Consider the following 50,245-nt stretch of genomic DNA (forward strand, 5'->3'; position numbering starts at 1 on the left):
AGGATTCGATATCGGGAATCATCATACTTTGAAGATTCGTATAAGGTTGGAACACAAGTGGTTTACGAGGTTTCTGAGAGATGTTCTCCTCTAAAATTCCTTCTAGAGTCATCTCCATTTGCATGTTATAATTTGTTTGAGTAATCATTTGGTTATTCATTAAAAATCGTCCTTTCTGTTAATGTGGTGTGGTAACTTCATTTTACAAAAAGGACGATTTTTTGGTATATAAAAATAAGGCTGTACCGAAAAATCGATTAACATCGACTTTTCGGACAGCCTCGATTTTTTTCTATATGTTTCCAGAATAATCTCTCAAGAAATATAAAAAATGTTAGCCTAAAACCTTCGTATCCTGCGAAATTGGCTAACTGGCCTGCATCGTGTCGCTGCCGCTTCGTTTTCGCGCAAAAAACATCTGCAGGTCTAGGCACAATTCAAAATCCGGACGTAATTACGCCAAGACGAAATTGATAGAAAATAACTCCATCCCTTTTTCAAGCAATAATTGTTTACTCCATTCACCATTCGAATTAATCTTTCTACCTCCTGCCATGCTTTTCACCTTATCTTTGTTTGAAATAGATATATTCCTTAGGCATTACCAAAATATATACCCTACTTTAAATACAAACTAATGCGAAATTCCTTGCATGTTCACAAAACATCCATGACTCTGAGTAATATTAGATTCCATCAGTACATCAACTTACAATGTATAAAGGTAGGACTATTATAAAAAATGGATATCCTTGAACGAATTCTCGGATACCCACTATCTTTATTGCTTTAAAAATTTTCTTTTTAACTTATCACTAAATTCTTTGACTTCCTTTACTCCAAATAACAAATAAGTGCCTATAAACACTGCACTAAAAATTACAAGGCCAACTATGAACGTTAACCATCTATAATCAAATACTAAATATTTACTTGATAAAAACATGGCAATAGTAATAATTATCATAGGAGGTACTGCTCTAAAAAATTGAAGTTCTTTACTGAATATACCCATTTTTAAATCGTATTTAATACTTGCATATACAATAAGCATTATGAAATTCACAATCGAACTTATTAATGTACCCCATGCGATGGACACCACTCCAGTAGAATCTACAAGTAAAAAAATTACTGCAATATTTACTGCAAATACATTTAGTAAACTAAACACTACTGGTGCCATTGAGTCACCTTTTGCATAATAAAAACGTGTTATATATGTGTTTGCCGCTAGAAAATACATGGAAAGTACAAAGACGGCAAGTACTGGTGCTGTTATCTCTGTTGCCTTTGCATCGAAATTGTTGTATTGGAAGACAACTTGAATGAGATTAGTCGAGTAAAAATAAGAGTAAATTGTGACTGGAACAAGCAATAAAAATAAGTATTGTAGTCCCTTTGAATATAAGCTTTTAATAGAAGCATGGTCATTTTCAGCTTCCTTTTGACTTAAAATTGGATAAATAACTGTCGTTACAGCTGTAATTAAAATAGCTTGTGGAAATTGCATCAACTTAGAAGCATAGTTTACAGATGATACTGCTCCCTCTAATGATAATAGCCCTGCTACATAGCGTTGTAATAATGCATAAAGTTGAATCGTTGCACCGCCAAGCATAATAGGTACAACCATTATCCACAACTCTTTTGTAGAAACATTACGTTTGAAGGAAAAATTCACCTTATGAGAATCTAATTTACGGTAACCGATAACTAAGAAATATACCATCAGTACTGCGCTTGCCAATGCACTAATACCATATCCAACTGGACCGATAGTAGTTTCCGATAATACAACTGCTATCACTAAGAAAATTGCATTGTAAAATAAAATGGCAAAGCTCGATAAATGAAATCTTTGATTTACATTTAGCAAACCACTATACCAAGAAGCTAAAACGAGAAATATTGAGGATGGCATCATCCACAAATAAAGATTTCTAGTTAAAGCCAAATCCTTTTCACTAACAAGCTTTTCCGTATTAAAGCTTTCTAAAATTGGGTTAGCGAAGGCCATCCCTATCAATGTCATTATTGTCGCTGTCACTACAACAATTGTAAACGACTGCTTTACGAATAGTCCTTTGTCGGTTGTTTCTCGGTTATAAATTGAAATAAAAACTGTCGTAAATGCTCCTCCAACTACTAAATATAAAAAGTTCGGAATCATATACGCGGTAAAAATACTGTCAGAAGTATGACCAGTACCATATTGGAATCCGATAATCATTTCACGTAGAAATCCGAAAAAACGGGCCACGATATTAATAATCGCAACTGCCCCGATTACTTTTAAGAAATTATTCATAAGCCATCCCCACCTTCAATGGCCGACTTATAAATCGCGATACAACGAGCTGTTATATTTTTTTCATCGTGAATGGCTAATACTTTATCGACTGCTTCACGATTCATATATTGTTCTTTTGGCGTGTTCACGGCACGCAGCATCTCCTCAGATAAAACCATAGCGTTTTCGGGCTCCACTAAATGCCCTGCGCCTTCCCCAAGCAAAGAGACAAGGCCACCTACATTTGAAGCAATTACAGGTGTATCTGTTGCTAATGCCTCCAATGCCACTAATCCAAACCCTTCTAAATGGGATGGTAATACAAAGACATCACTTGCTTGGAACCACTTCACTAGTTCTTGTTGTTTTAGTGGATCTACAAATTTGACGTCTTCACTAATTAATGGTTGCAAGGATTGGAAAAATGCCTGATCTCTTCTAGAGCCTACAATAGTTAACTCTACAGGACGCGATACCTTTGTTTTAAGCATTTGGAAAGCCTGTAATAGCTCCTCCACTCCTTTTTGCTTAATAACATTTCCAACAAATAAAAATCGGAATGGTTCAATAGCTAATTGCAATTCTGTACGTATAGCAGCTTGGCTTTCTTTGGTGAATACCTCACGATTGACACCCATGCTAACAACAGAAATTTTATCCTGTTCAATGCCAAAATCTTGTTCTATTTGTTGTGCCAGGACAGGACCCACTGCGATAACGTGCTCACTTTCACGCAAAATACTTGCTGTCCAATTGCGAATTCTTGCATTCTTTTTAGCCATGCGTTCTATATCGCCACCATGTGCTGTGACAATAAACGGTATACCAAACATTTTCTTTAATAGTAAAGACAGCATACCAGAGGGAAACACATAATGAGCATGTGTGACATCAATGGATTTTCTGTATTTGAAGCCCTTCATTAACGTTGAAAAACCCCATTTTGCATATTTCATAATAGTGTTTTTCTTGCCTGTTGCTGGGTTAGTATTCACAGATATCTCTACATCTAGCCCTGCTTTTTCAAGTGCTGTGACTTGGTTTTTCACAAAAATACCAAATGATAAATGATCAGATGTTGGATACATATTACTAATGACGAGTATTTTTTTCATAGACGTGTCACTGCCTTTTTCATTAATTCCTGACCATGCATGGCCTCTTTATGAATTTGTGTAGCAATTTGTTTCGTCTCTGCAATTGACTGCTTCCAATCGCTACTTAGTTTACTAACTAATATGGATAGGGCCTTCTCATCATCCTCTAAATCCTGCATTTGTAAGCAACGATCTGATGCGCCCACAAAGGACATAAAGTCCTGTACTTTTGTATGGTAGGATATTGCAATAATCGGCGTTTCTGAATTCGTTGCCAAAATAAGAGAATGCAAACGTGTACCGATAATAATATCCTGCTCCTCTGTTACTTCAAGTAATCGCTCTGGCACCAAATTTTCCTCAATAATTTTTGTATGTGCACGTTGCTGCATTTTTTTCTGAATATCCTTCGTCACAGTGACATCCTGCGGAAACTTTGTAGCAAAAAAAGTAATTTGGATATTATGCTCAGAAATTACATGATCTAAATTTTTTGCCATGCTTGTTACGTATGCATCATATTTTTCAATATTTCCTTCTGGCCAATAATTTGCATTATAGTAAGGAACCGCTGATACCCCTATTTTAACTGGTTTCTCCGCGTAATTATGGCGATCCCCCTTTAATGTAAAGGCAGGATCTCCAATAACTTCTATTGGCTTTTTTACCCCAATACTTTGCAATAGCTTTTTAGACTGAGGATCCCGTACAGAAATACTTGCTGCATAACGACACATAACACGGATACTTATTTTTCCAGAAAATGTATCGAGTGGTCCAGCACCACATCCGTAAATAATGTAGGGAATATTACTTTGTTTGGCCATCATTGCATACGCTCCATACAGGTGAGCCTCACGTTTATAGAAATCCATTAAAATACCACCTCCACCAATGATGAGGAGGTCAAATTTTGCTACATACGGTTTATTATTTTTATAAGTATGGATAAACGTTTTAAATAAGTTACTCTTTCTGTAATACAATGGATAGCTATGTACCCCATAACGCTCGGATGTTTGTTGTGTGTTATTACTAAAAACGGTAATGTCATCACTAGTTACCGAAAATGTTTGTTTTACTTGTTGAAGAATGCCGTATAATATTGATTCATCACCATTATTATCATTGCCGTAATTCCCCACAATGCCTATTTTCATTAAAAAACATCCTTTTACTTTTTAATACTGAGATTATACCACAATTGTTCATCATCGTTCTTTTTAAAAATAGTAAAAAAAAGAGAAGCTTTATACCAGTTGATTCATCCCTTTAATGTGAGGTTAATATAGCAGGTGAAGAATCTACTAGTCTTTATAAACAAAAATAGCAAACTAGATATAATGACTAGTTTGCTATTTTTCACATACAATGCCCTTCTTTAAAGACTATTTTCCTGGCTGAATAGCTCTATATAAGAATAATCCGAAGTGAGCGCGACTAATTGATTCATTTGGCTTATACGTATTATCGTTATAGCCTGTTGTAATTTTATTTGCCGCCAATTGTTGAACATATGAGTAAGCCCAATGATTCTTTGGTACATCTTTAAAGTTAATGCTGCTTGTCCCGTTTAATTTATAAGCTAATGCTACTACTTTTGCCATTTGTGCACGAGTCAAGGTGCCATTAGGATCGAAGGTATTATCACCTTTCCCACTCATAATACCTGCCTCTACAACTGCTGCAATCTGTTTATAGTATACATGATTCGCAGGAATATCTTTCAAACCTGGATTTTTTACATTTGACGTATTTAAACCTAATGCTCGACTAATAATGACTGCCGCATGTGCTCTTGTCAGTTTATCATTCGGTCTAAATGTGCCATCTGCTTGCCCTGTAATAATATTATTTTTCGTTAAATATTCAATTTCTTTATAGTACGTATAGTTATTTGGAATGTCTTTAAACAAAGCAGGTTTTGCTACCGTTACAGCAGCAGCTATAGTTTTTGTTCCTAAAGTTGCTATGACCTTTCCTGTTGTACCTGGGTTTTGTGCTGTAAACTTGCCATCACTAGTAATAGTACCAATATTGCCTTCCACTGACCATTTCACCTGTGATGCATCATAGACAATTGGTTTACCACTATCATCTTTTGCATCCACTGTAAACTTAGTCGTTTCACCAGCGCCTACAGTTTTTGAAGTTGGCGAGATATTCAGTGTAGCTGGTGCATCGACTACCTTCACTTGGAATGATTGGACAGCTGAACCATCATAGTTGATGTAAAGACGATCATCACCAGCTGTCGTTGATGTATAATTTAAACCGTTAATGTTTAAAGTATTATTCTCTGAAGTTAGTGATAAACGACCATCTAGTGGAAGTGTCGTATAATTATCATCTAAAACATATTGTACTGCTATACTAGACGATGCACCTGCTAAAAGAGTTGCATAGTTTGTACTATTTGTATATTTAAGATGAGTTGCTTTACCGGTTGGTGCTGTACTAACTGCTAATAGTGTTGCAGATACAAGACGCTGTGTGTTACCTGAATTAGAAGGTAGGTTTGCTAATACAACATTATTGCTACCATAGTTACGAATCCCCATTGTTGTTGATCCGCCACCATCTAAGTTAATTGCTTGATCTACACCAAGAGTTACTAAATAGTTCGCAAGTTGAACCAAATTCATACCCTTACTATGCTTCTGACCTCCATCAACTGTAATAAAGTGTACTGTTTTTCCATTATTACTTGTCGCTACTACAGTGCGAGGTACAACCGCTTTTGCACGACTACTAGATGTGCTCATCATAATATAAGGCTTATTATCCTTAACTAAATACGGACCACTTGCTAAGATAAATTGAGCATCCTGCCAAAGCTTATCAATAGAAAAGTTAACACTTAGCTCGTCTCCAATTGCTACTTGTCCTAATTTACTGTGCCAATCGCCACCTTGTAAAGACACGACAAACCCAGTTGAAGGAATGGATATTTTTTCCTTAGATCCATAAGGTGTAATTTGAGTTACTTTTCCAGTTAACGTTTGACCAAATTTATTTTCAGTTACTGGCTCACCTGTATCTACGACAATTTCAAAACCATATTCATTTGTATTTGTTGTTTTACTATAAAATTGTGGCGTATAAATAATTGATTCATAGATATTGCGATCACGATTCATACCTGTCATTTCATAATTTGTACCGTTATGAGACAGTGTGACATCAAAGTCAAAATAATCAATAACACCGCGCCCATCTGCTGCCATCCCAAATGCAGTAGGTACATTCATATATTGATCAGAGCCATTTGACACAGCCCCGCCGTTTAAAATCACATTATTTTTTGCCAATAAAAATAATGGGTAACCTTCAGACATATTAAAAAAGCTTGCATTAATAGCACCCACTACCCGATTGTCTTCACGTGAAAGTCGATTAGCATTTGCTACAGTCGATTCTTTTCCATTGACTGCTGCAGGCATACCTAATTGTACTTCTGTTGTCTCACCTACATCAATCGCTATATGATTAATGGAATTTGTATAGGTATTGCTGTATGTATATTGTTTATACTGCACACCTTTCGAGAGCGGAAAATCCTTTTTGACCGTTTGAGATGCATAAGCATTCAACGGACCCATCACCATTGACAATATCACAACTAAAATTAGTAAATTTTTTGCTATTCTTTTCATTTTTTGCGCTCCCATATAATTTAGAGCCCTCACTCTCCCCTCACATATTTTACCTCTATAACATTATCAAAAATATGCCAAAATAGCTATGGAACATTTATGCTATTTTCCAGTTTCATATAATTGTAAAAAAAACTGTTTATATAGTCTCATTTTATGATTTTTCTAACATTTGACCCTTATCGCGACACTATAACTTTGTTAAAATGGTGTAGAAGTTTAGGAGGGTAAAAATATGAAAAAACTATCAATCATAGCATTGCTCATGACTGTAGTTGGCTTACTTTTTATGCAGCCACAGCTAGCATCAGCCGATGAACTTTCGGGGCATTCCCATGAACTGGGTCTTCGTTATTTAATTTCCAAAAATGCATTAGTCACAGATGCCAAAGGAAGCTACCGTCCAAATGCGAATGTAACACGTGGCGAATTCGCTTCTTATTTAGCAAAATCTATGGATCTTGAAGAAGCGAACAACATAGTATTTACCGATGTCCGAAGTACATATTTGTATGCGACAGATATTCAGCTCGCTGCCACGGCTGGGATTATTACAGGCTACAAAGATGGCTCATTTAAACCGAATGCAGCTATTTCAAGACAGCATATGGCGATTATGCTGGAAAGAGCTATAAACTATTTAGAAATTCCAAAAGGTACTTCTTCTATTACCTTTAAGGATAATGCAGCGATTATTAAAGAATATCGCCAGGCAGTTGCTATAGGTGCTCAATTAGAAATCATTAAGGGCTCGGATGGTTACTTTATGCCAGAAAAAAATGCAACAATCGGTCAAGCAGCCTCATTTATCCATCGACTAATGACACTTGCTGGTGCAAATACTGGTAACGAAGATGGTGGAGAATCAAACCCTGGTAATCCTAATGGCGGTGAACCTAACGGTGGTAATCCAAACCCTGGTGAATCAAATACCACTAAGTTTGCTGTGAAGGAAATCTCCAATGGCACACTGGTTGGTAATCAAGAATTCACTACCTTTGATGCTGCCGAAAAGGCTGTAACAAACAATACACAGGTAATTGTTCAAAATGATAAAATTATGAAAATGTCCTCAGGCTATGTTGTGACAAAAAATTATGTTGCATTAAACTCAGAAACTATTAAGGATCAAATTGCTGTTGCTGGGGATACTGAAATGGAATACCTTAGCAGTGATGCCACGCAGGTGAAGGTTCGACTAGCAGGACAAGTAGGTTATTTAAAGCACGCAGATGTGACATTAATCCCATTTTCAATGAGCAAAGGTCGTTCTTACTATACAAATGACAATGGTGAAATTAAACACACGCTTTATGATTACAAAACTGATAAGTATTCCTCTAGCTATGTCTTCGGTAAAGCGCCTTCTTTTATGAAGCCAGGCGAAAAATACTATAGCTGGGATGGTATCTATTTTACAAATGGAAATGGTTCTTCTAAGGGTGAGGCCTATAACTACTATCAATTTTTACCAGCTCGCGCTAAAACACAATATACAGCAGAGGAACTTGATGCGTATATTATGAACAAGCTGGCGGAAGTGGAAAGCACAGGAATCACTCTCTATAAAGATGCTACAACGAAAAGTAAGCTTATTGGCTTAGGGCAAACATTAAAAGAGGTAGAAGCAAATTCACAAATTAATGCGTTGCTTATTTTATCACTTGCTCAGCATGAAAGTGCTTATGGTATGAGCGAGCATGCCCAAAACTTAAATAATTTATTTGGTTTATATGTATATGATACAAACCCACTAAACAAAAAATTTGAAAGTGTTATTGCAAATATCAGTGAACTTGTTGAAAAATTCCTTCAGCCAAATTACATTACTCCAGGCGGGTCTCCTGGTAGAAACTATGCAAATGGTGCAGTAGTTGGTTCAAAGGCTGTTGGCTTTAATGTAAAATATGCTTCTGACCCATTCTGGGGAGCGAAAATTGCTGGTCATTACTACCGTGCTGAAAAGGCATTAGGCTTTAAGGATGCCAATAATCCATATACAGTTGGTATTACAACGACTACTGGTTTAAATGTTCGTACAGATGCATCGACAAGCAATGGCCCACTATTCACTTATGCAAGAAGTGGTATGCCTGTTATCATTACAAGCTCTGCTACAAATGGCTGGTATGAAGTTCTTTCTGATAAGCTTCATTCAGAAACAGCTTTTATTAGTAAAGACTATGTGCAAGTGATTAACACTGTAAAATAAAAGAAAAGTCGTCCTTCATGCAAGGGCGACTTTTGTTTTGTCGAAAACTATTATGTCGATGAAAATAAGTTATTCTATACTTGTATTGCTCTGTGGCAAAAATGAAGCACAGGCAAGACATATATAATAACTATTGGACTGAAGATGGTGATTCTATTTAGCACAAGTAGCCTTCTATCTAGCATAAATACTAGTCAATCGAGCACATTCCCTGATCAATTCAGCAAGCCTCCCCCGAAAACAGAGATTTCCTTACGTATTCGACATAAAACCAATACTTTTCATGGAACTCAAAAATATTGCTTGGGTAATAATTTTTATTCATCCGTATAAATAATCTCTCAATAAAAAAAGATGCCTCAAAAAATTTGAGACACCTCTAAATTGCTAATACCGAAGTTTCTTGTTATCCACTTTTATAATCGCTGAGGCAATTATCACAAAGCCAAGCATTAAAATAAAGATTAAATCTAGTAAGCCTGTGTGCATCGATACTGTAAATAAAGTAATAACAAAAGCATAGGCTACCGAGTGGAAGCTACGAATACCACCTTGCTTCACTTTATTATAAATAAGTGAAATTAGTACGCCATAGAGGAAAAAGCCAATTGCTACAAGAAGATATCCACCATCTAAGAATAATTGACCGATAAATGTCGGTGTAGTTGTTCTTGTTGGACGTGTAATATATTTACCTTCCTCTACGCTTAAAGAGTTTACAACCTCTGTTACTCTCATACGCGGTGACACTTGCTCACCCGGTAAAATCGTACTGAAGATACCCCCATGAATTTCTCCATTCAGGTAACCTTCCTCCTGTGTATACTCGATAATTTTACTCAAAACAATATGACCAGTCACACTCTCACCATTTAATGAACGAATCCATTTAGGTGTTAAATTAACTTTTTGCTCCACGGTTAACAGTTTTTCTTTTTCCGATTCAGTTAATTCTACATCTGGCTGTTCACGGCTGTTAAATTCCTTCGTTGTATCCTCAGTTAATACACGCAGGAAGCCGAACATTGAAAATGCTACACCAATCACTAGCAGTGCTGTCAGGAACCATGTCAGTTTCACACGCTTTACAACATAGTGGAAAATAATAATACCTGTAAATAACATGATAATTAATGGTGTACGATATCCCATTAATAAGAATAAGAACATAACACCAGCGTAAATGGAACCATATATTAAGACTTTCTTCCATGACATGTGCTTTTCTAATATCATTTTATAGGATAATAACAATAACACACCAAACCATAATAATTGGGCAAAGAAGTTTAATTTTGGATTGAGGTTACGACGGTTGGATTCATCAGCAATCCCTAATCCCCCACCAAAAATCATTAAAAAGTATGATGCTAGACCAAGTAAAGTTAAAAATACAATGAAATGAACAACATATTTGCCAAAGAATGATAAACCAAATGATGGGATTGTCCACTGCAATTTATCAACAATAAAGACTCCGATGTAATAGCATGCAATCGCTAAAAGTACCGCTGGCCAAATTGATACACGTACATTAAATAGTTCAAATCGATGGAAATCAAAAAGACTTGTAAAGAAATAGAGTACTAATATAAAAGGTAAAAAGAAGTACGGTGAAAACGTATCAATCTTGTTGACCTTTGCAAAAGTTTGTTTCAGTTTATTCATAAATGTCATACATCTCAGTAGATGTGATTGCCCTCCTCTATCGTGAATCATCGTTGTGTAATTCTTTCATTTTCTATACAAAACAAAGGTTATTATATCATAAATACAGATAGACTTATAGAAAGGAATGAATGTATTTTATATGAAATCGAGCACGATTTCCCTATTTGTCCAAAAAGAGGACTACAAACCCATTTCGTAATTTTCTTATCCCCACTTTCTTTAATTTTAAAAAATATCAGATGAAAATTTTAGAAAAGAGCCAAATATTAATGATTCATCCATTATTTAAATGTATGATGAGTAATAGTAAGGCATGTTTGATGTAATATACAAATAAAGGATGTGGATTTAATGAAGAAATTATGCATTTCATTCTTCTTACTTTGTGCGTTTATAGTGATTGCTACTTTATCACCTACGGAAGCACAAGCAGCACAAAAAATCGGTGTTGTTTTTTCAGAAAGCAGTGAAAAATATGCGAATACAACACACCCAGGCGGAACATATAAAGGACAAGCTGTTTCACCCAAAGTAGATTATAGCTCTACTTATAATAAAGAATTAAAGGCTTTTCTTCTCTATCAGCAACAGGGCTTTCAGGTAGAAAAAATTTATGAGAAGGACCTAAATAATTTAGAAAATTTAAGTCAATATGACGCAATCGTCTTCGCTTACACAGTTATGATGAATCATCAGCAACGTGAAAATGTAAAAATGTACATAAGAAATGGTGGCGGTGCCATCTTTGCATTCCAAACAGCACGTAACGAATCTGCTAAATTTCCTAAGTCAGGTCAAATCGATCTCTCACCTTTAATCTATGATGTAAATTCATGGGTTATGGAGTGGGATAATTTAACGGAGGTTTTCCATTCACGTTTTATTGACGATATTATGCTTGGAAATTCAACAATAAGTAATCTTAATACCGTTCATCCCATTATTCAAAATACAACAAAAGAGCTTGGCAAAAGTAAGCTTAGTCTTACAAAAACAGATCAAGATTGGGTGGAAATCATAAAACCTTGGCAAGATGGGTCTGCAACACCTATATTATATTTCTCAGATTATAATAGTACAGATAAACCAAAGACTATGAAAAAAAATGAATATGGTGCAGCACATACTATCGAATATGGTAAAGGTCGAATCGTACAAATCGGCTTTAAAATCTATGATTATATTGATATGGATACAAAAGCAGATTGGCAGGATAATGAAAATGGAGCTGCCTTTTCAACAACACGTGGTGACAAAGATGCCCAAGTATTTATGAAGCATGCTTTAAATTGGGTAACCGAAAATCACAATGTTTTTGTTCCACGTCGTTATAATCTGTCACTTTACTCCGATAGTGTTCAAGGTTATGTAGCTCCATCTGGGAGATTTGTTTTCTACTCTACTGTCACGATTAAAAATAATGGCAATGTGCCTGCACGCGGTACCTTGCAAGTAGAAATTTTAGATGCAAATGATAAGGTTGTAGGTAAAGGGCATGAACGTTACATACCTGGTCTTGCTGCAGATGCTACAACAAATAATGCCGATCAAAAAGACATCAGTACTCACACCGAAAAATATCAAATTTTTATGCCTGATAATTTAGCTGCTGGAACATATACAATACGTACATCCTTTATAGAAGGGCGTGATGATCGTAAAAATGCTGATGAAAAATTTGCTACGATTGCAGAAATTAAAACGCTCACACGCTCAAAAGGTTCCAGCAAAGCAACAATTTCGTCTGCACCATTCTTTCAGGATGTAGCGAAATCTAATGGAGCTTACTATGATATTAAAAATTTACAAGCATTAGGGATTGTCAAGGGAAGTAATGGAAAATTCAATCCACAAGGTACCTTGACACGCTTACAGGCAACAGAAATGATACTACGAGCACTAAATATTCCAGCTTCAAGTTCGGCTACATTAAATGCTCAAGACATTAAAGCAGGTGATTATGGCCATGCCGTATTAGCAACAGGCGCACGATACGGAATTATTGCTTTAGAGGATGGCAAAATGAATGCTCATCAGCCAATGACTCGAGCTGCTATGGCAAGAGCACTTGTTAACGGCTTCAAGCTACAGGGGATTGCAGAAATTACCTTCTCAGATGTGCCTAAATCACATTCCTATTATAAAGAGATACAAGCACTTTATGCACTCGGCATCACAACTGGCTATGCGGATCATACATTTAAACCAAATGGTACAGTGACACGCCAAAACTTTGCTCAATTCGTCAATAGAACACTTCATGCAAATTCAAAATAAAATAGGATGAGTGAGATTCTTTAATTAATACTAATAAAGCTGCAACGTGAAATGAACGTTGCAGCTTTCTCTGATTATTGTTTTGAGTAATATTCCACAATACCCTTGTAGATAGATTCAGCAAATAGCTCAACATATTGATCATCTGTCATTTTAGCACGGTCATCGCTATTTGATAGGAAGCCTAGCTCGACTAAAATAGCTGGGATATTCGTATTAGCAATTACAATGTATTTTGCCTCTTTGACCTTACGATCTTTCATATTTACGTTTTTAACAATTTGATTGTTTACAAATGTAGCAAGATCAATGTCTTCCTCATATACATCACCTGGTGTTTTAGCATAGTAAGTTTCAGTACCTTGTGCAGCAGTATTATCTGCGTAATTAACATGGATACTTACGAAGATTTCACCGTAATTAGCATGCGTAAAGTCAACTCGACCTTCTCGTGTAGGATACGTATCCCCTGTGCGAGTCATTAAAACGTTCGCGCCTGCCGCCTCAAGCTTTTGAGTAACAAGAGTGCTGACATTTAATGCAATGTTTTTTTCAGCAATAGTACCAACTACAGTTCCAGGGTCTTTGCCACCATGTCCTGGATCAATAATGATAACCCGATCTTTTAACGGATTATTCTTTTGATTTAATAGCTTTAAATAGGATTTATGGACATACCCATTTTGACCTTTATAGGTTACCTGCGCCCAATAACCATTTACACTATTTACTTGAACATATTCACCCTTTTTCACCTTATCTACGACTGTAGAAGTAGAGTTTGCCTCTTTCCGGATATTTAAATTATCCACTGTCACTCGACCTAATAAATCACCTGAAACTGATGGCTCGGTCGGTTCCGGTGTTGGTGAATCAGGAGTTGGTGTTGTATCTGGGGTCGGTGTTGTATCTGGAGTAGAAGGCTTTTCTACTACAACTTCCTCTGTACTACCCGCCACGATATAGCCTGGTAATCCGTTTACTACCGTTAAATAGTAGCCGCTTACAGTGTTATAAACAGGTAATTTAACTTTACTATTAATAGTTGAAATAACGTTTGATGTGGACGTTGGTTCTAAATAAAGATTTATATTTTGTGTTGTAGTAACCTGCTTTTTAGCATTACCTAATGCATTACCATCTACATCTAAAAACTGAGCATATGTTTTATAAATAAAAGCATAGCCATCATTAGATGAAACTTTTAGCCAGTCTCCTTCTATTGCATAGACTGCTAATTTACTACCTTTATTCACCTTCCCGACAATGTTGTCTATAGATGAAGAATCCTTTGACTTACGAATATTTAATCCGTCAGTTGTAACTTGGATAGTCCCTATAATATCTAAAATATCAGGTACAACCACTGCTTTTATTGGCAATTCTAAACGATATTTATCATTTTGTGCACGGGCTACAAATAAGGCAAATTGTACGCGTGACACTTGGTCATTAGGATTATATTTCTGATTACTTCCCTTTGTAATACCGTTATAATAAATAGTATTAATATACTGATTGTAAGGGTGTGTCGTTTTTACATCAATAAAAGGAGAATCATTTTTTTCATATTGACTTGAATCCAACTTAAATGCTTTTGATAATACATAACTCATTTCATCACGAGTTAGAGGTTTATTTGGTGAGAATTGATCCTTCGTATTTGTTGCAAAGTAACCAAGTTGGATAGCACGTTCTACATAACCCGAAAGTTCCGTACCAACAGTTACATCAGAAAAGCTAGATTTTTTTACAGTTAGTGGTTTATTACCTGAAGCAATCACAACCATTTTGGCAACTTGTCCACGAGTTACCTTATTATTAGGCTTATAATAGGTTTTACCTTTCTCCGTATACCCTTTGATAACACCTAATTTAATTAAATAATTGATTTCTTCATAAGCTTCGTGCTTGGAAGAAATATCTTCAAATTTGCCGCTAGCACTTACACTATGTATGGTAAAAAAAGTTGATATAAATAAAATACATACCATAAGACTAATTTTTTTAAAATACACTCCGTATTCCCTCCTTTTTATTTGCCTCTCCTTTTTTAAAACTAAGAGTTTAAAACCTCCTTTTATTAGAACGATATATCTCTACCTTTTGTTACATAATTTCGTAATTTTAGCAAAATTTATTTCTTATTATATAAGAAAAACCATATAAAAAAAAGCTACATTGTTCCACTTATGAACAATGTAGCTTTATTGTTATTGTTTTGCGTAATATTGTGAGATTCCTTTGTAGATTGAGTCAGCAAATAACTCTATATACTGATCATCTGTCATTTTCCCACGATCTTCACTATTTGTTAGGAAACCTAGTTCGACTAGAATGGCTGGTATAATCGTATTACGAATGACGTAGTATTGTTCTTCTTTAACACCACGATTTTTCATTTTCAAATTATTAACAATTTGATTATTAACAAATGATGCTAGATCAATATCTTCCTGATGCATATCACCTGTTGTAATAGCATAATATGTTTCAGTGCCTTGTGCAGAAGTATTCGCCGCTGAGTTTACATGGATACTTACAAAGATTTCACCATAGTTTGCATTTGTAAAGTCTACTCGGTCCTGTAAAGATGGATACGTGTCACTAGTACGAGTCATCAATACTTTTGCACCTGCAGCTTCAAGCTTTTGCTTCACAAGTGTGCTAACCTTTAATGTAATAGCTTTCTCAGAATTAGAACCTACTACAGTTCCTGGGTCCTTACCACCGTGACCTGGATCAATAATGATAATACGATTTTTTAAAGCATTGTCCTTCTGATTTAATAGCTTTAAGTATGATTTATGGACATATCCTTTTTGACCTTCATACGTAACCAATGCCCAATAACCATTAATACTATTCACTTGGACATACTCACCTTTAGTAAGTTTACCTAGAACCGTAGAAGTAGAATTCGCTTCTTTGCGCATATTTAAATTATCTACTGTCACGCGACCAAGTAAGTCACCTGTCACTGTAGGAGGAGTTGGGTCTGGATCCGGCGTAGTAGGCTGCTCAACCTCCACATCCACTGTACTATTAGCAACAATGTAACCTGGTAATCCGTTTACTACAGTTAAATAATAGCCGCCTGCAGTCTTATAAACTGGTAATTTCACATCACTCTTCACTGAGGAAATGATTTTCGAGGAAGATGTTGGCTTAACATAAAGATTGATACCTTGCGTTGTTGTGACCTGCTTTTGGACATTCCCTAGTGCATTTCCATCAGCATCTAAAAATTGTGCGTACGTTTTATAAACATAGGCAAAAGCGCCTTTATAGGTAATCTTTAACCAGTCGCCCTCTACTGCATAGACTGATAGTTTACCACCTTTATTTACTGTACCTACAATATTAGTAGAAGATGCGGAATCCTTTGATTTACGAATATTTAAACCGTCCGATGTACTAGCAATCAATCCAATAACTTGTGATGTATCAGGAACCGCTATGCCTTTAACAGGAGGCTCTAAGCGATATTTTTCACTTTTTGCCCGCGCGATAAATAACGCAAACTGTGCACGTGTCACTTGACTATTTGGATTATAATTTTGACCGCTACCCTTTGTAATACCATTATAGTAAATTGTATTCACATATTGAACGTAGTCATGTGTAATACCTACATCCACAAATGGAGAATCAATATTTTCATATTCACTTGTATCTAACTTAAACGCTTTAGTTAGGACATAACTCATTTCATCACGAGTTAAAGGCTTGTTCGGTAAGAATTGTCCCTTTGTATTGGTTCTAAAGAAACCAAGTTGTACAGCACGTTCTACATAGCCAGAAAGCTCTGTTCCAGTTGTTACATCTGAAAAGTTTGATTTATTGACAACTAGTGGTTTATTGCCTGAAGCAACAACAGCCATTTTGGCAACTTGTCCACGTGTTACTGTGTTATAGGGTTTGTAATACGTTTTACCGTTTTCAGTATATCCTTTAATAACTCCTAAACTAATTAAATAATTGATCTCTTCATACGCTTCATGATCTTTCGGAACATCTACAAAACCGCCACTCGCTTGTGCGCTATGTATAGTAAACATAGAAGCTGAAATGAATAAGACGCATAATATAAGACTGATTTTTCTGAGGTACAATGTCTTATTTCCTCCCTTCCTGTTCTCGTGTTCATTTTAGCAAAATTTCACAGACAAAACTATCATACGAATGTAACTTTTCTACTGTTTTCGGCATCACCTCCAGTATTGCGACTTACTTCATAAAAAGAAGAGAGCCTGCAAGTGCAAACTCTCCTCAATTTATACAATATTTTAAAGAACTTCCTTGCAATGTGTCACTTTAAACGTAGCCCTTGTTTAAAGCGAAACGGAATTCAATTAATTCTGTACTTGTTTTGCGCGTTCAATAAATGTTTGAAGGTGAGAAATTTTTAACATTTCTTCATAGCCGAAATTACCGTTACCTTTACCTTCAGCAATACCATTAGAAGCTAAAATTGAAATAAATTCATTTGCCCAATGACTAGCAGGTACATCAGTAAATGCAATTAATTCACCCTTTTGCTCTAAACCGAAAGCATGTACTAATACTTTCGCAACTTGTGCACGTGTAATTGGTGAAGAAGGGTTAAATTTACCATTACTATCACCATCAAAAATACCTAACTTCGATACAGCAGCAATTGCACCAGCATGTGCATATGTTGGCTTAACATCTGTAAATTTCGTATTTTTATCGGATGTATCCAAGTTAAGTGCTTTCGCGATTTGCTCTGCCACTTCCGCACGAGAAGCGTATACAGTGAAATCGATAGCAGCTTCCTTTACTTCTTCTTTAACAGCTTCTGCTTGTTCACTATCAAATGTTGCTACACGTTTCGCACCAACGTAACGGGAATTCCAATAATATGGATCGTTAACATTTGAATAACTAACGCCTTTATCAGTTTGAGAATGAATCATTTTTCCGTCACCTATGTATATTGCTACATGGGAGATACCACTACCGCTAGTGTTGAAGAATAGTAGATCTCCTACTTGAAGATCATTTTTTGCTACTGCAGTACCTTGTTGATATTGAGAGCCTGATGTACGATTTAATTTAACTCCTAAATCTGAAAAGACCTTGGATGTGAAACCAGAACAATCTAGCCCACTAGTAGTTGTGCCGCCATAAGCATAAGGAATGCCTAAATATTTTGTCGCTGTATCAGTAACATCAGTTGCAGATGCTGCTTCAGCGTTATCTATTTGAGTTGTTGTAAATAACATGAAAGATGCAAAAATCGGTAATAACCATTTCTTTTTCATAGTTTCGGTATACCCCTCTCAGAACTTTTTTGCCTATACATAGACTATCATAAAAGATGCTCTTTTAATTTTTCAATTGTGTAACGGTTTTTGAATACAAAAAAACGCTGATATACCAACGTTTGCTGGTTTACCAACGCTAAAATATGGGTATTAAATAATGGGTATTTCGGAGTTTTGTAACATTCCTGTAATATTAGCGACATTTTGTCATAATAGATTGCCATATTGAATCATTAAGACTAGTAGAAACACATTTTAATCATGAAATTTTTACCATACCGTTCTATACAGTTATTCACCTTACGCAACTGACATCTTCTCCCCGCTGCTAACCCCTGCACATGAATTATTGACTAGAAAACAATTGCACCCAATAGTAATTTCCTTTGCTGTCTATAGCAATAGCAACTCCTGTATTTGTGTAATTTTCCCGTAAAATATTGTCACGATGTGCTGGTGAAGCCATCCATGCTTTCACAGCTGCTTCGGGTGTTGGAATATTTCTTCCTATATTTTCTCCTAAGCTTGTATAAGGATAGTCGAATAGGGTTGCTAAATCCCATGGCATTCCATAGTAGGGTGATTCATGCTCAAAATAATGGCGATTTACCATATCTTGCGCCTTTATAACTGCTACCTGTGTTAATGCTGCATCAAAGCTAAGAGGTTGTAGTTTTTTCTTTTGTCGTTCATTGTTGATTAATTGGATTACATCATTAGACATGGACGATGAATAATTTTTTGTCGACATATATGACTTTGATAAATAATCATAGGCTACCTCATAATTTGTTACTTTAGTTGAAAAGTCAAGGCTACGCTCTACTAATGAGGCAAATTGGGCACGCGTTACTAATTGATTCGGACCAAATTGCTGTGCATTAATACCTTTAATTACGCCCACATCTGCAAGTGATTCAATATAATCCTTCGCCCAGTGACCCTCAGTAACATCCTTAAATTTACTAGCATTTTGGGAATCAACTTCGATGTTATAGGCTAGCGTTAACATCTTAGTAATATGCATTCGCTTTAAAGGAGTCTCGGGATAGAAACAATCACCATTTTGTAAAATACCACGTTCAACTAAGGCACAAATTTCTTTGTAATACGGATGGTTAGTTGATAAATCAGTAAAATTAGGTGAAAATGTAGAGTCGAATTTCAATTGCATGGAACGTGCTATTGCTGCAGCCGCCTCTGCCCTCGTAATTGGCTGCTCCGGTCTGAAATAGCCATTCTGATCATTTGTCATATAATGCTTGTCAAGCATATGTGCTATGGAGCTACTAGCCCAATGTGATTGTGAAACATCCTTTGCAATAGCACCTGCTAAAACTTCTTCAGAAGTGATATTTAGAGGCACAGCGTATGATGTTGCTAACAAGGTAAGAGAAATGCCAACAACACTTGATATTTTTTTGAAAATAGCTACCGCCTCCTTCATTCATATATGTAAAACAGTGTTACCATTATGTACTTAATCATTTTTACCCCTTTCAACCATATACAAACATACCAGTATTACCTATTTTTTCCTAATCAATTTTTAAAAAAACACTCTATGGGCGGATTGCCTAAGAGTGAGTTTTTATGTTTATTCAACACCAATCACATAAAAGGAGCTGTCATTTTTTTCTAGTACTCGATATAGGAATAGTACCATCTGTCCTCTACGAACATCTGTATAAGGTGAAAATGTAGTCGAGCTAGTTCCTTGTGTAATCCCATAATCTAATAACGTTTGAATATACTGATTGGTTTCATTATCTTTTGTAAAATCTGAAAAAGATGCCGATAATCTTGTGGATTTTTGTAATTCAAAGCCAAGTGTCAAAACTTTCGCCATTTGACTTCGTTTAATAAATTGATCAGGGTGATAATTTGTTCCTTTTTGAATAATGCCCTTTGCGGCTAGTGCTGCTATTGGACCATAGTATGGATGAGAGGTTGGAACATCAGTAAAGCCAGGATTCCCCACTTCCTTTGTCTCCAAATTTAAAGCTTTTGCTAAAAAAGAAGCTGCTTCCCCACGCGTTAAATTTTGATAGGGGCTAAACATAGTATCTGTTGTTCCAAATACAATACCCTTACTATATAATTCTTGGACTGCCTTATATAATTCTCCCTCATTACCATCATTTTTAATATCAGTAAATGGCATAGATGCTGCTTCTGTTGGGATCGCCATAGCAAATGGAGCTACTATTATTGCTGCAGACAAACAGCTTGTTTGAAATAATTTTTTTGACAAAATAAATTCTTCCTTTCCTGCTCGAATAGATGACTTGAGAGGATTTACATATTTTCATGAACTGCCAGCTTAAATCAATTACGCCCCAGCGTAATTGCGTCCAGATTTTTTTCGAGCTCGCTCGAAAAGCTCCTCTTCAAAATCCGTGACATCCACCAGAGGCTTTAGGCCAACACGATGTTGGTCACTCAGGCGTTTTCACAGGATGTGTAGATCTTAGCCTGAGTTCCTCTATTTCAGCGGGCGTTTGTACGCCCACTGAATATGAATAAAATCGCATTCATCTCGCCACCTATAGAGGTGGGAGTATTCTGCTGAATCAAGATAAAGAAAGAGGGACACTTGCCCTCCCTCCTTACTCTAATCCTAATGCTTTTAAATGATCCTGCAAAATACGGAAATTATACACCAAATCCTGTTGTTCAAGGCTGAGTGAGCTGTATAGCTTTTGTGCGGCAAGTACTTTCTTTTCAAATTGTTTATTGTCTGGATCTATTTCGCCAATCGCATTCACTACTTTTAATACCGCTGCTACATCTTTTTCAGCTTTCTTTAAAGTATCGTAGTTGATAACTTGCCCTCTTACTTTTGAATCTAATACTTTGTATGCCGCAACTGCATTTGCCACATCCTCTATATAGGTGCTAGAAGTTGGGTGCAGACCACCTATTAATTCAACTACCTTCTTTACATCAGTCAGATTTTTTTCAGCCTCAAGCAGGATATTATAATTGGAAACTCTTTGTTTATCAATCGTGTTCAAGCTATCATAATCTTTTCTTACAGATTCAACCTTACCAAAATACAGTGGATCACTTGGCTTTAAGTCTGCAATACTTTGATACACTTTAATAACACTGTCTAATGAAAGAAGAAGCTGTTGATTGTATACATATCTTCGCTGCGTTGCATTAAGATTGTCATATGCTTTTAAAATCTTTTGATATTGGCTATCCATATTTTTAGATGTCATCAACTTTTCAATCTCATTGACAACATTTATAACAGGCTTAATCAACTTTTCTTGCTCTTGCAATGTTTTATAGTTTTCAACAGCCATTTGCTGATCTTTCGGCAGCGCATTATAAGTAGCTCGTATTTCTTCAATACGTTTAACATATTGGCTGGCTTCTATTGAAGGTAATTCCTCAATCATGCGCTGTACATTGCCTGCACCTAAAATACTTGATTCAGCAGCTTGTAAAAGATGGTAGTTCGTAACATATTGCTGCATCTCCTTGCTTAGTCCATCATACAATGCACGTGCCTGTGCTGTATCTGTATGGAATGTTTTACTAGATGCCTTTAACTTACCGATTAGTTCGATTACTTTAGCTGTTGGCTCATAGCCTTGTAAAATGGCAATATTCTTGACGAATGCTTTTTGTTCTTTCGTTAGCTTATCATAAGCCTTTCTTGCAGCGTTTACTTGACTAACAAATTTACTTGATTCAGGTTCTAAAACATCGATTTGTACCATGGTATTTAAAATAGGCTTTACTTGTTTCTCACGGTCCGTTAATACCTTCACGTTGGATACAAGCTTTTTCTGTCCTGATTGTAGCTTGTCATAAGCAACACGAGCATTCATTAGCTTTGTTAGAAACTCATCATCATCAGGTACAGCCGCATCTATCAAAGCAATCACTGTATGCGCAGATTTTAGCTCAGTTTCAGCTGTGACAAGTTTTTCGTAATTCAATACAGCACTTTGTTTTTCTGGCGGTAATGCATCATAATTTTTACGTGCTGTATCTAAATCATTTAAAAACGTTTTACTAGTTGGTTTTAATGTTTCAATTAAGCCTATTAATGTTGCCACATCTTCCACTGCTGCTAGCCGGTCATAATTTGTGACACGTTTTTGCGAGGCAGGGTCTAACGCATTGTAAGCTTTTCGTGCTGCTAATACCTTTTTAGAGTAATCTTTACTTGATGGATTTAACGCTGTAATGAGATTAATAACTTTTACGACACTAGCATTATTTTTCTCATAAGCAGTTAGTGTTTTATATTGTGTAACTAATTTTTTTGCATTTTTATCCATAGTCTTATATTCAGCTGTCAATGCTGCCACTTTTGCTACAAATGTAGCATCAGACTCATTGGCTAATGCAATCACACGATCATCAAAGCTTTTAGCAGTTGTCATATATCCCTTTGCTATTTGTAAATCTTGATAATTCGCGACTAGTAGTTTTGCTGCATCTGAAAGTGCTGCATAATCATTTAGTAACAGCTCAACTGTTTCATTGTATGTTTTTTGTGAGGTATTTAAGGCCAGGATTCGCGTAATAATGCCCATTGCCTCTACTTGATCTTTCAACGATTTATAGTTTTTTACATAGACCTTGTTTGTAGCATCTAGCTTTAAATAAGCTGTATTGGCAGCTTTCGCTTTTTTTGTATAATCCTTTGCAGCAGGGTCTAGCTTTTCAACAAGTGTAATAACATTTAAAACAGCTTTTTGTGATTTTTCTAAATCGGTTAATATTTTAATATTTGTGACACGTTTTTTTGCATCTGCAGAAAGAGCATCATATTGTTTTCGTGCTTCCTGCATATCTTGAATCAGATTTTGTGAGTTATTTAAAGCTGCAATTTTGCTTACAACATCTGCCAATGCAGCTTCTTCATTAGAAAGTAAAGTTAATTTTTCGCTTAGCTTTGTCTTAATAGTAGTTAATGCAGCTTCTTGTGCATGACCAGTCGGATCTAAAGCATTTACCTTCGTTTGGTATGTCATAATTTGCTGGCTATAATCTGGCGATGTAGTCTTTAATGCATTGACCTTATTCATTAAATCAGCATATGGAAAATAAGTAGCTAGTTGAGCCTTATTTTGCACAATCGCCTGCTCTGTAGTACTAAGTTTATCAAAAGCCGACTGTGCTAATAGTGTTTTACTCTCAAACGTAGAGAGGCTTGGATCAATGGCAGCAATTAATTTATCTACATCTGTCGAAGCACTATATTTCTTTTCCCATTCTATTAATGTTGCCAAGTTATTGACAATTTTTTTGACATTTGCTGCATTCACAGTAGAAGGTGGAGTATTGTAAGCCTCTCGTGCCTCCTTAATTTTTGTAAACTGTTCTGCTGCACTTGCACTTTCGATAGCTTGAATAAGAGCTTCAATTGTTTCAGCTTCTTGGATTTCCTTCTCAGCAGCAGTTAGATTTGTAGCATTTTTGACAAATGCTTTTTTATCTAAACCGTTGTAGGAAGTTGTTAGATTATTAACTATTGTACGATAATCTGCACTATTAGAAACTACTAGCGTATTGATTTGCTTTGAAACATCTGCCGCAGCTTTATAAGGTAAAAAAGCATTATAGTTAGTAACATAATTTTGAGCTTCTTTCGTTAATTTACCGTGGGCTGTTTCAATGGCAGAAACTGCGCTAATAAAAGTAGTTGCCTTATCAAAGCTTGCTGCATCCTTACCTATTAATTGAGTAATACTATCCTCCACTTTTAAAGCAGCATCAATATTTTGCTTTGCATCAGTGTAGGTTTTATAAGGAGCAATTGTTTCATCTTTAGGAATATAAGCTATAACTATTTTTTTATGATCTGCTGATAAAGCGTTATAGGCTACTGTAATATCAGACACAGTATCCTTAACGATTGAATAGTCGGGAGCAGATTTTGAAAGCTCTAATTTTAAATCATCCAATAGTTCAATAGCGGGCTGTACAGCAGCAACAGCATTTACCATTGTAGTTAGCTTATCTAGATCAGCACCATTTGTTTTAAAGTAATTTTTTTGTGTTGCTTCATCATAGCCATACTGAACTGCAAGCCCTAGCATTGATGAAATTGCCGTTTGCGGTGCTGCATTCACAGCTTCTTTAAAGGTCTTTTGCACATTAGCATAGGAGCCAGCTTTGGCTTCATTCATAAATTCTTTATATTTGTCATTTGTCTCCTCAGCATCTCTAATAAGAGAACTACTTGTATAAGTTAATTTATTAATACTTCCGCCAAGATTCTTAATATCCGTTAGCAGGTTTTTCTGCGCTCGTACGTAAGCTACCTTTGCTTTAATAAATTGAACTTCATCAGCAGTAAATCCTGCTGCATTTAAACCACTAAAGCGGCTTTCTGCAATCGTTATATCATCGAGTGAAGATTTATCTGTTAAATTTTTATACATTGTTTGCAGTTGTTCCTTTGTCTCCACTGCTACTGCATTCACATAGGCAACTTGCTCCGTTTTTTGATGTGGCTGTACTTCTTGAGCATTGGCAAGCGCTGCTGGTGATAGTAATAAACTTGTCAACACACCAACTTTTATTGGTTTCTTCAAAATGCCCACCCTTTCTTTTTACATTATATAGGAAAATGGATATGTATTTATGGCTTCAAATTGTCTATCTTTAGTATCGGTACTTCTCGTTCAATTTCAAGCTATTCTCTCAAAGTCTCTTATGCCCTTTACGAACGTATTGATAATTGCTATTTTTAGATTGTATAGGCTTTTTATAGGAAGTTATTGCTAGGATACTATATAATCGAATTATGTGCATTGATCCTGCACAAATTTTGGCAAACCAGTGAATTTACTAGAAAAAAATGCATTTGACGATTCATTTTAAAAACACTCAGAAAAATTCGATTGAAATTTCTCTTTATCGAGAAAATTCCTTTTAAAAATCAGCATTTATCCTATGTTATTTACCAGTAATTAGGTGTATACTACATCTCTACTATTCAATTTACTAGAAAGGGAGCTCTATATGTTTTATCACTATAAGTTTTGGCATAGCTTAACGCATCCCAATAACTTTACCCAAGCCGTCGAAGGAGGAGAAATAAGAGGCTATAAAAAACGATCCTTCACTGTTTTTATACTTTTCATGCTACTATTCATCATTCGTGAATTTTGGGGCATGGGTACTGAAAGCTTAACAACATTATTTGCAATGAATCATCAGGATGAATACTATACAGCTCGTTTACTTTCAATGATAGGCGCTATTGCCTGGGGAATCATTTATTATGCCTTTCATTATTACGGTGTTACATATTTGTTGCATCTGTTAACTGACATACCATATAAATGGATTCAAAAAGTACAACTTTATGTCATGGTATTGTTATTAATTGAAAAAACAATATTATTTGCTGTGTTCTATTTAGTAGGCTATACAACTACCTTCTCCTTCCTATCACTTGCACCACTTGCTCAGCAAGTTATGGAAACAGATGTAGTATTATTTGTTATTAATCAATTAACTATAGCAACCCTATTCACAATCATTGTGCAATATACCTTTCTTTCTAAATGGGAGGAAGTATCAGATCGTAAAGTTTTGCTAGCAAAAATAATTATTCTACATGTGCTAATGGCTGTGTTTGTTGGAATGATTAGTGTACTGCCTTTACAAGAATGGATCACAAGGGGGTTAGGATGATGCGCTTTATTAAATCCAGACCTTGGAAAAATTTGAGTATGATTGTACTAGCGATACTAATTGGCGTGAATGCTTATTTTGTATTTAAGGATGACAGTAAGGTTGCTCGCTCCTATTTTATAGATGAATTCCAAAGAGCTACTACCGGTGATCGTGTAGAAACAATTAAAAAAGATGCAATAGTTGCTCCAGCACAAACATATTCCATCTCCGCAGATGCAAAAAGCCTTTCTGCGATCGATGTTAAACGTGGTCAGGAAGTTCGTGTCAGCGATATATTAGCTAGCTATAAAACAGAAGAAGTTGACGATGAATTAACAAAGCTTGAAGCTGAGCGTGATGCTTATGAAACGGAATTAAGTGATTTAGAATCCGCTTTAGCACAAATAGAATCGGAATATGGTGGGCAAAGTGACCCTAAAAGCTCTATCAATACGGATCAAATTAGTGATAAGCTAAATGTCACGGTTAAATTAGAATTAGGTCAGCAAAATTCTCCTTCTTCTGCAATGGCAATTTTAAACCGCCATATTGCAGAGGCAACTAGACAAGTAGCATTAATGGAAGCACAAATAGCCCAAATTCAGGCACGCCAAGGTGTTATTAGTCCTGTTGACGGTGTTATTTCAAACATAATAGAAGAGGCTGGCGCAGTAACATTTGAAATTTATTCATTAGAGAAATCTATGCTCGCCTACTTATCTGAGGATGAATGGCAAAAGGTGAAGGATGGTCAAACCGTTAATTTTGACTTGCAGCATTATAAGGATGATTTATCTGGTATTGTACTTCAAAAGCAACTGATAGCTACTAATAATGAATCGCATTGGGCAAATGAATTAGCTAAATCAATAAAGCTACCACAGCCTTCAAGCTATGAGGTCATATTGCAGCAGGACAATGTTCTAGACAATATTCCATTCTCTACAGTTGGTCAGGCTTCCATTATCGTGAATGAAGCCTTCGATGCCTATAAAATTGATTCTACATGGGTAAAGTCTACAAAGAAGGGCCAACAGAGTGTTTATATTATTGGTGAAGACGGTAAAATTCGTTTGGAGGATATAGACGTTGCCTTCAAAACGGCAGATACTACAATTTTTACAGGCTATATGGAAGCTGGGATACCGATGATCGATAAAGAAAATCGCAATATTTTAGCTCGTACCTTCCGTTCCATGCCAATAAAAAGGATTGAATGGCAACAATTTAAAGAAATAGGTTGGAAAGACTATGTAAAATACATTGTCTTTTAATATATTAAAAACCTCCCTGTATTTTGCGAGGGCACTGAAAAAGTCGATTTGCCACAAAAATTGTGATGCAAATCGACTTTTTTAAGTTTTCAAATCTAACAAAAGACAAATTTCTAATATAAAAAAGTGATTTTTTTAGTTTTTCAGTGCCCTTGTATTTTGCTAGGGAGGTTTCTTGTTAGCTATTAATACCTTTTAATAAAAGGGTGTATTCTCCATTTGTTCCTCTGTTGCAAACTCATAGTACATCGTTGTGACCCCGCTTACTTCATAGATCATGCCATGAACATAAAGCTTCTCACCATTTGTACCAGTTAGACGAATAGAGAAGAGCGAATCCTCTTTTGCTACTCCCTTTATCGTAACACCTTCTGTTGAAAGCTCCGCATCGATAATTTGATGATCATATCTTGCACCTGTATACTGCTCTACTTTAATATCCTTCACTGTAAAGCCAATATCACTCATTGAAATAAATGCACTGTTTATTTCAACTGCGGACGTTGTATATATATCATAGCCGCTCGATTCGGCATGAATTCCTACTCGAACTGATTGACCTTTACTGTCTGATAATGTTGCAATATAATCACCCGCTTGCAATAGCTTTAGCTCATAGCTTCCACCTTTCGGAATCATTTCCTCTTCCCAGCCATCAAAATTCACTGGCTGATAGCTGTATACTTTTTCACTTACAGCATGTCCTCCAGCCGTTGTTAGCTGAATGTTTTTTGGATCAAAGCCTAAATCCTCTTCCAACAACATCGCTATGCCTGGAGTTACCTCGTCCGATTGCTGGCAAATCAGCTGTAGCTTACCATCTACTTTGCTGACAGTAACTTTATATTTCACCATTTCAATCATTTCATAATTTTCTTCATTATCGATATTGTAGCCCATCAGCATAAAATAGCCTGATCCTTCTCGTAATGCTTCAATTTTCACTTCATTATTAGCTTGATACATTCGGAAAGATTCATGATCTCCTTCTATCGCCTGATTATCTGTAGCATATGCCTCAATAAAATTAGATCCAAGCTCTTTTGCTGTAAACGTTTTGGTAACTCGTTTAGCCTGCATAGCCTCCATGCGCTGAATAAATACTGCAAGCTGTGAACGATTGACAGTTTCCTTTAATCCAAACTTAGTTGGCGTAATTCCCTTCGTTATCTGATTTTCAAACAATGGAATAACTGCATAATAAGCTTCGGAATATTTCACTATATCTGTAAAGGGTAAAGCATCTACTTCATTGCTTTCTATCTGGTAAGCAGCAGTTAGAATTTGTGCTAATTGTTCACGTGTAATAGCTTGATTGACACCAAAACTGCCATCAGCCAAACCTAGTAGTGCTCCTTTATTTTCCAAAGCTGCAATAGCTCCATAATAATCGTCGCTTGGCTTAACATCCGTAAATTTAGGGTCTTCTACATTCTTTGTATCTAAATGTAATACATTGGCTAAAATTTTCGCAGCCTGTCCACGTGTAACATTAGCAAATGGTTTAAATGTACCATCCGCATACCCCTTTATAATGCCTCGCTCCGCTAAGTCCTTTACAGCAGCCCCATATTCCTGTGTATAATCAACATCCGTAAATCTTTCTGCTGCCTGTGCAGTCGGTACTACAATAGCACTTGTTGTTAGAGCAGCAATTAATGCGCCCTGAAATAAAGTATGCTTCTTCACCAGTTCAACCCCTCACCACGTTTTATCTATTTTACTATGATAATACGAGTAAGAGAAACCAAAAGTTTCATAATATACCAATGCAACATTCATAGCCCAGCTTTTCCAGTATTCTATCCAGAAAAAAACAGTGGAGCGTTCGATTTACTCGAATCTCCACTGTTTAGAAAAACTATCTTATTTATTGAAGTCTTGTTTAGCTGTTACTTTAACAGGTGTTGCACTTTGACCACCAATGTTCACACGAGCATTGAATACATCGTTTGCTTTACCTGTAGCAGCTGCAGTATCAGTACCGTTATTGCTGAATACTACTTCACCAGAAACTTTTGATAAAGTTAAAGTTGTAGCAGCAGTTGCAACACCGTTGAATGTTGCTTTACCTTTGTTTGCACCATTCTCATCAACTTGTGCCATTACGCCATATTGGTCAGTAACAACTACGTCAGCTAATCCGAAGAATGCATCTAAGCCGAATGTTGTATCTACATTGTAAGAGTAAGTAGTTACAAGGTTTACAGATTCGCCTGCAATAAAGTTAGCAGCTTTGCTGTTTTCTACAACAGCTACTTTTTCAACTTTTGGTGCAACGTTAGAGAAAGTTACATCTTTAACGATTTCTTCACCAGTAGCATTGATTGTAATTGTTACTTTTGCAGTTGCTGTTTTTGCATCTTTATCAAATACTACATTCGCAGCATCAGTAGTCGTAATATTACCATCAGCTACGCTTGTAAGAACTGCTGATTTTACAGTGTAATCAGAGCCAGCTGAAAGTGTAACTTCTCCACCATTAGCTGTTACAGCTTTTACTACAATATCTTTTCCGTAACCAGCTGGAATAGCACCATCAGTTACATAGATAGGTTTGATATCTTCTACTTTATAAGAAGTAAATGAGCTATCTTTGACTACAGAGAATTGTTTTGAGTAAGAGCTTGCTTCGTTAGCAGTGTTGTCTGCAACTTTTACAAGTTTAAATGTAACGTTAGCAGTCGTTTTAGTAGCGCCTGCTTTGTACTCTACTGTAATTTTATTGTTAGCAGCATTTTTAATTTCACCAGTTACAGTAAATGGTGCATCAGCATCTGTAAATGCTTTAATTGTGTAGTCTGCAGTTGCAAGTTTTGCAAGAAGCTCGTCAGTAGAAATTACTTGACCAAATTGATCTTCCACTACGATGTCTTTTGCAGAGATATCAACTTTAGCACCTGTAAGTTCACGGATAGATGTGCTTACTTTGCTATCTAAGCCAGTAATTACTTTTGGTGCAGTTGCAGCTTTAGGAATAACTGTTTGTGTAGCCACTTTACCAGTTGAAGAAGTAACAACAACTGTTACTGGTGCGTTTTCTACTACGCCAGCGCCTGCTACTTTTGCATAAAGTTCACCATCTTTTTCAAATAAAGTACCGCCAGTAATTGTAATACCTTTAGTGCCGTTTAATGCAGTAACTTCTTTAATTGCATTGCCTTGTTTATCTAATACAGATAATGGGAATAGAATATCCGCTCCAGCAGTAACAACTTTTGTTGGTGCTCCTAATGTAACTGAATCAGCACGTACACCTTCAGCTACTTTCACTGCAGTTTGACCGTTTTTACCAGTTGCTTTAGCAATCACGATTACGTTTGTGTCACCAGCTGCTACGATGTTTGCAACAGGTAATACAATAACATCTTTCCCGTCGATTGTTTGTTTTTCAAACGCACCGAATGTCGCAACAGCTTGGTTTGTATTTGTTACAAGAACCTCAGAATTTGCTCCATTTAAACGGTTAAGATCAGTAATTTCTTTACCATATTGATCTTTTAAAGTAACAGGAAGATAGAATTTATCTTTTGCTAAATTAACATCTTCACTGAATGTTTTGCCATCTTTATTATAAAGAGTACCAATAGTAATATCAGATGCTACAGTTTTAGCAGAAACTGTTACAGTTTTAGTAGTTGTTGTTGCAGTTGCACCGTGGATAGCAGTCACAACTACTTTATCGCCTTCTTTAAGTCCTGCAGCTTTTGTAATTGTGATAGAGCCATCTGCATTAGCAACAGCTGAATCAGCGCCTGCTGCAGTTAATGTTAAAGCAGAAGCATTTAGCTTTGTAATATCTTCGCCGTATTGGTTTGTTACTTGGAAGCCAACTGTAGCTGTTGTGTTGCTTGTAGATGGTGCTACTTCACCAAGAATTTCAATACCAGCAACTTTTTCGTCTTCAGTTTTCACAGTGCCAGTTACTGCTTGATCAGCAACGCCAGATACGCTAACTGTGAATTCACCTTTTGTAATTTTGCTAGTTAATTCAATTGTTGCAACTGTTTTGTCTTCGTTCCATGTAATAGAAGTGAAGTTAGATTTGAAGCCATCTTTTTTAAGCTCAAATTTAGCTTTTTCTGTTTCAACTGGTTTGTTGAATGTTACTGCTAACGTTTTTGCATTTACTGCATCAACAGTTTTTACTTTTAACTCAGTTACATATGTAACTACAGCTGAATAAGTTTTGCCATCAATCACAAACTCTACATTTGTTTCTTTATTTTCTGGAAGTGGAGTTGGTAATGTTACTGTATGTTTTTTGTCATCAGAAAGTGTAACTTCTAATGTAGTTGCATCTACGACTTTAGCTTCTTTAACAGTTAAAGGTGCTTCTTCACCGATGTTTGAAATTGTACGGTGTAAGAATGATGCAAATTGACCGCGTGTTAATGTGTTTTTCGGATTGAACGCTTTCACGTTTGTAAGTCCAGCATATTCTAACGCGATGATTGCTTCACGATTTTCAGTAGCTGTAGCTTTGTCTAAATCAGTGATTGTTGATTTGAAGTCAGATTCTTTATAATCTGCCACTAAATCTACGTTATAAACCGTTTTGATAGCACGTACTAATACAACTGCCATTTGCTCACGGTTCATGTTATTTGTGTGCATTAATTGGTTGTTTGAGCCTTTAAATACGCCAGCATCTTTTACAAGTGCTGCATATTGTAATAACTCTTTGTCTGGAGCTGTTGTTGGTAGGTCAGTGAAACGTGCTTCTGTAGCATAATCTGTAGGAATCTCATAGTTTTCAGATACTAACCATTTCCCTAAGAATTTTGTTACGTTACCACGAGTAACAACCGCATTTGGCTTAAATGTTCCATCTGTATAACCTGCTACAATTTTAGCATCTGCTAATGCTAAGATAGCCTCCTTGTGGTCACTTGATTCAATATCAGAAAAGCTCGCTGCGCTTGCTACTGGTACGATTGCTGATGCTACTAGGGCTGCTGATGCTGCGCCGACAACCCATTTACTATATTTTTGTTTCATATGAAATAACCTCCTAGATAAATTAGCCACTTTTGGTGACTACAAATCTATTATAGGATTACAAGATAATAAATTTCAAAGGGCAAGATTTGGAATGAAATATGTGGTAACACTATATTTTTAAAGGGTTTATAACCATAATTTACTTTAAATGATGGTAGTTACCCATCCTTAAAATTAACATACAAACCTTACTGCCAAGCGAAAAATATACCATATTGCCCATGTCATTTTTACCAACTAAATTTCGACAAAAATCGACTTTTATCCATTATTTAGTAAAAATACACTGGTGAACAATTCGTGAATTTACGTTACAATAAGGTAGGTAATTTATTCATGCATTTCCTTGATTATATTAGAATTTTCTAGCAGTTTTGCGGATTATCAGTTATTTCGAATGTTTTTAACTCTTTAAACGGCGGTATAAGCATTGTATATGGCAATCTTAACAGTGACCATGTAGATGCAATTACAATAAACAAATATTAGAGATGGGGATTTGAAGGAATGGTTTTTAGTAGCCTTATATTTTTATATGTCTTTTTGCCATTAGTGCTCATTGTGTACTTCATCTCTCCAAAGATGTTACGCAACACGATATTACTGTTGGCCAGTCTCTTCTTTTATGCATGGGGCGAACCAAGATATGTACTTTTAATGATGATTTCGATTTTACTCAACTATATTTTGGGTATTATCATTGAAAATACGATTTCGCAGTCTAAACGAAAAGCACTACTTTGGCTAGTGATTGTCAGTAACTTAGCCATCCTTGGCTATTACAAATATGCCGGCTTTTTTGTGGACATCCTAAACAACTACTTGGAGCAAGCAATTGAATGGCAGGCTGTACCGCTTCCAATCGGCATTTCATTCTACACGTTCCAAGCTCTCAGCTATGTAATTGATGTTTACCGAAAGGATGTTAAGGCTCAACGCAACTTTTTGGACTTATCACTCTTCATTACACTTTTTCCACAGCTTGTGGCAGGACCGATTGTTCGCTATCAAACAGTGGCAGAGCAAATAAAAAAACGCCTCTCCACGGCGGAGGATTCAATGATTGGTATCCGTCGTTTTGTGCAGGGCTTAGCTAAAAAAGTATTGATTGCCAATCCAATGGGCGAGGTTGCTGATCATGTCTTTAGTTTATCAGGCGGAGATTTAACAACAGGGACTGCTTGGATAGGAATTCTAGCGTACTCGCTTCAAATTTATTTTGACTTCTCTGGCTATAGTGATATGGCCATCGGATTAGCACGAATATTTGGCTTCAAATTTGAGGAGAACTTTAACTATCCGTATATTGCACAATCAGTAACAGATTTCTGGCGTCGCTGGCATATATCACTAAGCAGCTGGTTTAGGGATTATGTTTACTTCCCACTTGGAGGTAGCCGTGTTAGCCATGAATGGAAGCTTTATCGAAATTTATTAATAGTTTGGACATTAACGGGCTTTTGGCACGGAGCAAGCTGGACATTTATGGCATGGGGCTTTTATTACGGAATATTAATTTGCCTTGAAAAATGGGTGCTTTTAAAATGGTTAGAACGTATACCTCGTTTCCTACGCCATATTTATATACTTATTATTGTAATGATCGGCTGGGTATTCTTTAGAGCGAACGACTTTACATATGCTTTCAGCTATATTAAAACCATGTTTGGACTATCCGATGCAGCACTTTATAATTATGAAACGATATTACTAACAAAGGATTATGGGGTATACTTTGTCATTGCTATTATTTTTGCAATGCCAATCTATCGACTATATCAAACTTGGAGTGAACAAAGAGCTACTAGCTCCCTATCTTTTGATTGGAGCTTACGTCTTGGACAAACCATTTACTATGGAGCACTGTTACTCTTTATCACAATGTTTTTAGTCAACGCAACACATAATCCATTTATATACTTTAGATTCTAGGTGGGACAGCATGCGAAAAATTCAAATGTATCTATTACCAATAACCTTTTTTTGCATCATTTTCGGTGGCCTCGTCATACATGTCAAAACTGTGGACCGTAAACAGTCAGAAATGGAAAATCGTCCATTGGAATCTGCCAATCTATCACCTAGCTTACAGGAAATCTTCTCTGGCGCATGGTCAAAACAGGTGGAATCCTATATTTCCGATCAGTTTCCTGCCCGTGATACATGGATGCGCAATTATGTGCACTTCCAGCGAGCGGTTGGCAAAACCTATTTAAACGATAAATACGCAGTAGACGATACTAGTGGCTGGATTATTTCGAAGCCAGCCGTAGCAAAATCTGAAAAGGAACTTACTTCCTTTGCCACTGATTTGCAAAAGCTCAGCGAGGGACTAGCCGAAAAAAGAATACCGTTTACGTTTTATTCACTGCCAGCGAAGGCTACTTACTCACGGGAACCAAGTCCTAGCTATATGCCTGAAGATGCCGGAATAGCCAATAATGAGCGCTTACATAAGCTTGTTACTGCTGCTGGCGTTGACAATATCCGACTCTATGATGAAATGAAGAATGACTTCTCTACAGAACAGTACTTCTTTAAAACAGATCATCACTGGACTATGCGCGGTGCATACACAGGCTACGAGGCACTAATAAAAACAATGAGCGAGCGACTTGGTGAAGCAATTCAGCCGATTCCATACAAGGAAGACAACGCCTTTTGCTTACCTAATAAGTTTGCTGGTTCCTGGAATAAAATCTTATACATGACCGTTGATAACCACGATCAAATTTGCTATAACGAACCACCTTCGTTTGCAACACAATTTACCATCTATGACGGTACAATCGAAGGAGGCGTTACTGCCCCATACGAGGCTGTATATGGTCGTGCAAAAAAAATGAATCCTGACACAGTCGTAAACTATGCAGATGCCTATAGTCGAGACTTTGCAGAGCTCACAATAGTTAATGAAGACTATGACAGTGATAAACATATTGTTGTTATCAAAGATTCTTATTTTAATGCTATTCAATTTCATGTAGCAAGCCATTTTAAAAAGCTAACTATTTTAGATTTGCGATACTTGGAGAAGGATATTATTTCATATTTACAAAATGTACAGCCTGATTACGTGGTGTTAGCATACAATGATCGAAATTTAAAATTAATGCCAGAATGATTTACATTGTAAACTAGTAGCGGTATTTTTACTTTTACTGGCGATTTCGTTGAAACTACCGGTGATATTTCAACTTCTTGCGGCGATTTCGTTGAAGCTACCGGCGATACTACAAAAAAAGGCAGTGATTTCTATTTTGAAAGAAATCACTGCTTTTTACTGTGTAGTACGTCTTTTTATTTTCCCCACAATCCATTGACTAAATGGCAGCAATGAAATGAATTTAGTCAACAGTAGACAAACCGCTAACGTCCACAGCAACAACAGTGGTACACGGACTAGGGTACTATCGAAATGCTTTACAAACCAGCCAGTTGATAAACGCAAAACTTCCCAATGCGTGAGATAAATCATAAACGCATATTGACTCAGCACTTTAACAGCTTTTGTATGCGGTAAAGACTGCCCCCAGGCAATCACAAATAGCACCATACTAATCACAAATGGTATTAAATCAAGACGCCTTGAATGTACCTCTACGAAACCTAAAAGCAAACGAATATACAAAAAGACAGCAGACAGTACAACTAATACAACTGTCGAATATCGATATTTTCGAGCTAATGCTGCAATCTGAGAATAATAGATACCAAATGCATAGGCAACAGCAAAATAACCAAGCCAACCAGTAAAGAAAAACCGCAGCCAAATACTATTTTCTTGAAAAATAGGATATGGCAATAAAATCACTGTATGATGAATAAGTGTAACCAACACACTTAATGGTAAAAACCATACTATAGACCATTTAAAACGTGTTATCAGCGTAAAGATTACATATAGCTGCATAATAACCACAACAAACCATCCAACAAATTCCCCATAAACAATATTAGCAAAATACTTTTCCCATAATAAACCTTTTTGATAAATGGACTCAACAACTACTGCATCGATAAAAGCCCATACTAAAAAGGGAATAAAAATATATTGAATCCTACTCGACCAAAAATTCCTTGGTATATTCTCATGATAACGATTGGCCAATATTAAAATAGACAGTACAATAAACGTCGGTGTCGCATAGCACAACGCAATCCTAAAAAAAAGATAAATCGTCTGCTCCGGCTCTGCCCCAACCTCCATAATAACCCACGAAGATGTGTGTAATAGTAAAATAGACAGACACGCCACCACACGTAGGTAATCCCACTCTTTAATCACTACAACATTCTCCTAGTTCTTTTCTCTCTCTTTTAAGCATGTCATATTTTGTCGATGATTGCAATGGTGATACTTGTAAGCTTGTTTTCTATGTTATAATTAGAGAGATTACTTATATAGAGAGAGATTAAAAAAATAGATAGATTTAAAATGAAGAGAGGTGAAAGGAATGGAGGAAGTTTTAAGCGAGCTAAAACAAATGAATCAACGGCTTAATTCTATTGAGAATCGCCTTGATTCTGTAGAAAATAGACTTGAGTCCGTAGAGAATCGGCTTGAATCTGTGGAAAATCGACTTGCAGTAATAGAAGTTGAACAACAGCAAATTAAACAAGCTGTTTTAGAAACAAATGAAAAAGTAAACCGACTAGAGGCAATTCAAGAAAGCCAGCATCATATTATCGAACTATTGTCAGTGCGCTCAATCCAACAGGAAGCTGAATTAAAACGGCTTCAATAATGTGCACGCCCACTTAAAAAAGTGGGCGTTTTTTAATAGGATTTATTTAAACCTCAAATGTAGCCTGAAGTCGCTTTAATTTATCTTTTGCCTCTTCTGCTGTTTGTCCAACAACACCAAAATAAAATTTACATTTTGGTTCTGTGCCTGATGGACGAATAGCCACCCAAGAGGTATCCTCTAAAACATACTTCAACACATTTTCTTTAGGTAATGTAATGTTCTCAGTAGTGCCATCTGCTAAAGTCGAAATACCTGTTAAATAATCCTCAAAACGTTTAACCGCTATCCCACCAATGGATGTAGGTGCATTTTGGCGAAGGTTATTTAAGATAGCCTTCATCTCTTCCTGACCATTTTTACCTTCAAATACTTGAGAAACTAGTGCCTCTTGATAGGTACCAAATTGATCGTATAGGCTTTGCAGACCATCTAATAAAGTTTGCCCTTTCTTGGCATAAAAAGCAGCCATTTCCGCAACCTTTAATGCTACCTGTACAGCATCCTTATCACGCACAAAAGTTTCTATTAAATAACCATAGCTTTCTTCATAGCCAAATACATACGAATAGTCACCTGATTGCTCATATTCTGCAATCTTCTCAGCAATATATTTAAAGCCCGTTAATGTGTTTACTGTCGTTACGCCAAATTTTTCAGAAATATGAGTACCTAATTCAGATGTAACAATTGTTTTCAGCATAACCCCATTGCTAGGCAGTGTTCCACATTGTTGCTTTGTAGACAATAAATAATGGAGCAATAATGCACCAAGTTGATTGCCTGTTAACAGCTCATAACTATCTCCACTTTTAACGGCCACACCTAAACGGTCCGCATCTGGATCAGTTGCTAACAATAGATCCGCTCCAACCTGTGCACCAAGATTCATAGCTAACTCAAAAGCTTTCGATTCCTCTGGGTTAGGATATGAAACTGTAGGAAAATCACCATCCTGCACAGCTTGCTGCTCCACAATATGTACCTGTTGAAAACCAAATGCCCGCAACCCTTCACTAACGGGCACCAAGCCAGCACCGTGCAATGGTGTATAAACGAGTTTCATATCCAACGCAATATCTTGATTTTCTTTTAAGGTTAAAAGACTCGATAAATATGCATCATCCAAATCACCTGCAAGCCAAGTAACAAGCCCTTGCTGCTCTAATGTCGCGAGTTCCTTCACTTGAATAGCAAAAATATCCTCAATTTCGTTCATATAGTCAATAATTGCTTCAGCAAATTGTGGCGTTAACTGCGCACCATCTTCACCATATACTTTAAACCCATTATATTGCTTCGGATTATGGCTGGCTGTAATGACCACACCTGTATAGGCATTTAATTTCCGAACCGTAAATGATAGCTGTGGTGTTGGTCTTGCTTCCTTATAAACATATGAACGAATACCATGTGCTCCTAGTACACTCGCTGTCTCACAGGCAAATTCATACGAAAAATGACGTGTATCAAAGGCAATAACAACACCACGCTTTTTAGCAGCCTCGCCATTGATCTCAATATAACGAGCAAGCCCTTCAGCAACACGACGAATCGTATAGATATTTATACGATTCGTTCCAGCACCTAAAACACCACGCATCCCCCCTGTACCAAAGGACACATATTGATAAAAGCGATCTTCTACTGCTTGTTCATCACTTGCAGTAGAGGAAAGCTCCTCAGCTAAATAGATAGGAAGAGACTGCTCCAACCAGCAATTATATAATTCATGGACATTCTTCATTTATTTATCACCTTCTCTTCTTTCAGCAACTCTAGCATTTTACGTTTATAGGCCTCCACACCAGGCTGATCAAATGGATTAACCTCTAATAAGCAAGCACTCATTGCGCAGGCCTTCATAAAGAAGTAAATCAAATACCCAAGATGATAAGCATCAAGCTTAGGCAATTCTAATTGAATAACAGGCACTTGACCTTCTGCATGTGCAAGGGCCGTTCCTTGCTTAGAGATTGCATTAATCTCATTAAAAGTACGTGTCGACAGATAATTCAAGCCGTCCTCATTGCGAGCATCAAATGGTACAGCTAAATCTCCCTCTATTTCATGGAAATGTAGCAATGTCTCAAACATAACACGACTCCCCTCCTGAATAAACTGCCCAATCGCATGTAAATCAGTGGAGAAATTAACAGTAGAAGGATATAGCCCCTTATGCTCTTTCCCTTCACTTTCACCAAAAAGCTGTTTCCACCATTCATGGAATTTATTGAGTCCAGGCTCAAAGGAAGCAAGCAATTCAATGGTATAGCCCTGCTCATAAAGCATATGTCTCATCACCGCATATTTATAGGCATCATTATGTGCCAAATCCTCTTCTGCTAACTCTGTTGCTGCATGATGTGCACCACCCATTAAAGCACGAATATCTACACCTGCTACTGCCACAGGTAATAAACCTACAGGCGTTAAAACAGAATAACGCCCACCCACATCAGCAGGAATGACAAATTGACGATATCCAGCCTTATCAGCAATCCCTTTTAAGATGCCTTTATCCGCATCTGTCGTAACAATAATACGCTCCGTTACCTTCTCGCCATAACGCTCCTCCATATATAAACGCATTACACGAAAGGCCAACGCTGGCTCCATAGTTCCACCTGACTTGGAAATCACATTGACATATACTTGTTTCGTATCTAAATAAGTGAGAAGCTCCTTAATATATGCACCACTCATATTCAAGCCAACATAGACAACCTCAATGCCGCCCTTAGCCAGCCCAAAATAAGGCATTAGTGCCTCCTGGATTGCACGGGCACCTAAGAAAGAGCCACCAACGCCTACAACAACCAGAACATCCGCACAAGCTCTTATTTCACTTGCCACACGTTCAATAGAGGTAAGCAATCCCTCATGATTTTGTAAGGGTGACTCAATCCAGCCTGTTAATGGATAATGTGGTAATGCATTATGGATTTCTTTTACACGATCTTTATATTGTACGAGATCATTATCATCTAGCGAACAATTTAGCAATGTTGTTTTTACAATTTCTGCAAACACCATAGAGTCCTCACTTCTTAAGGTAAATTTTGATATGTATATTATGACATATAAAAAAAAGAAAACCAACTCGAACCATGTCGAGTTGGAAATTAGAATTGCTTTTTATGCCAAGTCCATGCACTTTTAATGATATCTTGGATATCCAATTGGGCCTTCCATCCTAATTCTGCATAAATTTTATCCGCATTAGCAACTAACTTAGCAGGATCACCAGCACGTCGTTCAGCATATCGTACATTGGCTTTTTTTCCTGTTACAAGCTCACAAGTTTCAATGATTTGCTTTACTGAATAACCATTGCCATTACCTAAATTATATGTCGCGGTTTCAATAGTATTGCTTAATAGTGCCTCTAACGCTAATAAATGTGCTTTTGCCAAATCAGTGACATGAATATAATCTCGGATACAGGTGCCATCAGGTGTATCATAGTCAGTACCAAACACTGAAATGGAGTCTCGTTGTCCTCCTAAATGCTGAAGAATAAAGGGGATTAAATGCGTTTCTGGATTATGACTTTCACCAATTTCAGCTGTCTCATGTGCTCCAGCAGCATTAAAATAACGCAATACAACATATTTTATCTGGTAGCCTTGCGCAAAATCCGCCAGCATTTGCTCAACCATTAACTTTGACTGACCATACGGATTGATAGGATTAGTAGGGGTTTTTTCATCAATGAAATCAACAGTCGGCATACCATACGTAGCAGCGGTAGAAGAGAAAATAAATTTATTAATTTCATTACGCTTCATAGCTTTTAACAAATTCAATGTGGCTGCTACATTATTCTCATAGTATTTCATAGGATCAATCACAGATTCACCTACTAAGCTAAAGGCTGCAAAATGTATAACCGTGTCAATTTTATATGTATCAAATATTCGTTGAACAATTGTTGAATCTCCTAAATCACCTTGTATAAAAATAGCCTTTGCATCAACTGCCCAACGATGACCCGTACTTAAATTATCAAGTACAACTACATCATAGTCCTTTACTAATTCCTTTACAAAATGACTACCAATATATCCGGCACCGCCAACAACTAAAATCATAAAGTTTCACCACTTAACTGTTTCGCTTTTTTTAAAATAATTTCTTTTACACCCTCACTTAAATCCTCACGTTCTAATGCAAAATCAATCGTCGTTTCAATAAATCCTAATTGCTCACCAACATCATAACGACGCCCCTCAAACGCATAGGCAAACACTCGTTGAAGGCCATTTAATGATTCAATGGCATCGGTTAATTGAATCTCGCCACCCTTTCCCTTCCTCTTCTCATCTAAAAAGCGGAATATTTCAGGTGTCAGTACATAGCGCCCAATTATCGCAAAATTGGATGGTGCATCCTTTAATGCAGGTTTTTCTACAAATTGCGTCACTTGCATTAATCGATTATCAGTGTTAACCGGATCAATCACACCGTAACGATGGACATCCTCATCTGGTACCTCTTGTACACCAATAACACTAGATAAGGTGTTTTCATATTGATTCATTAATTGTTTTAAACAAGGCTCTTCACTTTTCACAACATCATCACCTAGCAGGACAGCAAATGGTTCATCACCAATAAATTTACGAGCACACCAAATCGCATGTCCTAATCCAAGAGGCTCTTTTTGACGAATGTAGTGAATTTCGACATTCGCAGATTCTTGTACTTTTTCAAGCATATCAAGTTTCCCTTTTTCAATTAGGTTTGTTTCAAGCTCTAGAGCATTATCGAAATGATCCTCAATTGCTCGTTTACCCTTACCTGTTACAATAATAATATCCTCAATCCCAGAGGCAATAGCTTCTTCCACAATATATTGAATCGTTGGTTTGTCAACAATTGGCAACATCTCTTTTGGCATGGCTTTAGTAACTGGCAAGAAGCGTGTTCCGAGTCCAGCAGCTGGGATGATGGCTTTGCGGATTTTTTTCATATAATGTCACTTCCTTAAAAAACTAAATATCATGAACACTTGAGTATTATTGATTTTTTTGACTTACCTTTTCTAAAAAGTGATTATCCCGATTCACCAGCAAGCTTCAATCAGTATAAATCATTTATACTCAATACTAGTATGCATTTTTATTTACAAAGCCATTAATGATTGTCTTCATAATAATTTTAATATCAAATAATAATGTCCAATTTTCAATATATTGAATATCATGCTCAATTCTGTCTTCAATTGAAGTATCTCCTCGTAGCCCACAGACCTGAGCCCAACCAGTAATTCCCGGTCTCACATGATGTTTTATCATATATTTCGGGATTTCTTCTTTAAATTGATCCACAAAATAAGGTCGTTCAGGTCTAGGTCCTACTATACTCATATCGCCTTTCAGTACATTAAAAAATTGAGGAAATTCATCAAGACTTGTTTTTCGCAAGAAAGTACCAAATTTAGTTCTTCTTGGGTCATTTTCGACAGTCCATTGTGTATTAGAGGCTTCAACAGACATATGCTTCATAGATCTAAATTTATACATAGAAAACGTTCTTCTATTTAGCCCCACACGCTCCTGCTTAAATAAAATAGGACCTGGAGATGTTAATTTCACGCCAATTGCGATTAACAATAACAAAGGAGATGTAACAAGTATCGCACAAAGTGCAAAAACAATATCAAATAAACGCTTCAACAATCTATTCACATATTCATCTAAAGGTATGTCTCTGACATTAATGACTGGTAAATCTCCAAAACTTTCAAAATGCGGAGTTGCAGGTAGTATATCGTAAAAGTCTGGAACAATAGATACACGAACTCCCGCTTTCTCACACATTTCAATAATTTGATGATATTTAGAAAACGCTGTTAAGGGTAAAGCAATTACGACTTCGTCAATAATGGTATTTTCTAGTGTTGTAGATAAATCCTCTATTTTGCCTAATATTTTCTGTTCTCTATTAATTTGTTTAAAATCATCTAAAAAACCAATTGCTCTAAGTCCATACTCAGGATGATTATCCAAATTCTCGATATATCTTTTTCCGATGGAACCCGCTCCTAAAATTAAAACAAACTGTTGATTAAAGCCTTTTTTTCTCATCGCTCTTAAAAATTGCTTAACAAAAAAACGATACGTGACGATAATCAAAAATCCAACTAGTAAATATATAGCCAAGAACATCCTAGATATATCTATCGTCTTAACAATAAATAAGGCACTTAATAAAACAAACATACTATAAATTTGCACTTGAACTATTCTAGAAACTTCTTTTGCAAACTTCATTTTCCTTTTCGGAACATATAAGCCAATCAAAAAACCAATAGCCAAAAATGCAGCAGAGTAAACAATGTTCCAAATGAAATAATCTGTTAATGGCAAATATGATCCATGTTGCTCTTTATTAATCACAAAACGAAAATACCATGCAACAGCAAATGCTAATTGAATAAAGATGAAATCTGTTGTCATATATAGTTGTGTAATAAAGCGCTCTTTTCCTCTTATCACTTTTATCACCTATTTAACTTTATAATTTAATGTACTTTTTTCAAAAGGTTACTAATAGTAGCGAAGGTTAGCTTTAATGTAATTCCTGTATAAACTACACTATTAATTAAAAAATTATATTTTTTTGCATAATGCTTTTTATGGAATAAATACATGGCCCTATGAAACTCATAAACTATTTTATATGGTTTTTTTCGACTACTTGCCCCTTTGTAATGAACAATTGAAACAGTAGGATTATAAACAATTCGCCAGCCAGCCTCTTTTATTCTAAAACACCAGTCTATATCTTCCCCATACATAAAAAATTCTTCATCTAATAAACCTACTTGCTCAAATGCTTCCCTTCTAACCATCATGAAAGCCCCAACTAAGCAATCGATGTCATGTACCTCATGCATATTCATATAACTTTTATGATAGCTATTATATTTAGGGCTAGTAGGATATTTTTGGGCTAAACCTATCATATAATAGAAGGATGCTTCCGGAGTCGGAAAGCCCCTATGGCAAGCCTTATCTAAGGTACCATCAGGTAAATTTACTTCGCAGCCAACAGCGCCAATATCCTTCTCCTCATCCATAAAGAGAATCATCTTATCTAATGTACACTCATTTACTATAGTATCAGAATTTAACAATAATACATATCGGCCGCTACATACTTTTATCGCTTGATTATTTGCCTTGGAAAATCCGACGTTTTCCTTATTAGATATAACCTTTACATGGGGGAATAGACTTTTGATTTGTACTACAGAGCTATCTGAAGAAGCATTATCTACTACAAAAATCTCATATTGAAAATTCAATCTTGAGTTTAAAACTGATTGAATACAATCAATTGTTAGCTTTTTTGTATTATAATTTACGATTACTATACTTAAATCCATTTTAATTTTTACCATATTCCTTTAAAATATTGATAAATCTTTTTTGAAGGAGCTGTTCTACATGATTGTATAAATTTTTTCTTAATTTTTAAAGCTTTATACTCTTTAAAAAGAAGTTTATAGGCACTTAAAAGCTTGGGTTCTTTGAAGAGAATATAAACTAAACAAGTTACTTCGTATATAAAAATAAAAGGAAAATGCAATAAAAAGTAAAATAAATTATCGTTCTTGATTACATAAAAATGTCTATTGATATAGGAATGCTTTCTTGTTTTAAGAGAAATATTTTTCCTCGATTTATTATCCTTCCAGCCTCTTTCATGTTTTGCTATTGATTGAGGGATGAAACTTATTTCCCAACCTGCTAATCTAGCTCTCCAACTAACATCAACATCTTCTTTATAAGCAAAAAAACTTTCATCAAAAAATTGTCCATCTTCTGAAATCATATCAATCATTTCTCTTTTATAAACAGCCGCAGCCCCAGAAACTCCAAAAACCCTTCTCTCATCATCATATTGTCCTTGGTCCACTTCGCCACTTCCTCGATCAATTGCACGGCGATTTTTCTTGATATTAATCCCTGTACTATCAATAATACGTGATTCAAAATCTCTATATAATTTCCCTGTAGTTGCACCTACTCGATTATCTTGAATCATATAGTCTAAAATATACTGAATATAAACCTTATTTAATATGACATCTGGATTTAATACAAGAACGTAGTCTGTATTTGTGTAATTTAATGCTTGATTATGCCCACCCACAAAACCACGATTCACATCATTTTGAACAAAATGGACATCTGGATATTGAAGCATCAGCTTTGAAATATCATCCTTTGAATTATTATCCACTACAACCACTTTTTCTATTGGATGCGATTGTAAAAATACAGAGTCTAAACAAGACTTAATATAATCAGCACTGTTATATGTAACAATTTGAACAGCTATACTAACCAAATTACCCCTCAATTCTATATTATAGTACTCTTTTCCCTATATCCTTTTATTTATTCTAAACTAATTGAAATTAAATATAAAAGGCTTTAATTCCTATATTATGAAGAATCAAAGCCTGATTAAATAATTTATTAAAAAAATAATACCTACACCTACTATAAGCATCAATAGAAAAAGTATGTATTTCACATACGAAGGCAAATATCGTATAGTAGTTAACCAAAATTTAAATAATTTTACTAGATTATAATTGGATTTCCTACTACCTCCCTCGTGGTGCTCTGTTAATACATTTGCAATATTAGCTTTACTTTTTAATATTAGACCTTGAATAACTGGCTTAGAAGATTGATCCATAGTAATTTTTATAACCATAGATCTTTTCATAATCAGAAAATTACTAAATGAAATTTTTTGCTTCATACTTAGGGACATAATTAATTGATTTAATTTAGATACAAACTTCCTAAACCAAGTTTGATTATAAGTAATTCTTTGCCCAATGACAACATCATACCCCTTCCCCTCATTAATTTTACCAATAAGCTTTATGACCTCAGAAGGCGGATTTTGCATATCATCGTCCATTAAAACAACAAGATCTCCTTGACATTGTCTAAGTCCTGTCATCAATGCCTGCTGTTGACCACTGTTTTTCTCTTGATGAATTACAATAACATTAGTATATTGATTACTTAATTCTTCGCATCTTTCAAGACTCTTATCCTTACTACCATCATTGACAAGGATGATCTCTAATAAAAATATTTCATTATATAGATGAATTAGAGAATGTACCACAGTTCCAATCGTATCTTGAGAATTATAAACAGGTATTACTACTGATAGTTCAATCTGTCTCACATTAAGTTCCTTTTCATATATTATCTTGTTATTTTTCTTAAAATATAGTAAATCTCCTTAATTTCAAAGCCAACAGATAAATATGCTCTTAGTGATTCGAGATTGTTAGATGAAACTCTTGTATTTACTTTTCTATATCCTGCCTCAACCATCCAATAGCAAATCTCCTCCAAAAAACTTAAACCTATCCCTCTTCTTCTAAAGTTTTTGTACACACTAGCTAATACAGCCTGTACAATTTTATCATTTTTTTTAGTCAAATAAAAAAAGCCTATCTTATCTGTCTTTTTTACCACTTCAATGATTAAAGTATCCTCACTATGGAAACCCGTTCTAATCCAATTACTATAACGTTTATGTGCAAAATCAATACCTAGTAGTGGGTCAAGTGAAATTCTATCAGTTACAAAAAGAGTTTTATCAATTTGTGACAATAGCTCTTCTAATTGTTCAATTGATTCTACAGCTTGAAATTGAAGTTTACTAGAATAAGTTGATGGTTTTACAAACTTTTTTAAGTTCAAAGTCATTTCTATTTGTGTTTCCATAAATTTAAAACCCGATTCCTCAAGCTTATGTACAAAGCCCATTTTAAGTTTAGGTACTTTAGCCACAATGTATTCATAGTTTAAATAATCATCTTCAAGGATATCAAAACAACTGATTGAGTCCCCCCCATCAAATTCAATTTCTAAAACCTTTTTATTAAGATTCTGTTGCTCCCAGTAGGCGTCTATCTTTTTCATCAGCATTCTTCCCGTCATCATCATTTAAGTATTGTGCTATTAATGTCACTGTATAATAAATATCTTCCTGTTTTAAGTCGTAGTACATAGGAAGTCTTAATAGTTTTTCGCTTTCATTCGTCGTATAAATATCCTCACCATTAAAAAATCCATGTATTGCCCCCATCTTAGTGCTATGTAAGGGAACATAATGAAACGCAGTAGACACTCCATTCTTTTGTAAAAAAGTCATTAAGCCATTTCTGACGTTTTGGTTTCTGACTTTAATAAAAAATAAGTGAGCATTTTGTTTAGTTTTTTTAGGAATAAACGGGAGAGTGAGTTTATCTCCAAGTTTTAATTCATTAAAAGCATTATAGTAGGTTTCCCAGCTTTTTAATCTATTATTATTAATCTTTTCTGCTAACAATAACTGAGGATACAAAAAAGCGGCATTTAACTCGCTCATTAAATATGAAGAACCTATATCAACCCAAGTATACTTAGCTATCTTTCCTTGAAAGTACTTTTTTCGGTTTGTTCCTTTATCCCTTATTATTTCTGCCCTTTCAATAAACCTTTCGTCATTTATTATTAATGCGCCTCCTTCCCCACAATGATAATTTTTTGATTCATGAAAACTGAAGCATCCTAAATGACCAATTGTCCCTAAATATTCATTATGATAACCACTCATTAAAGCATGAGCTGCATCTTCAATAACAATAAGATTGTATCTATTTGCAAGCTCCATGATTATAGCCATTTCACAAGAAACTCCGGCGTAGTGAACAAGGACAATCGCTTTAGTTTTTTTTGTAATGGCTTTCTCAATTAACATCTCATTTATATTCATTGTATCGGGTCTAATATCTACAAATACCAATTTAGCGCCACGCAGTACAAAAGCATTTACTGTAGAGACAAATGTAAAGGAGGGCACAATAATTTCATCACCTTCAGAAATATCCAACAAAATGGCAGCCATTTCAAGTGCATGGGTACACGATGTAGTTAGAAGAGCTTTTCTACACTTTAATGTATCTTCAAGCCAACTACTGCATTGTTGAGTGAATAAACCGTCTCCTGAGAGTCTCCCTATTCCCATAGCTTTTTCAATATATAAATTTTCTTCTCCTGTAACTAAGGGCTTATATAATGGGATCATTTCATAATTTCTCCTCTTCAAATTACCTTACTTTTGTATCCAAATACCGCATCACTACATAGTTCGAAGGAAGACTGTCCACAGGGATTTCATGAAAATGCTGATTTAAATACTCCCATAGAAAGGGATGAGTATTTTGGAAGCGTAATTCTTCCCTCCCATCCAATGCAATATCTCCAATAATAACTAATTTAACATTTTTATCCTCTAACTCTTTAATTTGTTCTCGTTGTCTATCCTCAGTTGCAGGGAACAATAAATAAATATCCCATAATGGAGACTTAATATCCAATATCGGATATAAAGTAGGGGAATGAGGAGCAATAAAGAGAGTTTCCCCTTTTTTAAGATATTGTTTTTTGACATCTTCTACTGTTTGAATAAAATTAGCACTAGATACATCTAACCATAAATTATTGTTTGTAATTGTATAATTCACAAACGTATCTGGAGGTGCTGTTAATTTTTGATACAATGGTTGTACTTTAACAATGGACAACCATGAAATACTCAATATAAAGGTGGTAAAAATAACAAAATTCCTCCTGTTTTTTTTAGAAAACTCTAAAACAAAAAAACAAATTCCTAACAGTAATGGAGAAATAGCTTGAGCTAAATGTCCTAAATCTGCCCGTGAAAAAGCAACATGTGCATAAGGGAGACCAACAAATACAGAAGCTGCAAGATATAAGTTTACTTTTTTTGAGGCAAACGCATAAATAATCCATAATATCGGAAAAAGTAAGATCAGGATAAATAGACAACCTATAATAAACTCACGAACAATATCTGTAGTATACAAATGTTTAAAATCCACTCTCCACGGCCATGGAATAGGTAGTGGGAGATTAGTGCTCCCTAGTCGAAATAGCCAAATAATTGTATTAATGTAATTTGTAAATGTCTCAGGAATAAATATAAACATTAGAAGTCTTGGAGAATAGCCTATTAGAATCCCTAATCCCATAATTCCTGCTTTTTTCAAAAAAGCTGTTCTACCTATCTTAAAAAAAATATATAAAAATGCAATAGTAAAAGCAATAAGTAAATACAAGCCATGATTACTACCAAAAACTGCAGCAAGTCCTATAGTCATCCCACTAAATAGATAGCGTATCTTCTTAGGCTTTTCTAGCAACAAAATAACCATATACACTGCAATCATACAAATGCTAATATCAAATATTTTGTGTCTAGGGTATACCCATACCATCAATAAAATGCCTACTAATAATAAATATCCCCATGATTTCGTTACACGTCTAACAGCAAGCAACGCACATGTTAAGCCAATTAATAAAAATAACATTACCGCAATTCTAAGTGTGAGTATATGAGTATTACCAAATATTTTGAACCAAAAAGCCGACCAGTAGTATCTTCCTGGATCATAAGACTGAAAATCTAATAAGGGCACTTCTCCCAAGTATGTATGAATTGCACCGTACCAAAGATAGCCTTCATCTGCTAAATCTATACCTATATTTCCTTGTATCATAAAAGTGATTCCTATTAGTATTGATGCTAAACCTGTAATACAAACCCAATCAGGGATTTTTTCCATAAATTCACATCCATTATATAAAATCGAAAATAAAAAACTTCTTAAAATCTTATTTATTATTACAAATATAGAGCATACCTTTGAAATTTTGACTTGTTTGTTGTTTTTTTGTAATAAACCATAGCGTTTCATATTTTAACACGCTAAGGTTAAATATAGGTTAAAAAATTTTATTATTTTTCATACAAAATACTACAATTAATTGCTTCTCGGCGTAATTGATCTAGTTTTTGAGCTTGTTTGAAAAGCTTCCAAAAAAACTCGTATTACGCATTCCTAATAGTAAAGAAATATCAAAAAAATCGTAAGCCCGAAATACAAAAATAAGCGCACCTTATCGGTACGCATGACGAATGGCCAGCTATCTGAGTTTTTTTCAGA

General features: G+C 35.7%; 33 protein-coding genes (1 of these 33 cut by a window edge). 7 read left to right on the plus strand and 26 right to left on the minus strand.

Annotated elements, in window-relative coordinates; translation table 11 throughout:
- The 5 genes from AC3WOM_RS00815 to AC3WOM_RS00835 all read right to left on the minus strand — a co-directional run.
- A protein-coding gene (locus AC3WOM_RS00815) for an IS1182 family transposase (protein ID WP_492444368.1) crosses the window boundary here: on the minus strand, positions 1-160 show its start. The gene continues 1,574 nt to the left of window position 1, outside the view; only the first 160 of its 1,734 coding nucleotides appear in the window; it begins with the start codon at positions 158-160; its stop codon lies beyond the left edge, outside the window.
- A gap of 621 nt (positions 161-781) precedes the next feature.
- The gene (gene murJ / locus AC3WOM_RS00820) at positions 782-2,311 is read right to left on the minus strand and encodes a murein biosynthesis integral membrane protein MurJ (RefSeq protein ID WP_492444369.1); all 1,530 of its coding nucleotides are present in this window, start codon (positions 2,309-2,311) and stop codon (positions 782-784) included.
- Positions 2,308-3,408: a glycosyltransferase gene (locus tag AC3WOM_RS00825; protein ID WP_492444371.1), complete on the minus strand. Its 1,101-nt coding sequence runs from the start codon at positions 3,406-3,408 to the stop codon at positions 2,308-2,310. Before AC3WOM_RS00825 ends, murJ begins: the two co-directional genes overlap by 4 nt.
- The gene (locus AC3WOM_RS00830) at positions 3,405-4,550 is read right to left on the minus strand and encodes a polysaccharide pyruvyl transferase family protein (RefSeq protein ID WP_492444373.1); all 1,146 of its coding nucleotides are present in this window, start codon (positions 4,548-4,550) and stop codon (positions 3,405-3,407) included. Before AC3WOM_RS00830 ends, AC3WOM_RS00825 begins: the two co-directional genes overlap by 4 nt.
- A 228-nt stretch (positions 4,551-4,778) precedes the next feature.
- Positions 4,779-7,046, minus strand: coding sequence for an S-layer homology domain-containing protein (locus tag AC3WOM_RS00835; protein WP_492444375.1), 2,268 nt, complete (start codon positions 7,044-7,046; stop codon positions 4,779-4,781).
- A 235-nt stretch (positions 7,047-7,281) separates the two neighbouring features.
- Between AC3WOM_RS00835 and AC3WOM_RS00840 the strand changes: the two genes are divergently transcribed.
- Positions 7,282-9,258: an S-layer homology domain-containing protein gene (locus tag AC3WOM_RS00840; RefSeq protein WP_492444376.1), complete on the plus strand. Its 1,977-nt coding sequence runs from the start codon at positions 7,282-7,284 to the stop codon at positions 9,256-9,258.
- 387 nt (positions 9,259-9,645) lie between these two features.
- On the opposite strand, the gene AC3WOM_RS00845 is transcribed toward AC3WOM_RS00840, so the two are convergent.
- A complete protein-coding gene (locus AC3WOM_RS00845; protein ID WP_492444378.1) occupies positions 9,646-10,926 on the minus strand; it encodes an oligosaccharide repeat unit polymerase in 1,281 nt (426 codons plus the stop codon).
- A gap of 354 nt (positions 10,927-11,280) precedes the next feature.
- On the opposite strand from AC3WOM_RS00845, the gene AC3WOM_RS00850 reads away from it, so the two are divergent.
- Positions 11,281-13,206 (plus strand): S-layer homology domain-containing protein, encoded by a 1,926-nt coding sequence (locus tag AC3WOM_RS00850; RefSeq protein ID WP_492444380.1) that lies wholly within the window; start codon positions 11,281-11,283, stop codon positions 13,204-13,206.
- Between the two features lie 74 nt (positions 13,207-13,280).
- On the opposite strand, the gene AC3WOM_RS00855 is transcribed toward AC3WOM_RS00850, so the two are convergent.
- The 6 genes from AC3WOM_RS00855 to AC3WOM_RS00880 form a co-directional block, all read right to left on the minus strand.
- Entirely contained in the window at positions 13,281-15,224 is a 1,944-nt protein-coding gene (locus AC3WOM_RS00855) for an N-acetylmuramoyl-L-alanine amidase (protein WP_492444382.1), read from the minus strand.
- A gap of 195 nt (positions 15,225-15,419) precedes the next feature.
- A complete protein-coding gene (locus tag AC3WOM_RS00860; RefSeq protein ID WP_492444383.1) occupies positions 15,420-17,321 on the minus strand; it encodes an N-acetylmuramoyl-L-alanine amidase in 1,902 nt (633 codons plus the stop codon).
- Between the two features lie 240 nt (positions 17,322-17,561).
- Entirely contained in the window at positions 17,562-18,494 is a 933-nt protein-coding gene (locus AC3WOM_RS00865; protein WP_492444385.1) for a C40 family peptidase, read from the minus strand.
- A 349-nt stretch (positions 18,495-18,843) separates the two neighbouring features.
- Positions 18,844-19,944 carry a CAP and S-layer homology domain-containing protein gene (locus tag AC3WOM_RS00870; RefSeq protein WP_492444387.1) on the minus strand — a complete coding sequence of 367 codons (1,101 nt, stop codon included), beginning with the start codon at positions 19,942-19,944 and terminating at the stop codon, positions 18,844-18,846.
- Positions 19,945-20,094: 150 nt separating this feature from the next.
- The gene (locus AC3WOM_RS00875) at positions 20,095-20,751 is read right to left on the minus strand and encodes an S-layer homology domain-containing protein (RefSeq protein WP_492444389.1); all 657 of its coding nucleotides are present in this window, start codon (positions 20,749-20,751) and stop codon (positions 20,095-20,097) included.
- 355 nt (positions 20,752-21,106) lie between these two features.
- Positions 21,107-25,072: a cell wall-binding protein gene (locus AC3WOM_RS00880; RefSeq protein WP_492444390.1), complete on the minus strand. Its 3,966-nt coding sequence runs from the start codon at positions 25,070-25,072 to the stop codon at positions 21,107-21,109.
- Positions 25,073-25,493: 421 nt separating this feature from the next.
- Between AC3WOM_RS00880 and AC3WOM_RS00885 the strand changes: the two genes are divergently transcribed.
- Both AC3WOM_RS00885 and AC3WOM_RS00890 read left to right on the plus strand, forming a co-directional pair.
- Entirely contained in the window at positions 25,494-26,171 is a 678-nt protein-coding gene (locus AC3WOM_RS00885; protein ID WP_492444391.1) for a hypothetical protein, read from the plus strand.
- Positions 26,168-27,427, plus strand: a complete 1,260-nt coding sequence (locus tag AC3WOM_RS00890; protein ID WP_492444393.1) for an efflux RND transporter periplasmic adaptor subunit — start codon at positions 26,168-26,170, stop codon at positions 27,425-27,427. Before AC3WOM_RS00885 ends, AC3WOM_RS00890 begins: the two co-directional genes overlap by 4 nt.
- A 195-nt stretch (positions 27,428-27,622) precedes the next feature.
- On the opposite strand, the gene AC3WOM_RS00895 is transcribed toward AC3WOM_RS00890, so the two are convergent.
- Together AC3WOM_RS00895 and AC3WOM_RS00900 are read right to left on the minus strand one after the other, a co-directional pair.
- Positions 27,623-29,116, minus strand: coding sequence for an S-layer homology domain-containing protein (locus AC3WOM_RS00895; protein WP_492444394.1), 1,494 nt, complete (start codon positions 29,114-29,116; stop codon positions 27,623-27,625).
- Positions 29,117-29,293: 177 nt separating this feature from the next.
- Entirely contained in the window at positions 29,294-32,428 is a 3,135-nt protein-coding gene (locus AC3WOM_RS00900; RefSeq protein WP_492444396.1) for an S-layer homology domain-containing protein, read from the minus strand.
- 510 nt (positions 32,429-32,938) lie between these two features.
- Here AC3WOM_RS00900 and AC3WOM_RS00905 point away from each other — a divergent pair.
- Both AC3WOM_RS00905 and AC3WOM_RS00910 read left to right on the plus strand, forming a co-directional pair.
- The gene (locus AC3WOM_RS00905) at positions 32,939-34,363 is read left to right on the plus strand and encodes an MBOAT family O-acyltransferase (protein WP_492444397.1); all 1,425 of its coding nucleotides are present in this window, start codon (positions 32,939-32,941) and stop codon (positions 34,361-34,363) included.
- A gap of 10 nt (positions 34,364-34,373) precedes the next feature.
- A complete protein-coding gene (locus AC3WOM_RS00910) occupies positions 34,374-35,555 on the plus strand; it encodes a DHHW family protein (protein ID WP_492444399.1) in 1,182 nt (393 codons plus the stop codon).
- Positions 35,556-35,711: 156 nt separating this feature from the next.
- Here AC3WOM_RS00910 and AC3WOM_RS00915 read toward each other — a convergent pair whose 3' ends face one another.
- Positions 35,712-36,719, minus strand: coding sequence for an acyltransferase family protein (locus tag AC3WOM_RS00915; RefSeq protein WP_492444401.1), 1,008 nt, complete (start codon positions 36,717-36,719; stop codon positions 35,712-35,714).
- A 169-nt stretch (positions 36,720-36,888) separates the two neighbouring features.
- Between AC3WOM_RS00915 and AC3WOM_RS00920 the strand changes: the two genes are divergently transcribed.
- Positions 36,889-37,179, plus strand: coding sequence for a hypothetical protein (locus tag AC3WOM_RS00920; protein ID WP_429980027.1), 291 nt, complete (start codon positions 36,889-36,891; stop codon positions 37,177-37,179).
- Between the two features lie 46 nt (positions 37,180-37,225).
- Here AC3WOM_RS00920 and AC3WOM_RS00925 read toward each other — a convergent pair whose 3' ends face one another.
- From AC3WOM_RS00925 to AC3WOM_RS00975, 11 genes are all read right to left on the minus strand, one after another.
- Entirely contained in the window at positions 37,226-38,926 is a 1,701-nt protein-coding gene (locus tag AC3WOM_RS00925; protein WP_492444404.1) for a phospho-sugar mutase, read from the minus strand.
- Positions 38,923-40,215: a glucose-6-phosphate isomerase gene (locus AC3WOM_RS00930; RefSeq protein WP_492444405.1), complete on the minus strand. Its 1,293-nt coding sequence runs from the start codon at positions 40,213-40,215 to the stop codon at positions 38,923-38,925. The genes AC3WOM_RS00925 and AC3WOM_RS00930 overlap by 4 nt, the downstream gene beginning before the upstream one ends.
- An 89-nt stretch (positions 40,216-40,304) precedes the next feature.
- Positions 40,305-41,273, minus strand: coding sequence for a UDP-glucose 4-epimerase GalE (galE, locus tag AC3WOM_RS00935; protein WP_492444407.1), 969 nt, complete (start codon positions 41,271-41,273; stop codon positions 40,305-40,307).
- On the minus strand, positions 41,270-42,154 hold the full coding sequence (gene galU, locus AC3WOM_RS00940; RefSeq protein WP_492444409.1) for a UTP--glucose-1-phosphate uridylyltransferase GalU: 885 nt from the start codon (positions 42,152-42,154) through the stop codon (positions 41,270-41,272). The genes galE and galU overlap by 4 nt, the downstream gene beginning before the upstream one ends.
- Before the next feature lie 136 nt (positions 42,155-42,290).
- The gene (locus AC3WOM_RS00945) at positions 42,291-43,682 is read right to left on the minus strand and encodes an undecaprenyl-phosphate glucose phosphotransferase (RefSeq protein ID WP_492444411.1); all 1,392 of its coding nucleotides are present in this window, start codon (positions 43,680-43,682) and stop codon (positions 42,291-42,293) included.
- A 26-nt stretch (positions 43,683-43,708) separates the two neighbouring features.
- Positions 43,709-44,575, minus strand: a complete 867-nt coding sequence (locus tag AC3WOM_RS00950) for a glycosyltransferase family 2 protein (protein WP_492444432.1) — start codon at positions 44,573-44,575, stop codon at positions 43,709-43,711.
- 8 nt (positions 44,576-44,583) lie between these two features.
- On the minus strand, positions 44,584-45,543 hold the full coding sequence (locus AC3WOM_RS00955; protein WP_492444413.1) for a glycosyltransferase family 2 protein: 960 nt from the start codon (positions 45,541-45,543) through the stop codon (positions 44,584-44,586).
- A gap of 108 nt (positions 45,544-45,651) precedes the next feature.
- On the minus strand, positions 45,652-46,407 hold the full coding sequence (locus AC3WOM_RS00960; protein WP_492444416.1) for a glycosyltransferase family 2 protein: 756 nt from the start codon (positions 46,405-46,407) through the stop codon (positions 45,652-45,654).
- 20 nt (positions 46,408-46,427) lie between these two features.
- Positions 46,428-47,153 carry a GNAT family N-acetyltransferase gene (locus AC3WOM_RS00965; RefSeq protein ID WP_492444417.1) on the minus strand — a complete coding sequence of 242 codons (726 nt, stop codon included), beginning with the start codon at positions 47,151-47,153 and terminating at the stop codon, positions 46,428-46,430.
- Entirely contained in the window at positions 47,113-48,300 is a 1,188-nt protein-coding gene (rffA, locus tag AC3WOM_RS00970; RefSeq protein WP_492444418.1) for a dTDP-4-amino-4,6-dideoxygalactose transaminase, read from the minus strand. The genes AC3WOM_RS00965 and rffA overlap by 41 nt, the downstream gene beginning before the upstream one ends.
- Positions 48,301-48,322: 22 nt before the next feature.
- Positions 48,323-49,996 carry a hypothetical protein gene (locus AC3WOM_RS00975; protein ID WP_492444420.1) on the minus strand — a complete coding sequence of 558 codons (1,674 nt, stop codon included), beginning with the start codon at positions 49,994-49,996 and terminating at the stop codon, positions 48,323-48,325.
- Positions 49,997-50,245 lie beyond the last annotated feature (249 nt).

This window comes from Lysinibacillus sp. FW301-JW8 (assembly GCF_058788755.1).

Bases quoted from the DNA above. Each gene is read 5' to 3' on its own strand.
- murJ (WP_492444369.1), bottom strand. From the start codon at position 2,311: ATGAATAATTTCTTAAAAGTAATCGGGGCAGTTGCGATTATTAATATC.
- AC3WOM_RS00825 (WP_492444371.1), bottom strand. From the start codon at position 3,408: ATGAAAAAAATACTCGTCATTAGTAATATGTATCCAACATCTGATCAT.
- AC3WOM_RS00830 (WP_492444373.1), bottom strand. From the start codon at position 4,550: ATGAAAATAGGCATTGTGGGGAATTACGGCAATGATAATAATGGTGAT.
- AC3WOM_RS00835 (WP_492444375.1), bottom strand. From the start codon at position 7,046: ATGAAAAGAATAGCAAAAAATTTACTAATTTTAGTTGTGATATTGTCA.
- AC3WOM_RS00840 (WP_492444376.1), top strand. From the start codon at position 7,282: ATGAAAAAACTATCAATCATAGCATTGCTCATGACTGTAGTTGGCTTA.
- AC3WOM_RS00845 (WP_492444378.1), bottom strand. From the start codon at position 10,926: ATGAATAAACTGAAACAAACTTTTGCAAAGGTCAACAAGATTGATACG.
- AC3WOM_RS00850 (WP_492444380.1), top strand. From the start codon at position 11,281: ATGAAGAAATTATGCATTTCATTCTTCTTACTTTGTGCGTTTATAGTG.
- AC3WOM_RS00865 (WP_492444385.1), bottom strand. From the start codon at position 18,494: ATGAAAAAGAAATGGTTATTACCGATTTTTGCATCTTTCATGTTATTT.
- AC3WOM_RS00870 (WP_492444387.1), bottom strand. From the start codon at position 19,944: ATGAAGGAGGCGGTAGCTATTTTCAAAAAAATATCAAGTGTTGTTGGC.
- AC3WOM_RS00885 (WP_492444391.1), top strand. From the start codon at position 25,494: ATGTTTTATCACTATAAGTTTTGGCATAGCTTAACGCATCCCAATAAC.
- AC3WOM_RS00890 (WP_492444393.1), top strand. From the start codon at position 26,168: ATGATGCGCTTTATTAAATCCAGACCTTGGAAAAATTTGAGTATGATT.
- AC3WOM_RS00900 (WP_492444396.1), bottom strand. From the start codon at position 32,428: ATGAAACAAAAATATAGTAAATGGGTTGTCGGCGCAGCATCAGCAGCC.
- AC3WOM_RS00905 (WP_492444397.1), top strand. From the start codon at position 32,939: ATGGTTTTTAGTAGCCTTATATTTTTATATGTCTTTTTGCCATTAGTG.
- AC3WOM_RS00910 (WP_492444399.1), top strand. From the start codon at position 34,374: ATGCGAAAAATTCAAATGTATCTATTACCAATAACCTTTTTTTGCATC.
- AC3WOM_RS00920 (WP_429980027.1), top strand. From the start codon at position 36,889: ATGGAGGAAGTTTTAAGCGAGCTAAAACAAATGAATCAACGGCTTAAT.
- AC3WOM_RS00925 (WP_492444404.1), bottom strand. From the start codon at position 38,926: ATGAAGAATGTCCATGAATTATATAATTGCTGGTTGGAGCAGTCTCTT.
- AC3WOM_RS00930 (WP_492444405.1), bottom strand. From the start codon at position 40,215: ATGGTGTTTGCAGAAATTGTAAAAACAACATTGCTAAATTGTTCGCTA.
- galE (WP_492444407.1), bottom strand. From the start codon at position 41,273: ATGATTTTAGTTGTTGGCGGTGCCGGATATATTGGTAGTCATTTTGTA.
- galU (WP_492444409.1), bottom strand. From the start codon at position 42,154: ATGAAAAAAATCCGCAAAGCCATCATCCCAGCTGCTGGACTCGGAACA.
- AC3WOM_RS00950 (WP_492444432.1), bottom strand. From the start codon at position 44,575: ATGGATTTAAGTATAGTAATCGTAAATTATAATACAAAAAAGCTAACA.
- AC3WOM_RS00965 (WP_492444417.1), bottom strand. From the start codon at position 47,153: ATGAAAAAGATAGACGCCTACTGGGAGCAACAGAATCTTAATAAAAAG.
- rffA (WP_492444418.1), bottom strand. From the start codon at position 48,300: ATGATCCCATTATATAAGCCCTTAGTTACAGGAGAAGAAAATTTATAT.
- AC3WOM_RS00975 (WP_492444420.1), bottom strand. From the start codon at position 49,996: ATGAAACGCTATGGTTTATTACAAAAAAACAACAAACAAGTCAAAATT.